This window comes from Photobacterium proteolyticum (assembly GCF_001939735.1).
GTDB lineage: Bacteria > Pseudomonadota > Gammaproteobacteria > Enterobacterales > Vibrionaceae > Photobacterium > Photobacterium proteolyticum.
The window spans coordinates 57,672-106,037 of the sequence record NZ_MJIL01000045.1 but is presented as its reverse complement, the minus strand read 5'-3'; the positions used below and the strand labels follow the sequence as shown (position 1 = coordinate 106,037).

General features: G+C 51.5%; 46 protein-coding genes, 1 rRNA gene and 1 riboswitch (1 of these 48 cut by a window edge). Of the genes, 15 read left to right on the top strand and 32 right to left on the bottom strand.

The window, feature by feature from the left end; translation table 11 throughout:
- A 16S ribosomal RNA gene (locus tag BIT28_RS03260) occupies positions 1–68 on the bottom strand; the annotation flags it as partial.
- Between the two features lie 464 nt (positions 69–532).
- Here BIT28_RS03260 and BIT28_RS03255 point away from each other — a divergent pair.
- Entirely contained in the window at positions 533–988 is a 456-nt protein-coding gene (locus BIT28_RS03255) for an RNA recognition motif domain-containing protein (RefSeq protein WP_075762205.1), read from the top strand.
- Here BIT28_RS03255 and murI read toward each other — a convergent pair.
- From murI to BIT28_RS03240, 3 genes are all read right to left on the bottom strand, one after another.
- A complete protein-coding gene (gene murI / locus BIT28_RS03250) occupies positions 957–1,748 on the bottom strand; it encodes a glutamate racemase (protein WP_075762204.1) in 792 nt (263 codons plus the stop codon). The genes BIT28_RS03255 and murI overlap by 32 nt on opposite strands.
- Positions 1,749–1,835: 87 nt before the next feature.
- Positions 1,836–2,501, bottom strand: coding sequence for a Dph6-related ATP pyrophosphatase (locus BIT28_RS03245; protein ID WP_075762213.1), 666 nt, complete (start codon positions 2,499–2,501; stop codon positions 1,836–1,838).
- A gap of 41 nt (positions 2,502–2,542) precedes the next feature.
- Entirely contained in the window at positions 2,543–4,342 is a 1,800-nt protein-coding gene (locus BIT28_RS03240) for a TonB-dependent receptor domain-containing protein (RefSeq protein ID WP_075762203.1), read from the bottom strand.
- A gap of 40 nt (positions 4,343–4,382) precedes the next feature.
- A riboswitch (cobalamin riboswitch) is annotated at positions 4,383–4,607 on the bottom strand.
- A 148-nt stretch (positions 4,608–4,755) separates the two neighbouring features.
- Between BIT28_RS03240 and trmA the strand changes: the two genes are divergently transcribed.
- A complete protein-coding gene (trmA, locus tag BIT28_RS03235; RefSeq protein ID WP_075762202.1) occupies positions 4,756–5,862 on the top strand; it encodes a tRNA (uridine(54)-C5)-methyltransferase TrmA in 1,107 nt (368 codons plus the stop codon).
- An 88-nt stretch (positions 5,863–5,950) separates the two neighbouring features.
- On the opposite strand, the gene BIT28_RS03230 is transcribed toward trmA, so the two are convergent.
- Positions 5,951–6,319: a YijD family membrane protein gene (locus tag BIT28_RS03230; protein ID WP_075762201.1), complete on the bottom strand. Its 369-nt coding sequence runs from the start codon at positions 6,317–6,319 to the stop codon at positions 5,951–5,953.
- A gap of 23 nt (positions 6,320–6,342) precedes the next feature.
- Positions 6,343–6,975 carry an HTH-type transcriptional repressor FabR gene (gene fabR, locus BIT28_RS03225; RefSeq protein ID WP_075762200.1) on the bottom strand — a complete coding sequence of 211 codons (633 nt, stop codon included), beginning with the start codon at positions 6,973–6,975 and terminating at the stop codon, positions 6,343–6,345.
- A 324-nt stretch (positions 6,976–7,299) separates the two neighbouring features.
- On the opposite strand from fabR, the gene sthA reads away from it, so the two are divergent.
- Positions 7,300–8,715 carry a Si-specific NAD(P)(+) transhydrogenase gene (gene sthA, locus BIT28_RS03220; RefSeq protein ID WP_075762199.1) on the top strand — a complete coding sequence of 472 codons (1,416 nt, stop codon included), beginning with the start codon at positions 7,300–7,302 and terminating at the stop codon, positions 8,713–8,715.
- A 53-nt stretch (positions 8,716–8,768) separates the two neighbouring features.
- Here sthA and cysQ read toward each other — a convergent pair whose 3' ends face one another.
- The 14 genes from cysQ to gspC form a co-directional block, all read right to left on the bottom strand.
- Positions 8,769–9,602 (bottom strand): 3'(2'),5'-bisphosphate nucleotidase CysQ, encoded by an 834-nt coding sequence (cysQ, locus tag BIT28_RS03215; RefSeq protein WP_075762198.1) that lies wholly within the window; start codon positions 9,600–9,602, stop codon positions 8,769–8,771.
- 9 nt (positions 9,603–9,611) lie between these two features.
- Entirely contained in the window at positions 9,612–10,163 is a 552-nt protein-coding gene (gene nudE / locus BIT28_RS03210; RefSeq protein ID WP_075762212.1) for an ADP compounds hydrolase NudE, read from the bottom strand.
- A 156-nt stretch (positions 10,164–10,319) separates the two neighbouring features.
- Positions 10,320–11,078 carry a type II secretion system protein N gene (locus BIT28_RS03205; protein ID WP_075762197.1) on the bottom strand — a complete coding sequence of 253 codons (759 nt, stop codon included), beginning with the start codon at positions 11,076–11,078 and terminating at the stop codon, positions 10,320–10,322.
- 2 nt (positions 11,079–11,080) lie between these two features.
- On the bottom strand, positions 11,081–11,557 hold the full coding sequence (locus BIT28_RS03200; RefSeq protein WP_075762196.1) for a type II secretion system protein M: 477 nt from the start codon (positions 11,555–11,557) through the stop codon (positions 11,081–11,083).
- On the bottom strand, positions 11,554–12,837 hold the full coding sequence (gene gspL / locus BIT28_RS03195; protein WP_245823638.1) for a type II secretion system protein GspL: 1,284 nt from the start codon (positions 12,835–12,837) through the stop codon (positions 11,554–11,556). The genes BIT28_RS03200 and gspL overlap by 4 nt, the downstream gene beginning before the upstream one ends.
- A complete protein-coding gene (gene gspK, locus BIT28_RS03190) occupies positions 12,806–13,813 on the bottom strand; it encodes a type II secretion system minor pseudopilin GspK (RefSeq protein ID WP_075762194.1) in 1,008 nt (335 codons plus the stop codon). The genes gspL and gspK overlap by 32 nt, the downstream gene beginning before the upstream one ends.
- Complete coding sequence (gspJ, locus tag BIT28_RS03185) at positions 13,813–14,484, bottom strand: type II secretion system minor pseudopilin GspJ (RefSeq protein ID WP_075762193.1); 672 nt, start codon at positions 14,482–14,484, stop codon at positions 13,813–13,815. The genes gspK and gspJ overlap by 1 nt, the downstream gene beginning before the upstream one ends.
- Complete coding sequence (gene gspI, locus BIT28_RS03180; protein ID WP_075762192.1) at positions 14,471–14,833, bottom strand: type II secretion system minor pseudopilin GspI; 363 nt, start codon at positions 14,831–14,833, stop codon at positions 14,471–14,473. The genes gspJ and gspI overlap by 14 nt, the downstream gene beginning before the upstream one ends.
- Entirely contained in the window at positions 14,830–15,420 is a 591-nt protein-coding gene (gene gspH / locus BIT28_RS03175) for a type II secretion system minor pseudopilin GspH (protein ID WP_075762191.1), read from the bottom strand. Before gspH ends, gspI begins: the two co-directional genes overlap by 4 nt.
- Positions 15,421–15,447: 27 nt before the next feature.
- Entirely contained in the window at positions 15,448–15,882 is a 435-nt protein-coding gene (gene gspG / locus BIT28_RS03170) for a type II secretion system major pseudopilin GspG (RefSeq protein WP_075762190.1), read from the bottom strand.
- A gap of 24 nt (positions 15,883–15,906) precedes the next feature.
- Positions 15,907–17,127: a type II secretion system inner membrane protein GspF gene (gene gspF / locus BIT28_RS03165; protein WP_075762189.1), complete on the bottom strand. Its 1,221-nt coding sequence runs from the start codon at positions 17,125–17,127 to the stop codon at positions 15,907–15,909.
- Between the two features lie 3 nt (positions 17,128–17,130).
- Positions 17,131–18,633: a type II secretion system ATPase GspE gene (gspE, locus tag BIT28_RS03160; RefSeq protein WP_075762188.1), complete on the bottom strand. Its 1,503-nt coding sequence runs from the start codon at positions 18,631–18,633 to the stop codon at positions 17,131–17,133.
- Positions 18,633–20,642, bottom strand: coding sequence for a type II secretion system secretin GspD (gene gspD, locus BIT28_RS03155; RefSeq protein WP_075762187.1), 2,010 nt, complete (start codon positions 20,640–20,642; stop codon positions 18,633–18,635). Before gspD ends, gspE begins: the two co-directional genes overlap by 1 nt.
- A gap of 41 nt (positions 20,643–20,683) precedes the next feature.
- Positions 20,684–21,568: a type II secretion system protein GspC gene (gene gspC / locus BIT28_RS03150; RefSeq protein ID WP_075762211.1), complete on the bottom strand. Its 885-nt coding sequence runs from the start codon at positions 21,566–21,568 to the stop codon at positions 20,684–20,686.
- A 285-nt stretch (positions 21,569–21,853) separates the two neighbouring features.
- Here gspC and hslR point away from each other — a divergent pair, with 285 nt between their 5' ends.
- The 4 genes from hslR (at position 21,854) to BIT28_RS03130 (ending at position 27,249) form a co-directional block, all read left to right on the top strand.
- Positions 21,854–22,261 carry a ribosome-associated heat shock protein Hsp15 gene (hslR, locus tag BIT28_RS03145; protein ID WP_075762186.1) on the top strand — a complete coding sequence of 136 codons (408 nt, stop codon included), beginning with the start codon at positions 21,854–21,856 and terminating at the stop codon, positions 22,259–22,261.
- A gap of 26 nt (positions 22,262–22,287) precedes the next feature.
- Entirely contained in the window at positions 22,288–23,166 is an 879-nt protein-coding gene (gene hslO / locus BIT28_RS03140) for an Hsp33 family molecular chaperone HslO (RefSeq protein WP_075762185.1), read from the top strand.
- 318 nt (positions 23,167–23,484) lie between these two features.
- Complete coding sequence (gene pckA / locus BIT28_RS03135; protein WP_075762184.1) at positions 23,485–25,116, top strand: phosphoenolpyruvate carboxykinase (ATP); 1,632 nt, start codon at positions 23,485–23,487, stop codon at positions 25,114–25,116.
- Between the two features lie 162 nt (positions 25,117–25,278).
- Positions 25,279–27,249, top strand: coding sequence for an AsmA family protein (locus BIT28_RS03130; protein ID WP_075762183.1), 1,971 nt, complete (start codon positions 25,279–25,281; stop codon positions 27,247–27,249).
- Here the strand turns inward: BIT28_RS03130 and BIT28_RS03125 are convergent.
- Genes BIT28_RS03125 through BIT28_RS03115 form a run of 3 tightly spaced genes read right to left on the bottom strand, consistent with a single transcriptional unit; the run spans position 27,204 to position 29,547 of the window.
- On the bottom strand, positions 27,204–28,124 hold the full coding sequence (locus BIT28_RS03125) for a bifunctional GNAT family N-acetyltransferase/hotdog fold thioesterase (protein ID WP_075762182.1): 921 nt from the start codon (positions 28,122–28,124) through the stop codon (positions 27,204–27,206). The genes BIT28_RS03130 and BIT28_RS03125 overlap by 46 nt on opposite strands.
- Before the next feature lie 47 nt (positions 28,125–28,171).
- Complete coding sequence (dtd, locus tag BIT28_RS03120; protein ID WP_075762181.1) at positions 28,172–28,609, bottom strand: D-aminoacyl-tRNA deacylase; 438 nt, start codon at positions 28,607–28,609, stop codon at positions 28,172–28,174.
- Positions 28,606–29,547 (bottom strand): virulence factor BrkB family protein, encoded by a 942-nt coding sequence (locus BIT28_RS03115; RefSeq protein WP_075762180.1) that lies wholly within the window; start codon positions 29,545–29,547, stop codon positions 28,606–28,608. The genes dtd and BIT28_RS03115 overlap by 4 nt, the downstream gene beginning before the upstream one ends.
- A gap of 101 nt (positions 29,548–29,648) precedes the next feature.
- On the opposite strand from BIT28_RS03115, the gene BIT28_RS03110 reads away from it, so the two are divergent.
- Entirely contained in the window at positions 29,649–30,290 is a 642-nt protein-coding gene (locus BIT28_RS03110; RefSeq protein ID WP_075762179.1) for a DUF2959 domain-containing protein, read from the top strand.
- On the opposite strand, the gene BIT28_RS03105 is transcribed toward BIT28_RS03110, so the two are convergent.
- Together BIT28_RS03105 and typA are read right to left on the bottom strand one after the other, a co-directional pair.
- The gene (locus BIT28_RS03105) at positions 30,287–30,817 is read right to left on the bottom strand and encodes an AAA family ATPase (RefSeq protein WP_075762178.1); all 531 of its coding nucleotides are present in this window, start codon (positions 30,815–30,817) and stop codon (positions 30,287–30,289) included. The two genes, BIT28_RS03110 and BIT28_RS03105, sit on opposite strands and share 4 nt — an antisense overlap.
- 106 nt (positions 30,818–30,923) lie before the next feature.
- Positions 30,924–32,753, bottom strand: a complete 1,830-nt coding sequence (gene typA / locus BIT28_RS03100) for a translational GTPase TypA (protein ID WP_075762177.1) — start codon at positions 32,751–32,753, stop codon at positions 30,924–30,926.
- A 540-nt stretch (positions 32,754–33,293) separates the two neighbouring features.
- Between typA and glnA the strand changes: the two genes are divergently transcribed.
- The 6 genes from glnA (at position 33,294) to BIT28_RS30160 (ending at position 41,228) form a co-directional block, all read left to right on the top strand.
- The gene (glnA, locus tag BIT28_RS03095) at positions 33,294–34,703 is read left to right on the top strand and encodes a glutamate--ammonia ligase (RefSeq protein WP_075762176.1); all 1,410 of its coding nucleotides are present in this window, start codon (positions 33,294–33,296) and stop codon (positions 34,701–34,703) included.
- A 134-nt stretch (positions 34,704–34,837) separates the two neighbouring features.
- Positions 34,838–35,395: a DUF4124 domain-containing protein gene (locus BIT28_RS03090; RefSeq protein WP_075762175.1), complete on the top strand. Its 558-nt coding sequence runs from the start codon at positions 34,838–34,840 to the stop codon at positions 35,393–35,395.
- Between the two features lie 113 nt (positions 35,396–35,508).
- The gene (gene glnL, locus BIT28_RS03085; RefSeq protein WP_089153653.1) at positions 35,509–36,567 is read left to right on the top strand and encodes a nitrogen regulation protein NR(II); all 1,059 of its coding nucleotides are present in this window, start codon (positions 35,509–35,511) and stop codon (positions 36,565–36,567) included.
- 48 nt (positions 36,568–36,615) lie between these two features.
- On the top strand, positions 36,616–38,031 hold the full coding sequence (gene glnG / locus BIT28_RS03080) for a nitrogen regulation protein NR(I) (RefSeq protein WP_075762173.1): 1,416 nt from the start codon (positions 36,616–36,618) through the stop codon (positions 38,029–38,031).
- 182 nt (positions 38,032–38,213) lie between these two features.
- Positions 38,214–40,772: a bifunctional diguanylate cyclase/phosphodiesterase gene (locus BIT28_RS03075; protein ID WP_075762172.1), complete on the top strand. Its 2,559-nt coding sequence runs from the start codon at positions 38,214–38,216 to the stop codon at positions 40,770–40,772.
- A 327-nt stretch (positions 40,773–41,099) separates the two neighbouring features.
- On the top strand, positions 41,100–41,228 hold the full coding sequence (locus tag BIT28_RS30160; protein WP_281251545.1) for a hypothetical protein: 129 nt from the start codon (positions 41,100–41,102) through the stop codon (positions 41,226–41,228).
- 104 nt (positions 41,229–41,332) lie between these two features.
- Here the strand turns inward: BIT28_RS30160 and hemN are convergent, their stop codons facing one another.
- The 5 genes from hemN to BIT28_RS03050 form a co-directional block, all read right to left on the bottom strand.
- The gene (gene hemN, locus BIT28_RS03070) at positions 41,333–42,706 is read right to left on the bottom strand and encodes an oxygen-independent coproporphyrinogen III oxidase (protein ID WP_075762171.1); all 1,374 of its coding nucleotides are present in this window, start codon (positions 42,704–42,706) and stop codon (positions 41,333–41,335) included.
- A gap of 204 nt (positions 42,707–42,910) precedes the next feature.
- Entirely contained in the window at positions 42,911–43,381 is a 471-nt protein-coding gene (locus tag BIT28_RS03065; protein ID WP_075762210.1) for a DUF2489 domain-containing protein, read from the bottom strand.
- 52 nt (positions 43,382–43,433) lie between these two features.
- Complete coding sequence (gene yihI / locus BIT28_RS03060) at positions 43,434–44,000, bottom strand: Der GTPase-activating protein YihI (RefSeq protein WP_075762170.1); 567 nt, start codon at positions 43,998–44,000, stop codon at positions 43,434–43,436.
- On the bottom strand, positions 44,000–44,641 hold the full coding sequence (locus tag BIT28_RS03055; protein WP_075762169.1) for a class I SAM-dependent methyltransferase: 642 nt from the start codon (positions 44,639–44,641) through the stop codon (positions 44,000–44,002). The genes yihI and BIT28_RS03055 overlap by 1 nt, the downstream gene beginning before the upstream one ends.
- A gap of 911 nt (positions 44,642–45,552) precedes the next feature.
- Entirely contained in the window at positions 45,553–46,170 is a 618-nt protein-coding gene (locus tag BIT28_RS03050) for a c-type cytochrome (protein WP_075762168.1), read from the bottom strand.
- A gap of 158 nt (positions 46,171–46,328) precedes the next feature.
- Between BIT28_RS03050 and yihA the strand changes: the two genes are divergently transcribed.
- Complete coding sequence (gene yihA, locus BIT28_RS03045; protein WP_075762167.1) at positions 46,329–46,994, top strand: ribosome biogenesis GTP-binding protein YihA/YsxC; 666 nt, start codon at positions 46,329–46,331, stop codon at positions 46,992–46,994.
- A 705-nt stretch (positions 46,995–47,699) separates the two neighbouring features.
- On the opposite strand, the gene spfP is transcribed toward yihA, so the two are convergent.
- Together spfP and polA are read right to left on the bottom strand one after the other, a co-directional pair.
- Positions 47,700–47,747, bottom strand: coding sequence for a small protein SpfP (spfP, locus tag BIT28_RS30455; protein ID WP_438616993.1), 48 nt, complete (start codon positions 47,745–47,747; stop codon positions 47,700–47,702).
- Positions 47,748–47,942: 195 nt separating this feature from the next.
- Positions 47,943–48,366: the 3' end of a DNA polymerase I gene (polA, locus tag BIT28_RS03040; RefSeq protein ID WP_075762166.1), read on the bottom strand. Its footprint extends 2,348 nt past the window's final position; 424 of the gene's 2,772 nt are visible here — the last part of the coding sequence; its start codon lies off the right edge, out of view; the stop codon is at positions 47,943–47,945.

The window sequence follows — 48,366 nt, the reverse complement described above, 5'->3', positions numbered from 1 at the left end:
CGCTCGACTTGCATGTGTTAGGCCTGCCGCCAGCGTTCAATCTGAGCCATGATCAAACTCTTCAATTAAAGTTTTGTTGGTTCTAAGAACCGGCTCAATGAATACTGATAATTACTTATTTCTAAGTAAGAATTGACTGTGCCAAAATAACGTAAGCTATTTTGTATTGGTCACTCAGTTTCATTGATAAATCTTTTGACTAATCATTTCACGAGTGCCCACACAGATTGCATGGTCAAATTGTTAAAGAACAAATCCGATTCGGTGCTGGCTTAAGTTGCCGTGCTCCGTGTCGGTGAGGCGGCATTATAGAGACTTCGATCGCTCTGACAAGTGTTTTTTGCAAAAAAATCACCGCCTGACGAATATTTCAACTAATGTGATGTAAAAGCCTCTAATTTCAACATTAGAGGATCGTCACATTCACTAACTAGCAATTCCAAGTCAATGAAAGTAATATCGATGTGACTCTGTTGTTAAAATAACCAATAACGCCTTCTCTTATAATATTTATGACGATGTAGCTTTGAATATGAAATTTTCCAAACAAACCATGATAGCAATAGGCGCTATCGCCATTATCGGGGCTTTAGTTTTTAGCTTTCTTCCTTTTTCTCCCGGTATCTCCTTTGCTTTAGGTGTCATTACGGCTGTTGTAGCCATTAATCATCTAGAAAACACTCAACCATCAATCAATAACTCAGATGCTTCTCAAAGCAGCAAAACCCTCTATGTCGGCAACCTGCCCTATCGTGCCAATGAGAATGAAGTGAAAAAACTGTTTGCCGAACATGGTGAAGTATTTGCTGTACGCCTTATGAAAGATAAGCGTACAGGTAAACGTCGCGGGTTTGGTTTTGTGGTGATGAACAGTAATGATGCCGATACCGCCATTGATCAACTCAACAACAAAGAGTATGGACAGCGCACTCTGAAAGTACGAGAAGCCAACGAACCTAAATCTTCGGATAGCACAGAGACTGAATAGCCTCCAACTGCATTTCTTGCAAACTACGATTCAGTGCCGCGACATGATTGTTCGCGGCACTGTTGTATGTAAGATTCAAAATTGAAGCAGAAGAGGCTGTTGCCTGTTCACCTAGCAATGCTTTCACTCGATTTGCAATCGCAAGGCCGGAATCAATGATATGCACTGGCGAACCAAAAGCGACTGCGATTTCTTGTTTGATTAGCGGAAAATGAGTGCAACCAAGCACGATGCTATCTACTTTATCCTGCCAAGGATGGAGGATCTCTGCCAATTCCGTGATTGATACAGCCTTACCACGCAGTTTCTCTTCAGCCATTTCGACAAGCCTGGTTGACCCAATACGAAAAACCTCACAATCACTGGCAAACTGTTCCACCAACTTATTAGTATAGTCGCGCTTTACGGTAGCTGGTGTTGCCAGCAGACCAATTGCTTTTTGCTTACTGATAAGCGCTGCGGGTTTAATAGCAGGAACAACCCCGACAACCGGAATCGTTAAGTTCTTGCGGAGTGACGGCAGTACAACTGTACTGGCGGTATTGCAGGCAATGACAACTAAATCAATCGAATGACGCTCAACCAAAAGGGACACTATATGCAGAGTGCGCTCGATTAATACACTCTCAAGTAGCTCACCATATGGAAACGCGGCGTCATCGAAAGCATAAATATACTGAAAGCCGGGTAGCTGGGCATAGATCTCCTGGTAAACCGACAATCCACCCACACCAGAATCAAATATAAGCACCCGTTTCACTGTTTACTACTCACCGAAAATTGACATCAGGGCACTCATCATACTTCGAACTGCTGCAGATAAAAAATACCCGTTGAAAGAGAATGATTAGTTCAAAAGAAAGTATCGTTGATAGTGGAATCTTTCCTGTCTTTCACAGTCCGTTTTGCTAATCGCTAACTCCCCCGAAAAACAAGGGGCTCTCACAACTAACGTATGAAACTCTCCGTCTTCACCACAGGGGTCAATATTATCTGGCAAACTGGCAATAAACTCAGCCGTATACCAGTTACCACAATAGCTACCATCTAGTTGGGAAGTATCGACTGTTGTTATCAAGGTATTGATACCACTATCTAGTATTTCCTGAGCCAGCTCTTTACTATCACGGCCTAGTAATGGAAAGACACATTGCCAGCCTGCCGGTTCAATATAGCTTCTACGGTACTCGGCAATACCGTTGCAGAACATATCACCAAAAGCAACGGCTTCTATCTCTAGTCCACTTGTCCGTAATCCCTCAACAACCAAAGATTGGTATATGTTGTTGGCGGGAAAGACTTCAGGCAACTCGATAGCAACTAACGGCAAACCAGCAAGCTGTGCCTGCCGCCTGACAACGTCGATCGGTGTCGCCTGAAAGGGCACTTCATTCTCAAGGTAGGTGGTATATAAACCAACAACCTCAAACTTGGGGTTATTGAGTAGCTTAATCAGGGTGAGGGTTGAATCCTTGCCGGAGGACCAGCTAACAATAGTTTTTAGAGGTTTCATTAAATAGAGAGGCTGCATCTGCGCAACCTCTCTCCATATGATTAGAATTGATAAGTAGTCTGCAAATACCAGATACGATCCTGAGCCTTATAATCTTTACCTGTCGAATAATCTTTATCAAACAAGTTATCGATACGGCCTGAAACCTTCCATTGCTCTGTCACTGAGTAATTAGCAGCTAACTCCCAAACAACATAACCTGGTAAGTGCTCCAAATTACTAGGATCAGAATAACGCTCACCTTGATATCGCAAGCCTAATGTAGAGTCCCAATCATCACCAAAGTAACTGCCTTTCCAACTTGCCGTCTCTTTAGCCCGGCGAGCCAGTTGCAGGCCTTTCGAATCTTTAGGATCTGCATAGCCGAGGCTCAATTCGTGGGAAATGATGCCTGTTTCAAACTGAGCATCAAATTCCACACCCTTAATATCAGCATCTACATTCTCAGGAATCCATGTCGGTGGATAATAAATAATCATGTTATCCACTTCAGAGTCATAGAAACTCACTCGCCAAGATACTAGTTCATGATTCCCCTGAACTCCAACCTCACTTGATTTGGATTCTTGAGGCTTCAAGTTAGGGTTACCGCTGCCTGGGTAGTACAGGTCATTAAATGTTGGTGCCTTAAACGCGGTACCATGGCTACCAAAAATGCGCATATCGTCTGTAAGCTGCCACCCTAACGCAAGTGACCAAGTATTATTATTGCCATAACTTTCGTTATCATCATGACGAACACTTGCATCAAGAATAAAAGCTTTCACTTGTGCTGTAGTTGTGACAAAAGCGGCCTTATTTATTCTTGAATCATCCGTATAGTTCGTTGTGCCATCAACAGATTCATTTTCATAGTCAAGGCCTGCACTTAAAACCCATCCAGAAACAGGTTCAAACGTATTCAACCAGTTAAAGCTTTCTCGTTTGGTTACAAACTGACTTATCGATGCTGGCGATGATTCAGGAAAGCTCGTGGCATCATTCTTATATTTGCTAAAGCGCAAGCTACTATGCAAAAGCTCTGAAGAATAAACACCTTCAGCAGTCAGTTGATATACATCCTGTTCTGTACGATTTAAAGACCCAAAAGAGTCATACTGAGAATAACCGTCATTATAAAGCGCACTAAAGTTAGCACCCAACACATCACTAAACTGATGGCTCAACCTAGCAACCAAATCCTTCGTTTTATAACCATACTCATCTCCGCTATCAACTGAGCTGCCTGCTTTGATGTTATAACCATCTGTATACTCAGTATTTATGGTTACTTGACCAACAGTTTTATCGTTGATTTCCCCAACAGAGCGCCATGCCCCCTGATAATAACCATCTCCACCTACACCAGCTAATAGCTCATGTTGGGTATCATAGTGTTCTGGCTCCGTTATGATATTGATTACACCACCAATTGCATCGGCACCATAAATTGCCGCTCGAGGGCCGCGAATCAATTCAACTCGTTCAATCACTGCAGCCGGAATACCCGAAAAATCATAACCGCCAGCTGTTGCAGAATTAATACGTACTCCGTCCAAAAGCACTAGCGTGTGCGAACTTTCCGTACCACGGATAAATACCGAGGTCTTCTGTCCACGACCACCACTCATGTCAACTTGCACCCCAGGCAAATAACGAATGACCTCAACGAGGGACTTGGCTTGAACTTGCTGGATCTGTTCTCTGGTAACAACATCAATTGAAGCCAACACATTTCCTGCTGGCTGCTCAAAACGGTTGGCCGTCACAACCATGACTTCATCTGATGAACTTTCTTCTGCAAAAGCCTGACTTTGAAGACACAGCGGGGCCAACGCCACTGCTAAAAGCGTTTTTTTCATTTTTATGGATACCTTAAGTCGCGTTTATTACGAAGCAGATAGTCTGCTTGGTACACTGGTTGGTCTTCGGACTTAAGAGCTTGGTTGGACAACCACCTAGGGCAACAACTTCCCACTTCCAATAGCTGTATTGCACAGCATGCAGAAGCAGTGTTCGGAACTTACGTCCATGTGCTTTCGTTCTCTATCACCGCTGCGCGTCAGTCACGGATTCCCACCGTGTTCCCGGCCTGTTTTCAGGCTAACCAGCGCAAAACGAATGCTAGTTATCATTTTGAAGAATGTCTAGTTTTGTTTGTTATGGCATATGACGAATCGTTTCCCACGACACTTTTATCAGCAACAACACTGGACATCGGTCAGCAATGCAATAAAATCTGCGCTCTTAATTTGAGCAGTTTGAGGCACACAAGATGGCATCCACCGCAATCAATCCAGCTGAGTATCAACCCCAGCTAGATGAAAAAGCAGAGCGTATTCAAAATATCTTTGCAGATTTTGAAACCCCTGAGCTTGAGGTGTTCGCCTCTCCTGCAGAACATTACCGCATGCGTGCCGAGTTCCGTGTTTGGCACGAAGGCGAAGACCTGTTCTACATCATGTTCAACCAGGAAACTCGCGAAAAATACCGCGTCGATCAGTTTCCTGCTGCCAGCCGCCTGATCAATGATTTAATGCCATTGCTGGTTGATGCCCTTAAGCCTGTCAAGGCGTTGCGCCATAAACTATTCCAAGTTGACTTCCTCTCAACCCTTAGCGGCGAAATTCTGGTTTCTATGCTATATCACCGTCAGCTAGACGATCAGTGGGAGACCGAAGCCAAAGCATTGAAGCAGCGCCTGAATGACGAAGGCTTCAACCTCAACTTCATTGGCCGGGCCCGCAAGCAAAAAGTCGTACTGGATCAGGACTTCGTGATTGAAAAGCTGAAGGTTAACGAGCGTACCCTGACCTACAAGCAAGTCGAAAACAGCTTTACCCAGCCTAACGGTGAAGTGGCGCAAAAGATGCTGGAATGGGCCGTTGACTGTACCCAGGACAGTGAGGGTGATCTGCTGGAGCTGTATTGCGGCAACGGTAACTTCTCGCTGGCACTGGCACAAAACTTCGAGCGCGTGTTGGCCACGGAGCTCGCCAAGCCATCAGTAGACTCTGCCCAATACAATATTGCGGTTAACAACATCGATAACGTACAGATCATCCGTATGTCTGCCGAAGACTTTACCGATGCAATGGAAGGCAAGCGAGAGTTTCGCCGCCTGAAAGATCAGGACATCGATTTGCAGAGCTATAACTGCAACACTATCTTTGTTGATCCACCGCGTTCGGGAATGGATGAAGGTACCTGCCGCATGGTACAAGGCTATGACCGCATCATGTACATTTCGTGCAACCCGGATACGCTGAAAGACAACTTAAACATCCTGTCAGAAACGCACCGAATTACCCGATTTGCCCTGTTCGACCAATTCCCATATACCCACCATATGGAAGCGGGTGTCTTGCTTGAACGCAAATAACCACTCTTTCTTCTCGCCCTATTGAGCCGGGAAGCAGGCATTAAAAAAGGCGCCTCGGCGCCTTTTTTCGTAAGCAAAACCCTTAAGATTATGCCTCTTTCGGTCTTGGTGACATCACACCCAGCTTGTAAACCACCCAGAACAACAGGCCCAGAGTGATAATCAGCGGTAGGTAGCTAGAACCCATATCTGGTACGAATGAACGTAGGAAACCAGAATAACCAAATGCACCCGCCAGGAAGCAGGCAAAGGCAACCGACGGTGTACCTTCAGACATCGGCTTGCTCAGGTATTCCTGATACAGGCAGTACACTGCCAGACCGAATGCAATAACAGGGAAAACTGAAAACGACACCGCGCCAGACGTGAGTACTGCTAACGTAGCATTACCACACAGGCCTGCTAACAAAGATAGAAGCAATGTTTTACGTTCAGCTTTTACTTGTTCCTTGTTCATATACTTTCACCAACAAAATAAAGTTAGAGTTTCTGCCTGAGCTCACGACGCTCACGCTCTTTACGATACCAATAGGCACCCTTTGCAATCATTCGTAACTGCATGATCAGTCTTTCAGCATGCTCGGCACGAGCATGGCTATCCAAATCCAGCGCTTCCGCACCGGAGCTGAATACCAGCGTTACAGATGCCTCAGCCTGAGTGAAGGCTTCGTCATGAGTAACGCCGGTTTTGGCCTCGAGATACTCGGTCAACTCAGCCACAAAGTGCTGTATCTCCCGAGCAACAGCCGCACGAAACGCGGGGGAAGTTCCTGAACGTTCGCGTAAAAGTAACCTAAACACGTTCGGGCTACTTTCAATAAATTCCATAAAAGTTTCGACAGAGGTTCGGATCACACTGCCTTCTTCGGCAATGCGCTGACGAGCCTGACGCATCAACTGACGAAGGATCAAACCTCCCTCGTCAACCATTGTCAAACCAAGCTCATCCATATCTTTAAAATGGCGATAAAAAGAAGTGGGGGCAATACCTGCCTCTCGCGCCACTTCGCGCAAGCTAAGATTCGAAAAGCTTCGTTCTGCACTTAGCTGATTAAATGCAGCATCAATAAGTGAACGCCGGGTTTTTTCTTTTTGCTGAGCTCTGATACCCATGAACCTGTTGTTTCTCTTTAAGCTTTTTGTGCAACTATACGCTTTTTTGATAGCTACTTCAGCGAGAATCGCTTTTTCGCAGCAATCAGAACATAGTAATTCCTGATAAGAGCTGAATCAAAGCAGTAATTGTTACTTTTCACTACTGGCTCACAAAGTCGCAGGCTTACTTCACGGGCAGGCTACGTCTCGTTTTCACCGCGTTTATGCCCCGACAACGTGATCATTACCTATCTATCACCACCCGTTTATTCTACCTACTTCCGGAAAAAGTTAAACTATAGCGACAGCAATGTTGCACGGATGATAAGAAAGGCCTGAACAATGACCCAATCAAAAAAAAAGAATGCCCAGCACTTTGACGCCATTATCATTGGCAGTGGCCCCGGCGGTGAAGGGGCAGCAATGGGGCTCACCAAGGCAGGCTTCAATGTGGCTATCATTGAACGGGAAGATAGCGTTGGCGGCGGCTGTACGCACTGGGGTACCATACCTTCAAAAGCCTTACGTCATGCCGTCAGCCGGATCATCGAATATAATCAGAACCCGCTCTACTGCAAAAACAACTCCACCCTGCACAGCACCTTCAGCCAGATCCTCGGCCACGCCCAAGATGTCGTCAACAAGCAGACCCGAATGCGCCAGGGGTTTTATGACCGTAACCAATGCTCCATTATTTTTGGCGAGGCGAGCTTTACAGATACCCACACAGTAAAAGTCAAAACGGCGGACGGCAGCCATGAATTTTACAGTGCCGACAAATTCGTGATTGCAACAGGCTCTCGCCCCTATCAACCCGCAGATGTCGACTTCAGCCATTCCCGGGTCTACGACAGCGACTCCATTTTGCAGCTCAAGCACGACCCCCGCCATATCATCATCTATGGTGCCGGTGTCATCGGTAGTGAGTATGCCTCAATCTTCAGGGGACTCGGCGTCAAAGTCGATTTGATCAATACCCGTGACCGGTTGCTGGAGTTTCTCGACAATGAAATCTCCGACTCGCTGTCCTATCACTTATGGAACAGCGGGGCGATGATCCGCAACGGCGAAACCTACGAGCGCATCGAAGGGACCGAAGACGGGGTGATCCTTCATCTGCAATCCGGCAAGAAAATGCGGGCTGATTGCCTATTGTATGCCAACGGCCGGACCGGCAATACCGACCGCCTCGCCTTGAGCAAAGTCGGACTCACGCCGGATTCTCGCGGCCAACTCAAGGTAAACCAGAACTACCGAACCGACGTTGAGCACGTCTATGCCGTCGGTGATGTGATTGGCTACCCGAGTCTGGCCAGTGCGGCCTATGATCAGGGACGCTTCGTCGCACAGGCAATTTCCAACGGAGAAGCGCAAGGTCAGCTGATCGACCATATTCCTACGGGAATTTACACCATCCCTGAAATCAGTTCTGTCGGTAAAACCGAACAAGAGCTAACAGCTGAAAAGGTACCTTATGAAGTCGGGCGCTCGCAGTTCAAGCATCTGGCCCGAGCGCAAATAGCCGGTACCGAGGTCGGCAGCCTGAAGATTCTGTTTCACCGCGAAACCAAAGAGATCCTGGGGATCCACTGCTTCGGTGAGCGTGCGGCAGAGATCATTCATATCGGACAAGCCATCATGGAACAAAAAGGTGAAGGCAACACCATCGACTATTTCGTCAACACGACCTTCAACTATCCGACCATGGCAGAAGCCTACCGTGTGGCGGCTCTCAACGGACTAAACCGGTTATTTTAATCCCTAAACACAAAAACGGAGCCGAGGCTCCGTTTTTTCATCTCAACAAAATACTACTGACTGTCCATCAGCCGATTGTCTGGCGTCAGGATAGTCGACCACGGCAATGTCTCATCACCCAAAGTGATAAAATTCGGGTTCTCCAGCGTATCTCGCTCGTTGTAGGACAACGGGGTCAAATGGGTATTCAAAATACGCCCACCCGCTTCTTCGACAATACATTGCGTTGCGGCGGTATCCCACTCCCCGGTCGGACCCAGGCGTAAGTAACAATCGACCGCGCCTTCAGCCACCAGGCATGACTTAAGCGCCGCTGAGCCCAATGGGACCAAGTCATAGTTCAGGGAAGGATCGAGACGATTGGTGATGGCACTGATATCCTGGCGACGGCTGATTGCCACGGCGATAGACTGAGCAGGCAGCTCATGTTTATGGGTAGAGATACGGACTGTTTCACCTTCAGCCGTCACCTTCCATGCTCCCTTGCCATGATAGGCATAATAGGCCACACCAGATACCGGCGCATAGACAACCCCCATCACCGGGGTGTTATTTTCGACCAGGGCAATGATAGTTGCAAAATCACCACTGCCCGCAATGAATTCCTGGGTACCGTCCAGCGGATCCACCAGCCAATAACGCTGCCATTGGCTTCGCTCGACCAGCGGGATTTCCGCATCTTCCTCAGAAAGGACAGGAATATCCGGCGTCAGCTCCGCCAGCTTTTCGACCACCAGCTTATGCGCCGCCAGATCCGCACTGGTTACCGGGGTATTGTCCGTTTTGATCTGCTTTTCAAACTGACCACGCTGATAAATATCGAGGATCACCTGCCCGGAAGCTCGGGCAATCTCGACCACTGAAGGTAATAGGTTCGATAAATCCATAACTCGTTCCTACTGGGATAAATGGTTTAATGCGAGAAAAAGCGCAGTAATACTGCGGGCTTCAGCAAAATCGAGATGATGCAGCAGCTCTTCAGCCTGACTCACAGGCCAGCGAACAATTTCCAGCGGCTCCGGCTCGTCACCTTCTAACTGCTCAGGGTAAAGGTCCTGAGCCAGAAACAGCGTCATCCGGCTGGAAAAATAGGACGGAGCCAATACCACCTCTTTCAGCGGAACCAACTGGCGGGCCCCGAAGCCGATTTCTTCTTTCAGCTCGCGGTTCGCTGCCTCTGCCGCCTCTTCACCCGGGTCAATGAGCCCTTTGGGGAAGCCTAGCTCATATTGCTCTGTCCCTGCTGAATACTCCCTGATCAACAGTAAATCACCTTTGGCGGTCACAGGAACGACCAGGACGGCATGCCGCCCGCTGGGTTTCATTCGCTCATAGGTACGCTCGACGCCATTAGAAAAACGCAAATCAAGCGACTCAACTTTGAAGAGTCGGGATTGGGCAACCACTTTCGTTGCCAGTATTTCAGGTTTGTTCTTGTCCGCAGCCATGCCGTTGTCCTGTATCATCATCTTAGCCCCCCCGACTGATACCAAGCTTGTACAAGCGGATCATCTGCCACAGGGTATTAGCTATTTAAGGGCAATAGCCAGGCGAAATAAAGTAAATTTTGGGGAAAGCGTTAAGTTGAGTGAATTACTCAACTATTAAAGGCGCCCATTATAGCTAATTTTGTAGCGGCCCTTAGGATCCGGATTACCCAACCATTTAAGCTGCTGACTAAGCTGAGCAGGAAATTCAGCCCCGGGCTTAAACCAGCCGTTCAAGGTATAACGGTGATCGGTTGCCAGCACGGCCTGCCACTCACTCGATACATCAGCTGATGACTGCGCTAAATCAGCTGCAACCTTGCCTTGCTCACAGTTGAGATCAGCTATCACCGGACCAGGGTTCAGGCCTCCCATCGGTGAGCTGACATTACCCGCCGTCCACGCCAGTGAGCCTTTCAAAACAGAACAGTAAGGTGCCTGATACTGATAATCCCGCAATGTCAGCTCCAGATTGCCTGCAACGGTAACAGGAAGCGATACCCGAGCAAACTTCATGACCTGCTGGGCGGGCATTGAGACCAGCAAGTTCTCAGCAAATGGTCCGTTGGCACTGTAACCGACAATGCCACGGCCATTAATATTCATGTCACTTCCCTGACCAAAGCGAACATTAAATACGGCTTTGCCAGAGAGCAGGGACAGCGGGGCCATATCCCACTGCAAGCGGCCATAATTTTTTCCCTGCCACTGAACCTGTGTTGCCATTCCCTGCCATGGTGTTCCGCTAAGACCTGAAATATTCAGGCCTCTGACTGGCGGAACCTGCTGCCAGACCCAACTGGCAGGCACATGAGCAACCAGGCTCGTCATTAACACGGCGCCAAAGGTGACACCTAACCCTAACTTATACTTCACTACTATCCTCGGCCCAGCTGTAAACGACCCACTTCTACCATACCGGCGCTATCTGCTTTTGAAACGTCCAGGAACTGGGCATCAATCCCATGTTCTTCCTTGAGAAAAGCCAGCCAGTTAACCAATGTATTAAACGGCAACGGCTTAACCCACACCTGAACGGCTTCGCTTCGGGGCTGCATGCGAATAAGTTCGACTCGAAATCGACGTGTAGTTTCATTAACCACCTGGTTAAGCCCTTTATTGCTGATCGCCCCCGTAGAGCCCGACTGGCCACGAAGCGTTGTGATCTCATCGGCTTTCGTCGACACCCAGCTCAGTAGCTGACGTTCGGTCTGCAACCGTCGCTCGGCCATCTCGGCACGGTTGGCCAATGGCTGCCACAGGCCCCAGTAGAGCACTGCAATAATTAAGGCCCCGCCACCACCGAGCACCAAGCGCTGTTCTCGGGCACTTAAGGCCTTCCACCATGCATTCATGATTTTCTCCTTAGTACCACCGAACCGGTCACCTGATTGCCTTCCTTGTTAAGCTGGCCTTGTTGCACCTCGAATTTTTCAGCCAGTAACGTACGTAGCTGCTCAAAATGCTGGAATTCAGCAGAGCTTGCCTGAAAGCGCAATTCGGCACGGTTCTGATCATATTTCAAATTTTGCACACTCAGCTGAGGGATTTTGCTGAGTGCCGGTTTGAGCTGAGCCAACCAACGCAGCAGTCCTTCTTCGCTGCCGGCTCCTCCCAGACGAGCCAGTTCACTGTTCATCTGCCGCTTGAGGTAACTCTGAGACGGTATACGTTTGTATTGCGGCAATACCTGGCGGAAGATACGCTCACTCTCGGCCTTGTAGACCGCGGCCTGGGCTTCCATCCGCTGGACCGAAACGATATGTTCACCAACAAGAGCCACCAATACCAAGCCAGCAGCAATCGCAACTTTACGCCATGGCTTGAGATACTTTCGCCACGCTGGTTGCTGTTTGTATGCGCCTGAAAGCAAATTAACCTTGCTCGCTTCTGCGCCCAGTGCCAACAGCTGCATCACCAGCTCTGGCGTTTCAGCCTGCCACTTGCCCGACACCTTTGCCGGTGCCGGTGTATAGTGACGAATAAGCAAAGGCTGCACAGTGTCTGCTTCCTGACCGGCAACAGCGTCTTCCGCGGTTCGAGAGTCACTATCCTCACCAAGCGGATCAGTCGCTGCAATCGGCATTTTCTGGGCAAGCAGCCAAGCATCGAGCCACGGTGCCTCGGCACATACTCCCAAGTTTTCCGACTGGCGGATCAACCACTGGCCTTCCAGCTCGGCTGCACTGTAGCTGTCACTAAACAAAGGCAAGCACAGGCAATCCGGCAGTAATTTTTTTACTTCTATGCCAGCACCATTCAAGGCGCTTAGCCATGCCTGAACCTTACGGTGCTCAACCACCGCAACATGGGCGGTATCACCTTCGCGTTTCAGCAGGTGAACATGCAATGCGTCGACATCCTGGGCCAACTCTTCTTCCAGCAGGTATGGCAGTACAGAGGCTAGCTGCCGCCCACTTCCGGTAGGGATTGCCACTTCGGTCAACAGCACATCACCAGCCGGGATCAGTGCAAATACCTGGCGCTGGGCTGCATATTCTGTCAGTTCGTTTAACTGCCCGAGATCAGTCAGCTGACCGGATGCAATCACTTCTTTCTGCTGTGGCGACCAGACCAGCCATTGCACCGGCTGTTCCGGCCGGCTACTTAGCCTTATCGTCAGAAATTCGCTCACTGATTCCTCCATAACGGCGACGTATCACAGTCACCTTTTCTTGACCATCACGTTTAAGTAAGGCCACTAATCTAACCCTGGATCTATTGACCAGAATTTCTGTATCCAGTTGAAAATAATCACTGCTCACGACCAAATATTCTTTGGCTTGTTTCTTCACCTCGCCTCCCAGGCGGGCAATCGTGGCCTCGGCCATAAAAGCATTGGTGTCCTGCCAGCCATCATAAGGACGATCGGCGATCAGTTTTTGGGCATCCGATAAAGACAGCTCCGGCGCAAACAGGCCAACCAGCAAGGCAGCCTGGTGCTCATAGAGCGTATTGACATTAATCTTCATGTCGGTTGTCGGAATGGCACACAACAGCGGTTTCACTTTGCGATATATCTGAGCACTCACGCCGTTAACGGCCCGAAACTCGCTAACGTCGGCCATAAAATCGCTAGGCGGCAAATACGGAGGCTGAAAGCCTTCATAAGTACTGTCACCAGCCCCAAAGGCTGAATTAATCGCCTCCGCCGGATCGACAAATTCCCAACTCGAATCTGCAATCACTTCGGCGTCATAGTTTTCGACACCCGCCTCTTCCAAGACAGACTGCAGGGCACGAACCAAAAATGGCTTCTTGGTGCGATCCGCCTCCAGCGGTAATCCGGACAAGGCATTGAGATTGAAGCAAGCCTGCCTGTCGACGATATCACCGATAGCCTCACCGCCATCAAGCGGGTAGCGCTGGCCCTGCGTGGCCCAGGCCTGACTGAGGTTCACCGTATCGCTGTCATCAATACCCTGCTGAATCGCCACCTTGCCAAGCTCTTCCATACCCAGCGCATACCAATAGGCCTGCTGGTTCTGTACCTGGTTTTCTACCCGGTAGAAGTTAAGCTGCAAACGCTCGCTCATCTGAGCTGCCAGCAAGGTCATCAGGGCCAGCAGCATCAGAACAACAATCAGAGCAACCCCTTTTTGCTGTTTCATCAACTGCTCTCCTTATCGTCGGCACTCAGTGCAGAGATCGGCAGCATATAGACCCGTTCAATCTCACCAAAGTCTTCCAGCGTCATCTGCACCATAATGCCTTCAGGCAGGGTACCTCCCTCACTCCATGCCTCCTGCCACTTTTTATTGCTGTAGAAGCGAAAAGACAGCTTGGTCACGCCCGCCAGTACCTGACGAGTCAGCGGCTCGCTACCGACCACAGTATCCGGATAACGAAACCAGACCCGCTCAAGGGTATCTTCGATAATGCGGTACCCAACCCGGACATTCTCTCCCCGGGGAAACATCTGCTGAGGGTTTTGCCAGCCAGTGCGGGTGAACATGATGCCGTGACTCGACGAGTCAAGCAGGTACTCGCCAGTAAGCAGCAGCTTGTCGCTGGCCTTTTCCCCCTGGTTTCGCGTTTTTCTGGCAACAACCTGACGAAAATCATTATCCATCATGACCATGGCACGCTGAATTTCCTGCAACCGGGCATTGTGCTCCCGGGATTGCTGATCACTGGTCTGAACCCCGCTCATGACCTGATAGGCCGATAAGCTCAGCATCGCGAAAACGGCAATGGCGACCAGTACCTCCAGCAACGTGAAGCCTTGCTGCCGCACCTTTTTCGGTACCCCAGAGGTTTTTTGTCGGTTAATTTTCAACATAAGTTCTCAGTGTCACGACCGACTGTTTTCTTGCCTTATCGGTGGCAACCGTTACATCCAATGCCCGCAGAAAGCCATCGGCCGTCTTGGTACTTTTAATTGACCAGTACCACTCGCGACCGGCCAGCTCTGATTTGCCCTTTTTCTCTGTATTTGGGATCTGGCCGGACAGACGCATTTTCGTCAGCTCGTTATCGGCAACCATGGCGGCGAAAGTTTTCTCTTCCAGGTAGCCCAATGTGTTGAGGTGCTGACTGACGGCTTTCATCACGCTTAGTGCCGCTGTGGCAAACACAGCCAGTGCGACCAGCACTTCCAGCAGGGTCATGCCGCGATTTCCCTTGTTCATCGCGTCGTCCTTTCTGTCTGGCTTTCTGCTGTTTCCCCGGGAGCCAGCAAAAACAGCTGCCCCAGCTCGTCAGCCTGAACCCGCCAGAACTGATTTTCCCCGTCAACCTCGAACTCAAGGCTAAAAGGGGTGTATTCGCCGCTGGCCATCACAACCACTTGCGGCGGCTTAATTTTCTTCTTGTCAGTTTGCTCAGCAAACAAGTCTTCGTCGAACAGCGAACCCGGTTTGAACAAGCGATCCTTGTCCTGCCAGGAATAGCCGCCAATGTCGACTATCAGCTTAATGTCCTCGTCCATTTCAACCTCGGTGAAAAAGCGGGACTCCTGTATCGGTTGCCAGTCCTGACTGGTTAGCTGAAGAAACTGATAACGATTTCGTTCGATCCGGACACCATAGTCGATGCCATTAAGCAGGGCGTCCTCACCCAATAGCTGGACCAAATGATGAAAACGTGCAGCCTCTTCTTTTACCTTGTCTTCCTGACTCTCCGGCAATGTAACAATCACCGCCACCGCACTGGTTGCAAGCAATACCAGCACCAGTAGAATTTCAATTAAGGTAAAACCTGCTGCACGTTTCTTCATTTAATTCGTCTCTGACTCACTCAGCGGTTAGAAGTCCAGCATGTTCCAGTTACCGATATCGGTATTCACGCCTTCGCCACCGTCCTGACCGTCAGCACCCAGGCTGAAGATATCCACAGCGCCATTTTCGCCCGGCATCACGTAGTTGTACTCGTTGCCCCACGGATCTTTCGGCAGACGTTTGATATAACCACCATCACGGTAGTTACGAGGTTCCGGGCTTGACGACGGCTTGGTCACCAGCGCATCCAGACCCTGATCGGTATTCGGGTACACACTGTTATCCAGTTTGTACATATCCAGCGCCTGCTCCAGCGCACTGATGTCAGTAACCACTTTCTGCTGATCGGCTTTCTCTTTGTTACCTAACAGATTCGGAACAACCAAGCTGGCCAGCACCCCCAAGATAACAATAACTACCATCACTTCCAGCAGCGTAAAGCCGCGTTGTTTGCGTTGCATTGAAAAGACCTCCAAAGGAAAAAACTACATACCAACCATGTTGTTCAAAGCAATAATCGGCATCAGGGTAGCAATCACGATAAACATCACGATGCCGGCCATGGCGACGATTAGTAAGGGTTCAAAAATCCCCAGCGCCATATTCACCAGAGACTCAAAGTCACGATCCTGGTTATCGGCAGCCCGGGTTAACATCTGCTCTAGCTCACCACTGCGCTCGCCACTGGCAATCATGTGCAGCATCATTGGCGGAAAGAGCTTGGTTTGTTCGAGGGAAACACGCAGGCTTGCACCTTCGCGGACCTTGTCGGCCGCTTCAAGCACCTGCTTGTTGACCCAGGTATTGGTCATCACATCCGAAGCGACTTTCATGCCGTCAAGCAGCGGGATCGCACTGGATGTACAAATAGACAGGGTACGGGCAAAACGCGAGGTATTCAGGCCGCGGGCAACCTTGCCAATCACGGGCAACCCCATTACCCAGCGGTCCCAGCGCAGGCGAAAATCCGGTTTCCTCAGTGCCGCCTTGAGCAGCATAATCATGCTGACAATCGCGATCAGGACAACCAGCCCCCAGTTCTGGACGAAATTACTGGCCGCCAGCAACACCTCGGTGATCGTCGGCAACTGCTGACCCATCTGGACAAACTGATCTACGATCTTGGGTACCACGGTTGCCAGCAAAAAGGCAACAACGGATACGGCAACCAAGGTGAGCATGGTCGGATAAATCATTGCCTGCTGCAGCTTGCTCCGCATCTGCTGGCGGTTTTCGGTATAGTCCGCCAAGCGGTTCAATACCGTATCAAGGTGGCCGGATTTTTCACCGGCAGCCACCATGGCGCGAAACAGCTGATCAAAGATATGCGGATATTCAGCCATGCTGTCTGACAGGGTATAACCCTCGACAACCCGTGAGCGAACCGCCAGCAGCATGTTCTTCAAGCGCGGCTTTTCACTCTGTTCGGCAACCGCCTTGAGACATTCTTCCAGCGGCATCGAGGCCTGCACCAAGGTCGCCAGCTGACGAGTGATCAGTGACAACTCGGTAGTACTGATCCCACGGCGTAGCTGGAAGCCACCACTGGCTTTCTTCTTTTCCCGCTCATGGGTCTGGGCGACATCAATCGGGATCAGCCCCTGCTCTCGCAGTTGCTGGCGCACCTGTCGAGCTGTATCACCCTCCAGTACGCCTTTTTTCTGCCGTCCCTTACTATCAAGCGCCTTATATTCAAACGCAGCCATCTGTTACCCCTCCCTGGTGACTCGCATCACTTCTTCAAGGGTGGTGACACCTGCCTTCACTTTTGCCAGACCGTCATCACGAATACTTGGCGTATGTGCCCGAATGGCTTTTTCAATCGCCAGCTCACCGACTTCGGCGTGGATCAGTTCCTGCACGTTGTCATCAATCAACAACAGCTCATGAATACCGGTTCGTCCCCGATAGCCTTTGTTGTTACAGGCTTCACAGCCAGCCGCACGGTATAGCGTCAGAGGCTCAAACTCGGACAGACCAAACAGCTTCTTCTGCTCGGCATCCGCTTCATAAGGCTCTCTACAGCTTTTACACAGTGTCCGTACCAGACGCTGAGCCAGAACACCCAGCAAAGAGGATGACACCAGAAATGGCTCAATCCCCATATCCCGCAAACGGGTAATGGCACCGACAGCGGTATTGGTGTGCAGGGTAGACAGTACCATGTGACCGGTCAGCGAGGCCTGCACGGCAATCGAGGCCGTCTCCAGATCTCGGATTTCCCCGACCATAACGACATCCGGGTCCTGACGCAAAATCGCCCTCAGGCCACGGGCAAAAGTCATATCCACCTTGGCGTTAACCTGAGTCTGGCCGATACCGTCAATATCAAATTCAATCGGATCTTCAACGGTGAGGATATTACGCTCCTGGCCGTTAAGCTCCTGCAAACCGGCATACAGGGTGGTCGACTTACCCGAACCTGTCGGGCCGGTAACCAAAATGATCCCGTGCGGACGCTGGATAATATGCTGGAAGTTTTTATGGTTGCCCGGGGTCATCCCCAAGCTATGCAGATCAAGTCGGGTTGCATTCTTGTCAAGCAGACGCAACACCACCCGCTCGCCGTGTGACGACGGCATTGTCGAAACACGTACATCGACGGCCCGGCCACCGATACGCAGCGAGATACGGCCATCCTGCGGGACCCGTTTCTCGGCAATATCGAGCCTAGCCATAACCTTAATCCGCGAAACTAACAACGGGGCCAACTTACGGCTCGGCTGCAGTACTTCGCGTAGCACGCCGTCAACCCGAAAGCGGATAGACAGCACTTTCTCAAAGGTCTCGATATGAATATCCGACGCCGCTTCTTTAATCGCCTCTGCCAGCATCGCATTGATCAACTTGATGATCGGGGCATCGTCTTCGGATTCAAGCAAATCTTCGGTTTCCGGCAGCTCTTCAGCCAGCGAGAAGAAGTCATCACTGTCAGAGCCCAGATCCTCCATCAACTGACGGGCTTCAGACGAGTCCCGCTGATAGGCATCCGTCAGCTTAAGCTCGAACTCTTTGTCGCTGAGCGCCTGCGGAATAAACGCCCCACCGGCAACCCGGCGGACTTCCGCCAGTACCGGTGCCGTCAGTTGGCCACTGTAGAACAGAATCCAGTCCTGCTCGTCTGACTCCAGCACCACCCGGTGGCGCTTGGCAAAGGAAAATGGCAACCGGAATAAAGGCTGAAGTGCCGTCACCGGATTATCAGCATCCATTACTTCGTCTCCAACTGGGCAACGAAGGCACGCACTTCCGGCGGCAGTGAAATATCTTCACCGTACTTCGGCAGTACCGGCGTCTGGGTATCAGGCATCAGGCGCAGACCTTTATCGGCACGATAGAGCTGTTCGGCACGAATGTAGTTGTATTTCCGCTGGGTAATACCATCCGCGGTAACACCATCGCGAATAATAGTCGGCTTGATAAATACCATCAGGTTGGTTTTGGCCTTGGTGGTATTAGTCGACTTAAACAGGTGGCCGAGAATAGGGATGTCGCCCAATAGTGGAATTTTCTGTTCGCTTTCGTCCACCTGCTCCTGGATCAGGCCGCCCAGCGCAATCATCTGGCCATCCTGTACCAATACAGAAGTGGTTAGCTGGCGCTTGGAGAAACGCACGTCAACCGCGCCTTCGGCACCAAGGACGTTGGACACTTCCTGCTCGATTTTCAGCTGGACAGAGTCACCTTCGTTGATCTGCGGTACCACATTCAGCTTGATCCCGACTTCCTTACGCTCGACGGTCTGGAACGGGTTATCATTGTTTGAACTGGAGGTCGAGCCGGTTACAACCGGTACCTCCTCACCGACGATAAAGGATGCCTCGCCGTTATCCATGACCGTAATGCTCGGCGAAGACAAAATGTTTGAATTGCGATCGGAGGCCACGGCATTCACCAGCGCGGTCCAGTCGCCCATCACGATACCCAATGCAGCACCGTTTACGCCACCCAGCACTTTGCCCAGGGTACTATAGTCACCCTGAGTTGCTTCGTTTACTGTTGTATTACCATTCGAATCAATGACGGTTGAACCTGGAACATCCTTGGCTTCTTCCAAACCAATCGCAAACTGTGAAATCGGGATACCCGAGTTACCAAACTGAACCACACCGCCATCCAATGAGCCCCACTGGACACCGAAGTTAACCCCGTCACCTTCAGCCAGCTCAACAATCATCGCCTCAATCAGCACCTGTGCCCGACGGATATCCAACTGCGCAATGATATTCTCCAGTGCACGCATGATATCTGGCGGCGCAGTCAGGATCAGGGAGTTAGTATCGACGTGGGCCGAGATCATCACTTCGGCATTGCTACCAGAGGTTTTCTTGCTGCCGCCTTGCTTCTCGGCCTGCAGGTTGTCCGACACCCCTTTCAGCACATCTACCATTTCTTCGGCATTGGCATACTTGAGGTACACAACCCGGTTATTGCCCGAGGTAGCCATCTCCTTGTCGAGCTGGCGGATCAGGCGTTTGAGGCGATTACGCACCTTAGGATCGCCCGATAGCAATACCGCATTGGTTCGCTCGTCGGCGACCAATTTCGGCTGCAAAAACTGCGGTGTTGACTTGGAATCAGCAGACTTATTGAGTGCATCAACAATACGCACCATTTCCGCGGCCGAGGCGTTATTTAACTCAACCACGTCAATCTCTTTGTCACCGGCACGGTCAACACGCTCGATGATTTCGGCCAGACGATTTACCACTGCCGCACGGCCGGTGATCATAATGATATTGGCCGGGTCATAGTGCACCACGTTACCCGCACCGGCATTGTCATTAAGCTGGCGAAGCAGCGGAGACAACTCACGGACCGAGACATTACGAACGGCAATGACGCGAGTGACCACCTGATCACCCTTGATCTGATCTTTGCTGCCGACCACAGGGATGGCTGAAATCTTCGCATCCTTGTCACGAATGACCTTCAGCACCCCGTTATCCATTTCGACAACGGCGAAACCATAGACTTCAAGTACATTGAGGAAAAACTGATAATACTGCTCGTCATTCAGCAAATCATAACTGCGAACATTTACCTGACCACGAACAGCAGGGTCAACAATGATCGTTTTCTGCAGATTGCGCCCAACAATATTAATGAATTCCTGAATATCGGTTCCTTTGAAGCTGGCACTAAAGTCATTTGCCAGTGCGGAGCTGCACAACAAACTCCCGGCCAGCAACAGGGCGCGTTTACCCATCCATTTTTTCACAAAAAACTCCTGCTTTATGTCGCGTTGTTGCCTGTCAGCCACTAGCGCAACTCAATATAAATATCGTGTAACTGGCCTTCACGTTCTACTGTCAAAGTAAAATCAGTTGCCTGTGATAGCTCCGTCCAAAGCTTCGCCATAACAGCGGGATCGGTCAGATCGTTACCGTTGAGGCTCACCGCCAAGTCGTTAGCCTTCAGCCCTACCGAATCGAATAGCGCCCGCTCTTTACCCGGATTGACCCGGTAGCCTGCCAGCTGCCCGTCCCGCTTGACCTGCGACAGACGAATATAGCTAAACAGGGTCTGCGGCTTTTCGAGGATCTCCTGCTTGATTCTGCCCAGCTGAGAAGAAGGGGCCGAGGATTTGGGTGCCGGTTTCAACGAAACCTGTCGCGGCTGGCTTTTGCTAAATTTGATCCCGTCAAGCATCAGGGTTTCGTCCCGACCACTGTTTCGAATGATCACCCGGTCTGCGTAAACGGCCTGCAACGTCGCCCGGGTTCCCTCGATCGCTTCGTTCAGCCCGTACGTGTTTTGTTTGCCACGGTGGGTAATAACCGCCAGGCTGGTTTGCGGGCTAGAGCTTGCCACCACCCCAACCAGAGTCAGGTTAAGACGTGTTTGTGGCGCATCCTGTTTTACCGGCTCTTTTTTGACTACCGGCGCATTTTGCTGATAACGGCCGAATAGATTCATTCCCAGTACATCAGACACCTGAAATCCCGAGCGGTTCGCTGACGAGACAGAAACAGTTTGCGCCTGCCACTGGGAGGGAGCCGTCGCTGGCTGGATAACCGACCACACCAGACGGCCCAAGATCCATGCCAGCAACACGACCAACAGCCAGGTTAATATCCGGGTGAGTGTCGTGACTGACATCGGGCGCTTAGTCTGAAGCGTTCCCAACCAATTTGCTGCAACCATGTTGAAATCCATTATCCTTGGGATTAATAATGCCGATGAATTATCGGTCGGCTATCAATAGAATACCCGTTAGTGAAGAAAACGGCAGTAATTTGCTCTCAAAAAGGTTCAATATACCAAAACAAATCACGGAAAAAATACATCTAGTTTCAATAGACTAGCTATTATGAGCGATTTATTCTCCATTTGCTGTTGAAAATACGATCTCATATCACCATTTAGTAGAGCTGACGCTGTTATTGCATTGTGGTATTTTTAGCGCCCGTTGTGGGTAAGGAGCACGTTATGGGACAGCAATCATCAGATTCCGGTACCCTCCAGGTACGCCTTGATAAATGGCTGTGGGCCGCCCGGTTTTACAAGACCCGCTCAATCGCCCGTAATATGATTGACGGCGGCAAGGTGCACTATAACGGCCAGCGCTCCAAGCCAAGCAAGCTGGTCGAGGTCGGGGCAGAAATTCGCCTGAGGCAGGGCAGCGATGAGAAGACCATCATCATAGCCAAACTATCCGACAACCGCCGGGGCGCTCCCGAAGCACAAACGCTTTACCAGGAAACCGCTGAAAGTATCAAACAGCGTGAACAGCATGCCCAAATGCGCAAGCTCAATGCCTTCGGCAGCCCGAGCCCTGACAAGCGTCCTGATAAAAAACAGCGACGCAATATAATTAAGTTTAAGAGCAGTAACTAAATTTTACCTGCTGGAGTATATAAAAGATGACAAACGATAGTCTGTACCGTTACCTGTTTGACGGTGTATCTGTACGTGGTGAACTTGTTCAGCTGAACGAGACATATCAGCAAATCATTTCCAGCAAGGAATACCCGGCTCCGGTCCAGACACTGCTGGGTGAACTGCTTGTCGCCACCAGCCTGCTAACCGCAACGCTGAAGTTCGAAGGCTCTATTACCGTCCAGCTTCAGGGTGACGGTCCGGTGAAGCTGGCTGTGATCAACGGTGATCACGATCAGAAACTACGTGGCGTGGCACGCTGGGATGGCGACGTTCCGGCAACCGGCAATATCCATGATCTTATAGGCAAGGGCCATCTGGTCATTACCATCACACCGAACAAGGGTGAACGCTACCAGGGTGTCGTTGGTCTGGAAGGTGACAGCCTGGCACACTGCCTGGAGGGCTACTTCGAAAGCTCGGAGCAGTTGAAGACTCGCATCTGGCTGCGTACCGGTGAGGTTGAAGGCCAGCCAAAAGCGGCAGGCATGCTGTTGCAGGTTCTTCCTGACGGCCAGGGCAGCGACGAAGACTTCGAGCACCTGGAGCAATTGACCGAAACCGTGAAGAACGAAGAGCTGTTCACACTTGAGGCTCAGGATGTCCTTTACCGCCTTTACCACCAGGAAACCGTCCAGTTGTTCGAGCCGCAAGAAGTGGCGTTCCATTGCGGTTGCTCTCGCGAACGCAGTGCCTCGGCGATCTGCTCGATTGAGCGTAGCGAGGTAGATCGTATTGTTGCCGAAGAAGGCAAGGTATCGCTGCACTGTGATTACTGCGGCACCAGCTATGACTTCGACAGCATCGACGTGGCGGCATTGTTCGAAAATTCACCAGAAAGCAATAGCAATCAGGTGCATTAATTATCATCCCGCATTAACTCTGAAAGTTAGTTACAAGAGCCGGATTTATTCCGGCTTTTTTTTTAACTGAAGCACACTTTTCCCGCCCAGATGAAACTCAATAACGCGCTAACTCCCGCTTTTTTCAAGAGAAATATTAATTTTGGGAGCTAGCGCAAACGTTTCACATCGCTGTAAAATACACACCTACAATTTCCTTATAACTTTTACTTAGCCGTAACTTTTCAATGGTTAATTTTTGATAAACCTCCCTGAATTACCCCTTTAGGGTTGCTAGCATGGTCAACAGTTAAACAACATCTTACCCAAGGAGCACCTATGACTGTCATGAACGTCGAAAAAAAGGTTGCAAAAAATATGGATCTATCTAAATACGGTATCAAAAATGTTACAGAAATAGTTCGTAACCCGTCTTACGAAGTTCTGTTCGAAGAGGAGACCAAACCAGAGCTGGAAGGATATGAAAGAGGTATCGTAACAGAGCTGGGCGCCGTTTCTGTTGACACAGGTATTTTCACTGGCCGCTCGCCAAAAGATAAATTCATCGTCAAAGATGACACCACCAAAGATACCCTATGGTGGGCAGACCAAGGCAAAAACGATAATAAGAGCATTGGTCTGGAAGCGTGGAACGATCTGAAAGAACTTGTCACCGGTCAGCTTTCTGGCAAACGCCTGTTTGTTATTGACGGTTACTGTGGTGCCAACCCTGATACCCGACTATGCATCCGTGTTATCACCGAAGTTGCTTGGCAGGCACACTTCGTGAAAAACATGTTTATCCGCCCAAGCGAGGAAGAGCTGGAAACTTTCGAGCCTGACTTCGTTGTCATGAACGGAGCGAAGTGCACAAACCAGAAATGGGAAGAGCACGAAATGAATTCTGAAAACTTTACTGTTTTCAACCTTACCGAGAAAATGCAGCTGATTGGCGGTACCTGGTACGGCGGCGAAATGAAGAAAGGTATGTTCGCCATGATGAACTACTTCCTGCCGCTGAAAGACATTGCTTCCATGCACTGTTCTGCCAACATGGGTGAAAATGGCGATGTGGCTGTCTTCTTCGGCCTGTCTGGCACCGGTAAAACAACCCTGTCTACCGATCCTAAGCGCGCCCTGATCGGTGATGACGAGCACGGCTGGGATGACAACGGCGTATTCAACTTCGAAGGCGGCTGCTACGCGAAAACTATCAACCTGTCTAAGGAAGCTGAGCCAGACATCTACAACGCGATCCGCCGTGATGCCCTGCTAGAGAACGTTACCGTTCGTGCCGATGGTGCGATTGACTTCGATGACAACTCGAAGACTGAGAATACGCGCGTTTCTTACCCGATCTACCACATCGAAAATATCGTCAAGCCGGTGTCTAAAGGCGGCCATGCCAACAAGGTGATCTTCCTGTCTGCGGATGCATTCGGCGTACTGCCTCCGGTATCCAAGCTGACGCCGGAGCAAACCAAGTACCACTTCCTGTCTGGCTTTACAGCCAAGCTGGCCGGTACTGAGCGTGGTATCACCGAGCCGACGCCAACCTTCTCGGCCTGTTTCGGTAATGCCTTCCTGACGCTACACCCAACCAAGTATGCCGAAGTACTGGTTAAGCGTATGGAAGCAGCTGGCGCCGAAGCTTACCTGGTCAACACAGGCTGGAACGGTACTGGCAAACGTATCTCGATTCAGGATACCCGCGGTATTATCGATGCCATCCTTGACGGTTCTATCGATACAGCCGAAACCAAGCATGTGCCAATCTTCAACCTGGAAGTACCAACTGCACTGCCAGGTGTTGATCCGGCAATCCTTGATCCTCGTGATACCTACACCGATCCACTACAGTGGGAAAGCAAGGCGAAAGATCTGGCCGAGCGCTTTATCAATAACTTCGACAAGTACACTGATAATGATGAAGGCGCAGCATTGGTTGCAGCCGGCCCGCAGCTAGACTAATTAAGGGCGAGCGCCCCTAACACCACAAGCCCCTCTTTCGAGGGGCTTGTTTTTTCTCCGGACTAAAGTTAACCACCTGAAAAATACTGATATAAACGAGTGGCTCCTGCTTGCAGTATGCGCATTTTTCCGTCAATCTGAGCGTAACCATAGGAGGGTTCAATGCGTCTAGCCGGGAAACTTATTGCTACCTTTATCGTCTTGTTGCTGCTTGCCCTGACGATATTGCTCACCCTGCTGCACACGCAGTACACAACGGCAATTATCCGCTACGGCATCAACACCCTCAGCCCCTATGCTTTCGACGCGCGCCACATTCACTACACCATTACCGAGCCCTGGCGCCTTACGATAGAGCAACCTAATTTCAGCCTGGGACAGGAGCCTTCTTTTCACGCCGAACAATTGGATCTGTGGTTCACCCCCACCGAGCTGCTATCTCCTGGCTGGGCGTTTAATTCAATTTTGATCGCAGGATTTCGCCTGTCGCCAGAAACACCGCTACCCAACTTGCCTGCAATCCGAACTAACCGCCTAGCACTCACCGACTTCGAGTTCGTTACCCCTGAACTGACCCTGAAAGAAGGCCAGCTACAACTGGATAACTGGCACAGCCAGCCCCAGTCATGGGGAAGCTTCAGCGGAGACATCCAACTGTCGGCTACACAGGCTCGCTGGCAACAAGTAGTGTTGAAGAATGTGCTGCTCGACGGAACACGCAGCTATCAGAATTGGAAAATGCACGGATTTTCCTTTGACTGGCATCAGGCCAACCTTAGCGGTCAGGCTGAATATCAGTCCAAGGCAGATACCAGCACCCTGGTACTGCACCAACTAACCGTGTCCGGTTTGCAGATCCAGGACGGCAAACAGATTGCCACCCTTAAATCACAGTTTGAGCAGTTAATCTCACCATCTACCAGCATCGATATTCGACGGCTCGATATTCTCGACAGCAGTATTGAGCTGGCAGATTACACCATCAACAGCGGCAACCTGTCGCTGCATAACTGGCATTGGCCAGCCAGCCCGTGGCAACAGCACGACGCTTATCTTTCTTTGGGTGCCAGCACTGTTCGCTGGAAAAATACCGTGCTCGACGACCCGCTGGCCGAGCTGACCTTTTCTCCGCAGCAAATCAACATTGAAGGCATGTCGGCCAGGCTCCTCGACGGTTATGTCCAGACTGACGGGACCGTCACCCCCGACACGCTGGCCCTTAACCAGCTAACCATCAACAGCATCAGGTGGTTTCTCCCCGAGCAGTGGCTTACTGAGCTAACAGCACACAGCCGCTACTTCGACAATATCAGCCTGACAAGCCTTGATATCGGCTATGCCCAGCTTACCGCTCCCCACTCTCAGCTTCCCTTCCAGCTATCAGGGATCAATGCCAGCGGTCACGATCTGGTGCTCAAGCGAAGGGGAAAGGCGGGGCTATGGCAGGGCAAGCTGCATGCCAGTGCCGGCTTTGCCAGCATCAACAGCATAACTATGGTCGAGCCCTTTATCGAAATGAACAGTCAGGCGGGCCAATGGCAGCTGACAAAACTGCTGATCCCGTTTCGTAACGGCTTGCTCGAAGCCGAGGCGACACTGGATCTTCACCGCGAGGGCCAGCCGTGGCAACTTGCACTGACTGCCGACAGCATGCCTGCCAGTATCTTGCCGAAGTGGCTCAGGCTTTCTCTTCCGGTCAGTGGAGCTATGGACATTGGCCTGACCGCCAGTGGACTGGCCCAGCATGCTACCGGATTGGCCTATAGTCTTGACGGGGAACTCAACGGGGAGCTGCGCCAGCTACAGCTCGACAAACAGACAACCGCCCAGCTCTGGCAACAATGGAGTCAACGCAACGTCTCGGCATCAAGCCAACACCCGGCAGAAGGACACAGTCCGCTGACAGCCTCCTCCCTGTCGGTCACTGCCGACCGGGGACGGATCACCGTCGAGCCTGTGGTTCTAAAAGGCGAGGACTTCGCCGCCACCTTGCAGGGTCACTGGGATCTGGCCAATCCGGACAAGCAGTTGATCCAACTCCAGGCGACACAGGGCTGCAAGGTGCTCAGCCGGGACTGGCGCGGCGATCAGCAACAGCTGTCGCTGTCACCCTGCGACGGCAACAGCATATAGGTGCCGGTAAAGGTTGAGGCTAGCTGCTCGCCACTGTATACGTTGACTTCGACGACCACCCGGCCTTTCCGGCCACTGGCCAGCCGGTCCAGATCACCACGCAGGCTCTCGACCGAGGTCACTGCACGCGGGCGCTCCTTGACCGGGGCGACATAGCGGATATGACTATCCGCCAGCACAATATCGGCAGCCAGCTTGCGCTCTTTCAGCAACATCCAGACAAAACCCCAGCCGGACAGCGTTGCCATGGTAAAGATACTGCCGGCAAACATGCTCTCGCTCGGGTTCAGGTTGGCGTTGATCAGGGCACTGACCTCGAAACGATAACCGGTATACTGGCTGATTTTGACGCCCATCTTTTCACTGATAGGGATCTGGTACTGCCACAGTTCCTGAAGCTCCTGACACCAGTCAGGGTGACGCACCACCTCGTTCAAAGGCTTGAGGTGCTTTAGCATCTGCTGGTGCCTCACCGGCCCTCGCTCTTCGCTCAGCTCGCCCTGGCTGGCAAAGTCATTGCGCAGATAAAACGGAATGGCATCCTCACGGGCATTACAGACCAACCGCTTGGCTCCTTCCTGACGCGCCAGCGACTCCAGCGCCATCAGTACCAACGCGCCCATCCCCTTGTGCCGGTATTTCGGATGCACGGCCATAAAACGGATCTGGCCATCATTGTCCGGCGTCATATACAGGCGGCCAATCGCAATCGCCTCGCCGCTGTCGCTGACGATCATCCGGTGACATCCTAGCTCGTCATAGGCATCACGTTCCGAACCAACCGGCATGTGCCACGGCTCACGCAGCATTCGCCAGCGAAAATCATAGTACTTGGCCAGTTCGTCCTCTGTTTGCGGGGTGATCAGTCGAAACATGCAATCCTTCTCCAACATTCCTTGAGCGGTTATTCGTGTGATCTACTCTATACCTGAAGCCAGAACGTCACCGGGCCATCGTTCAGCAGCGCCACCTTCATGTCAGCAGCAAAAATACCGGTTTCAGTCTTGATCTCTTTGGCCTTACAGCTTTCGACAAAATAATCGTACAGACGTTCCGCATCGGCCGGTGTCGCCCCGGCAGAAAAGCTCGGACGCATACCACTCTTGGTATCGGCCGCCAGGGTAAACTGGGAGACAACCAGCACGCTGCCGCCAGCCTGCTGTACATTCAGGTTCATCTTGCCGGCGTCATCTTCAAAAACACGGTAACCGAGCACCTTATCACGTAAACGTTGCGCTTTAGCCTCATCGTCTCCTTTCTCTACGCCCAGCAGTACCAGCAGGCCCTTGCCTATCGTACCGGTCGCCTGTCCCTCGACAGTCACACTGGCTTCACTTACACGTTGAATAAGCGCAATCATTCTTTTGGCTCCTTGAGTTCACTTTTTTCATCATTCGACGGAGAGACCGCCGGGGCTTGCGGCGGCGTATCTTTCTTCGTCGTCGGCAGCCAGTGTACACGTTCTCCCAGGCTGGCGGTAATTTCCGCCCCCAGCAACACGATACACCAGCACAGGTAGACCCAGACAAACAAAATCGGGATCACTGCCAGCGCCCCGTAAATCACCTGATAGGACGGGAAATTGGTAATATAGAGGGCAAAGCCCTTCTTGCTCAGCTCGAACAGCATACTGGCAATAAGGGCACCGATCAGCGCGTGGTTAAACCGCACCTTGGTATTCGGCACCAGCAAGTACAGCCCCAGAAACGCGCAGCTGGACATAATCACCGGCAATCCGCGCAACGCCTGCTGAAAGACCCCGCTAACGGCTTCGCTATCAAGCAAGTTGAGCGAGCCGAGATAAGAGCTCACCGCAATACTGGTACCGACCAGGATCGGCCCCAGGGTCAAGACCATCCAGTAAATAGAAAACGAAATCACCGGGCGGCGTTTTTCATGCACCCGCCAGATATAGTTGAGTGACTTGTCGATGGACGAGATCAGCATCAAGGCCACCACAAACAATGCCGCAACCCCCACCGCCGTCATCTTGCCGGCATTGGCGACGAACTCATTGAGGTATTGCTTGACCACTTCACCGGCTGCCGGCACAAAATTTTCGATCACAAAGTTTTGCAGTACCTCGCCCAGGCCGGCAAACACCGGAAAGCTCGAGAGCGCAGACAGTACCACGGTCAGCAGCGGTACCAGCGACAGCAAGGTCACATAGGCCATCGACCCTGCCGCCACCGTCAGCCGATCATGGCCAATTCGCCGATTAAGGTATTTCAGATAGGCGATACCGAGAAACACAGGCCGTCGCCAATTCCACTTGCCAGTTATCTTTTTGTCAGCCATATTCTGTTTTATTTATCTGTTTTTAATAGTCAAAATAGTTGGTTCAGTTGGCGCTGGCAACTCTGTGACCGCTGGCCTTACCAACTGATCAGGAGCCTGTTATGCCTTACTTGCTTGTTGCAATGCTCAGCCTTACTCTGCTGTCCGGGTGCCAGAGCGCCTACTATTCTGCCATGGAAACCGTCGGCGTCCATAAGCGCGAGATCATGGTCGACAGAGTCGAGGAGGCGACGGAAGCCCAACAGGATGCCCAGCAGCAGTTCACCAGTGCCCTTGATGCTCTCAAGGCCCTGAACCAGTTTGATGGCGGCGAGCTGGAGGCGGCCTACAACACCATCAACGATCAATACGAGGCCAGCTCTGATGCGGCCGAGAAAGTCAGCAGCCGTATTGCCGCCATCGAAGATGTCGCCGATGCCCTGTTTGACGAATGGCAGGATGAACTGTCGCTCTATACCAGCAGCAACCTCAAGCGCGAAAGTGAAAAAAAGCTCAGCAGCACCAAAGCATCATACCGCCAGATGCTGGGTGCCATGCACCGGGCAGAACAAAAAATGGCCCCGGTTCTCAATACCCTGCGTGATAATACCCTGTACCTGAAGCATAACCTCAATGCCGCCGCTATCGGCTCCCTGCAGGGCGAGTTCGACTCACTACAACGCGACATCCAGCGCGCGATTTCCGATATGCAGGCTGCCATCGCCGAATCTGAGCGCTTTATCGCCCAGCTGAAAAAAGCCTAGCCTTGCCTTAGCCGGGTCTGCACCCAGCAGGCCCGCTCCTCGACGCTGCCCCAGGGCACCTCCTCGACGCGATAACCCAGCGCCAAATACGTCTCAACCAGCTGCCGGTGGATCTGCTCCGCTTCGGCAAAGCTATGCGGGCGCTCTTCGTCCTGTACATAAATGTCCCGGTTCGGGGCACAGCAAAAGACAGTCGGATAATAGCCCTTCGCCGCCTCAAGGTAGCGCTCGGCCACCGGTTCACCACCAATTTCCAGATAGGCACAAATATCGCCGACAGCCCGATCAACCATCGCCGGTATCGTACCTTTGCCCGCCAGATTGCGCTGCTCGGTCATCATCTCCAGACACAGCTGCGCAAAAGCCGGCAAATCTGTCCAGGGCAGCACGCCACCTTCAAGCTGCGATTGCTGCTGGATCAATGCTCGGGAGGCTTCCGGAAATACCAGATAGCCTTTCTTTCCCATCGCATTTAGCAAAGTGGTTTTCCCGGCTCCCGGGCCACCAGTAATAATAATAGGCTGCATAGGGGTATTCTTTTGATTTTATAGGGCTCAGATACAACAATCCCCCCATGGTAGCACCGATGGGGGGATGAATTAACGGCAAGACGTTAATGCTAACGCTTGCTGATTATTTTGCAGCGCGGCTCGCACGTTTACGATCCGTTTCCGTCAGTAGCTTCTTACGGATACGGATGCTTTGTGGCGTCACTTCTACCAGCTCGTCATCATCGATGAACTCCAGCGCCTGCTCAAGGGTATACTTGATAGCCGGTGTCAGTACCTGCGCCTCATCAGTACCAGAAGCACGTACGTTGGTCAGCTGCTTGCCCTTCAGACAGTTAACAGTCAAGTCGTTAGAACGGTTGTGAATACCGATGATCTGACCTTCGTATACTTCGTCCGCGTGCTCAGTAAACAGGCGGCCACGCTCCTGAAGGTTGAACAGGGCGTAGGTCAGTGCCTTACCGGTTGCGTTCGAGATCAGCACGCCGTTGTTACGCTGGCCGATTTCGCCGCCTTTGTGCGGACCGTAGTGATCATAAGTATGGTAAAGCAGACCAGAACCTGAAGTCAGCGTCATGAACTCAGTCTGGAAACCGATAAGACCACGAGAAGGCATCATGAAGTCCATGCGAACACGGCCCTTGCCATCCGGTGCCATATCAGTCAGCTCACCTTTACGCAGACCGATGTTCTCCATGATACCGCCCTGATGCTCTTCCAGCACGTCGATAGTCACAACTTCGAACGGTTCCATTAGCTGACCATCTTCTTCTTTGATGATTACTTCAGGACGCGATACTGCCAGCTCGAAGCCTTCACGGCGCATGTTTTCAATCAGGATAGACAGGTGAAGCTCACCACGGCCAGAAACGCGGAATTTATCCGGGTCTTCCGTTTCTTCAACGCGCAGGGCAACGTTGTGTACCAGTTCTTTCTGCAGACGCTCAAGGATGTTACGTGATGTAACGAACTTACCTTCTTTACCTGCGAACGGAGAAGTGTTCACCTGGAAAGTCATGGTTACTGTTGGCTCATCAACAGACAGAGCAGGAAGTGCTTCAACAGTGTTAACGTCACAGATAGTGTCAGAGATTTTCAGCTCGCCAAGACCGGTGATCGCAATGATGTCACCCGCCGTTGCTTTTTCAACTTCATGGCGCTCAAGGCCCAGGTAGCCAAGTACAGTACCGACTTTACCGTTACGCTTCTTACCATCGGCACTAATTACAGTGACCTGCTGGTTAGGGGCCACAGAACCACGCGTTACACGCGCAACACCGATAACACCCACGTAAGAGCTGTAGTCTAGCTGAGAAACCTGCATCTGCAGTGCGCCTTCAACATCAACAGCCGGTGCCTCAACGTTATCAACGATAGCCTGGAACAGCGGTTCCATGTTGTCGCCGGTCACACCCTCTTCCTGGGTCGCCCAACCGTTTAGTGCCGATGCGTAAACAACCTGGAAATCCAGCTGCTCGTCAGTTGCACCCAGGTTGTCGAACAGATCGAACACCTGATCCATAACCCACTCAGGACGAGCGCCTGGGCGGTCAATCTTGTTAATTACAACGATTGGCTTCAGGCCGTGGGCAAACGCTTTCTGGGTAACGAAACGAGTTTGCGGCATCGGACCATCAACGGCATCAACGATAAGAAGTACAGAGTCTACCATCGACATGATACGCTCAACCTCACCACCGAAGTCGGCGTGTCCCGGGGTATCAACGATGTTGATGCGGTAATCATTCCAGTTAATCGCTGTGTTCTTGGCAAGAATGGTGATACCACGCTCTTTTTCGATATCGTTGGAATCCATTACGCGCTCTTCAGCTTCACCGCGAGACTCTAACGTACCAGACTGCTGAAGCAGCTTATCGACCAGGGTGGTTTTACCGTGGTCAACGTGCGCAATAATTGCGATATTTCTTAGTTTATCGATCTGTGGATTAGACATGGATTTCACATTCACTCAGAACATGCAGCGACCCTATGGCGGCTACTTGGTTAAAAAAACGGCTCATAATCTAACAGATTTTACGCCAAAACCCACGAAATATGTGATTTATATCACCAGCTTTTTTAATAAAGCCCGTAATAGCTGATTCCGCACAGGCATTACCTACCGATTTCCTGCCAGCACCCAACTCGCTTTTTCCTCTTTGCAGCCATATCCTTAGCCTTGACAGCTAGCATTTCACCCACTATTTCGGCGTAATTATGCAGTCTTTCGTTTGACAATATACCGTCATCGGCTAATAGTAGAGACGCACCAAGATTGTGAATCGACGCACCAACGCACCAAATTGGTGCGCAAATTCACCAAAACAGTGCAATTTAATGGAATTATTGGGCCCCAACCTGCGCTAAATGGGCGATTTTGGGGCTTTTAAAAGTTGGCACGGTTCTCGCAAAGATAATTTCAGCTGAACAACATAACTGTTCATCACTTATTTTTGCGGCCAGTTGCCCAATCTAACACCGGAGGTTACTCAAGATGTCAGTAGAAAACGTACTAGCGCTGATCCAGGAAAACGAAGTTAAGTTTGTTGACCTACGCTTTACCGACACCAAAGGTAAAGAGCAGCACATCTCTATCCCAGCTCACCAGATCGATGCTGATTTCTTTGAAGAAGGCAAAATGTTCGATGGTTCTTCGGTTGCTGGCTGGAAAGGTATCAACGAATCAGACATGGTTATGATGCCAGACGCAGCAAGCGCGGTATTGGACCCGTTTACTGAAGATGCAACCCTGAACGTTCGTTGTGACATCCTTGAGCCTGCAACTATGCAAGGCTACGACCGTGACCCACGTTCTATCGCCAAGCGCGCTGAAGAGTTCATGCGTGCCACTGGTATTGCAGACACCGTTCTGATTGGTCCTGAACCAGAGTTCTTCCTGTTTGATGACGTGAAGTTCAGCACCGACATGTCAGGTTCATTCTTCAAGATTGATGATGTGGAAGCGGCCTGGAACACAGGCTCTGATTTCGAAGGCGGTAACAAAGGTCACCGTCCGGGCGTTAAAGGCGGTTACTTCCCAGTAGCTCCGGTTGACTCGTCACAAGACATCCGTTCAGCCATGTGTCTGATTATGGAAGAAATGGGCCTAGTTGTTGAAGCGCACCACCACGAAGTGGCAACTGCAGGTCAGAACGAAATCGCGACCCGTTTCAACACCCTGACAACTAAAGCCGATGAAATCCAGGTTTACAAGTACGTGGTGCACAACGTTGCGCACGCATTTGGTAAAACAGCAACCTTTATGCCGAAGCCACTTGTAGGCGATAACGGCTCTGGTATGCACGTCCACCAGTCTCTGGCCAAAGATGGTCAGAACCTGTTTGCCGGCGACAAGTACGGCGGCCTGTCTGAAATGGCGCTTTACTACATCGGCGGTATCATCAAGCACGCACGTGCAATCAACGCCTTTGCCAACCCGGCGACTAACTCGTACAAGCGTCTGGTACCTGGCTTCGAAGCACCTGTTATGCTGGCCTACTCGGCTCGTAACCGCTCAGCTTCTATCCGTATCCCTGTGGTACCAAGCCCGAAAGCACGTCGTATCGAAGTTCGCTTCGGTGATCCGGCAGCTAACCCATACCTGGCGTTTGCAGCGATGCTGATGGCTGGTCTTGACGGTATCCAGAACAAGATCCACCCAGGCGAAGCGATGGACAAGGATCTGTATGACCTACCGGCAGAAGAAGCAGCAGAAATCCCAACAGTTGCCGAGTCACTGCAGGGCGCACTACAGAGCCTGAACGAAGACCGTGACTTCCTGACTGCGGGCGGCGTGTTCTCTGATGACTTCATCGATTCTTACATCGAGCTGAAATCTCAGGATGTAGAGAAGGTTAACATGACAACCCACCCACTTGAGTTTGACCTTTACTACTCTGTATAAGTAATTCATACATTACTTAACGATTAAGATTTAGGCCTGCTTCACAAGCAGGCCTTTTTGATCTTGCCGTCTCCCCAGCAGCTGAAACACTCATAGTCACCCGATGACTATCTGCAGCCTTCTCACACAAACTGATGAAATACATCCCCTTTCAGCAACTGGCTACCTGCCTGCTGCTCGGACTCACCACTGCACCATGGCTACAAGCCAGCCCGATTTATACCTGGGAGGATGACCGGGGCGTCGTACACTTTTCCGACCAGTCCAATCCGAACGCCAATATCGTTGATCTAGACGTCCTGCCTGCCATTGAACTCCAGCCAAACCCGGCAAGCCCGCCGGGCGCGGACAAGCAGGATATCCAGTCCAGCCAACCAATCACCGTCCGTCTGCTGTCACCTCACGACCAACAGACATTGCGCGACAATCAGGGGATCATCAAGGTGGCAGCCGCCACCAGCCAGACACTGAAGAAGCACCACCGTGCCCAGTTGCTGCTCAACGGCACCCCCTATGGCTCGCCGCAATCCCGGCTCAACTGGCACCTGAGCAATATTGACCGCGGCAGTCATACCCTACAGGTCCAAATATCAAATAACGGCAAGGTTATTGCATCATCAGAAGTAATCACTGTTTATCTACATCGGGCTTCACGTCTCCAGCCTCAACCGCCGGCGATAACACCCAAGTAACACTGAGCTGGCGCGATTTTCGGTTCACGATGTAGCGTAGACAGGCTACACTTGATTGCACCAAGTTGGTGCATCACTTGTGCGCTGCACCAAAGTGAACGGGCAATACAAGGATGATAATCGTGACAGCCTCTTTTACCCCTCTGATCCTGGACAATTTGGTTACTGCGATACTGCTGCTCGACGAAGGGTTGACGATCCGCTATGTCAATCCGGCTGCGGAGCAATTGTTGTCGTTTAGCAAGCGTCGCCTCAACAATACTTGCTTCCCGGAGTTGCTTCAGCATTCCTCGCTCGACCTTGGCCTGATCCAGGACACCCTGCAAAGTGGACAAGGGCTGGCAGACAGCGATGTCACCTTTGTCATTGACGGCAGACACTACACCCTGGAAGTCAATGCCAGTCCGCTGTCATGGCAAAAGGAGCTGTTGATCCTGCTAGAGCTCAAACCTATCGATCAACAACGCCGGATCAGCCAGGAACTGAGTCAGCATGCCCAGCAACAGGCCGCCAAGGAGCTGGTGCGCGGGCTGGCGCACGAAATCAAGAATCCGCTCGGCGGGTTGCGCGGCGCTGCCCAGTTGCTGGAAAAGACCCTGCCGGATCCTAGCTACACCGAATATACCCAGATGATCATCGAGCAAGCCGACCGGCTGCGTAACCTGGTTGACCGGCTGCTGGGTCCGCAACGACCGGGCTCACGCCAGGTAGATAATATTCATGTGGTACTGGAAAAAGTTCGCCAGCTGGTCGCCATCGACAGCGGCAGCAATATCCGGCTTCACCGTGACTACGATCCGAGCCTGCCGGACTTCACCATGGATCCGGAGCAGCTGGAACAAGCCATACTCAATATAGTCAGCAATGCCGCCCAGGCCCTGCAGCAGCACGGCGGCGGGAACATTACCCTAAAAACCCGGACCGCCCATCAGACCCTGATCCATGGCAAGCGCTATCGTATCGCCGCCAAGGTCGACATCATTGATGACGGACCGGGGATCCCCGGCGACATTCAGGACACCCTGTTCTACCCCATGGTGACAGGCCGGGAAGGGGGAACCGGACTGGGGCTTTCTATCGCCCAGAACCTGATTGATCAGCACCAGGGAAAGATTGAAGTTGTCAGCTGGCCTGGCCATACCAAGTTCACCATTTATCTACCGATAAAATGATGGGTAGCAGACACATCACCGATGAACGATAACGAGAGAGGACGTGATATGAGCAAAGGATTAATTTGGGTTGTCGATGATGACAGCTCAATTCGCTGGGTGCTGGAACGTACCCTCAATGCGGCCGGATTAAAGTGTGAAACCTTTGCCAACGCTGACAGTGTCATCGAGTCACTGGAGCGCAGTGTACCTGACGTCCTGGTCTCCGATATCCGGATGCCGGGGATGGACGGGCTGACCTTACTCAAGTCGCTGCAGCAGGATTACCCGGCTCTGCCCGTGATCATCATGACCGCGCATTCCGACCTCGACGCTGCAGTCAATGCCTACCAGGAAGGCGCTTTCGAATACCTGCCCAAACCCTTTGATATCGATGAGGCGGTCAATCTTGTCGAGCGTGCCGTCACCCACAGTCAGGAACAAAAACGTCAGCAGCAGCCAGAACAGGAAGAGAAAAATGCCCCTGAAATCATCGGCGAGGCGCCGGCAATGCAGGAAGTCTTCCGGGCCATCGGCCGCCTGTCACGCTCTTCCATCTCGGTGCTGATCAATGGTGAATCCGGGACAGGTAAAGAGCTGGTTGCCCACGCCCTGCACCGGCATAGCCCGCGGAGCCACAAGGAGTTTATTGCCCTCAATATGGCAGCGATCCCTAAAGACTTGATTGAGTCCGAATTGTTCGGCCACGAGAAAGGGGCATTCACCGGTGCCAACAGCGTCCGCCAGGGGCGTTTCGAACAAGCCAACGGCGGTACCCTGTTTCTGGATGAAATTGGGGATATGCCGCTCGATATCCAGACCCGCCTGCTAAGGGTACTGGCAGACGGCCAGTTTTATCGGGTCGGCGGCCACTCACCGGTTAACGTCGATGTGCGGATCATCGCCGCCACCCACCAGGATCTTGAACGGCTTGTGGCCAACGGCGACTTCCGGGAAGACTTGTTTCACCGCCTCAATGTCATCAGGGTCCACCTGCCGGCGCTGAAAGACCGACGCCAGGATATCCCGCAGCTGACCCGCCATTTTCTCCAGCGAGCCTCCGATGAGCTTGGCGTCGAGGTGAAGACTCTCCACCCGACCACGGAAGCCACTCTGACCGACCTTAACTGGCCAGGTAACGTTCGCCAGCTGGAAAATACCTGTCGCTGGCTGACGGTGATGGCCAGCGGCAACGAAATTCTGCCGACCGATCTGCCGCCGGAGCTACTGACCAACGATACCCACACCGAACCCCATAACGGTCAGGGACACTGGCACCATGCACTCGAGCAATGGGCTAAAGATACCCTGCAGCAGGGTAACCAGAACCTATTGGGAGAGGCCTTGCCGGTGTTTGAGAAAATCTTGCTCGAGACGGCGCTGGAACATACCCACGGCCACAAACAGGAAGCCGCCAGGCTGCTTGGTTGGGGACGGAATACCCTGACCAGAAAACTAAAAGAGCTCAATGTCGTGGCGGATTAAATGACAGTTCAGTAACACCCCATGGGGGCGCGCAAGCCCTGGCAGGCCTGCCCTCATCGACTGAACTCTCAATTTAGCGGCATGGATATAACATTCCTGAAAAGATCATTTGCAAGTTCTGCCAATTTACCTGACTATCAGAAGATAAGAATTACAGTACGACGTATCTACTATCACAGAAAATGCTTAAGTCTCGCCTGCTAACACTGCGCTTAGCGGTCATGGTGCCGTTTACCTCATTATTGTTGTTAACTGTCGGAGTGATCGCCATCGCCCAGCAGAACAGCTACGAGCGTATGCTGTCCGAAGTCAGCGGCAAGCTTCTGGGCTCCTACACCCGAAGCATCAGCAACGACTTGCGGGTATTTCTTGGCGACCCTTTCAATACCAACCTGACCATCGCCGATAGTATCCAGCGTCACCAGCTATACCAGCCACCACGGCTAACGGGGCTGGAAGCGTACCTGAAAGACGCCATCTCGACCCTGTATATCCACCAGCCCCAGATCACCACCATCGGCTTCGGCAGTGAAGACAAGTACTTCGTCGGCTTTCGCAAAAAGAACCAGCACCAGCTTTCATTAATCCTGAAGGACCGGCGTACCGACAACGAGCTCCATATCTATAACGGTTCGACACACTTCGGCACGACCACCCACAGGATCAGCAAGTACGACCCGACCCGGCGTCCCTGGTACGAGCCCTTTGCCCGCAGCCTCAGCCCAGGATGGGCCGGGGTATATACCAACCAGGACGAAACGCAATCGCTGACCATTTCCGCCGTCAGCCCGGTGATTGACGATAGCCACCATACCTTGCTCGGGGTGATGGTGACAGACATAAACCTCAACTACATCAACAAGTTCTTGCAAAGAGAAAGCAAAGACTTTTCCGGCAGCACCTACATCATCAACGAAGAGGGCACCCTCATTGCCAGCTCGGTGCTGCCACCGGCAGAGCAGCCCGCCACCCAGTTGCCGCAGCCCGACTCTCTCATCGCCGCCAGCCAGGCCTTCATGACGCAGACCCAGCTGCCCCTTGCCAGCCAGGGAACAGAATTTGAGTTCGAACACGACAACACCCGCTATTTCAGCCGGATAACCCCTTACCAGGACGAATACAGCCTCAAATGGAAAATCGTCGTTATCATGCCCGAGAAAGAGCTGCTGGGACAGCTACCACAGCATCAGAAATCGGGCCTGCTGGCGGCCGCAATGCTGGCTGGTTTCGGCCTGCTGGTCGGCCTGCTGGTGCTAAACCGATTAACCCAGCCGATCACCGACATTGCAAAAGCCTCACAGAAAATCACCGAGAACAATTGGAGTGTGGATATCCGGCAGGGATTCAGGCTGCACGAGACAGACCAGCTCGCTCAGGCCTTCCAGGCAATGTCCTCCCGCCTTCAGCATTCGTTTAACTCGCTGCGCAAGCAGGTTCTCTATGACAATCTGACCGGGCTTTTGAGCCGGGAAGGCATTAGCGAGGCGACGTCAAGCCCGCATGCCAAGCAGCAGGCCACCCTGATGATCATCGGCCTGAAAGCCTTTAGCCATATCAACGACAGTATCGGCCACCTCAATGGCGATCAGCTTCTGGTACTTATTGCCCGCCGCCTCGAGCGGGATTTGCCTCAGGGAGCCTTGCTGAGTCGAGTCGGCCGGGACGAGTTCGCGGTATTTATTCCCGGCCTCGATACCCATGAAAAGGCAGAACTAATCGCCAACCAGCTACTGAGCCCTTTCTCTTTTCCATTCATCGTCAATGGTGTCGAGGTCATGGTGTCGGCGAGCATCGGCGCTGTCCAGGGAATACTGCCGCAAGCCGGCATGGCCGAGTGGCTGCGCAATGCCAGTCTGGCACTCAACAAGGCCAAGATGCAGGAAGATACACCGGTTCACTATTTCGAGCCGAAAATGCTTGAGGCCTCGCTGGAAAAAACACGGCTGGCCGCCGAGCTCAACCGGGCTCTCGAGCACAACGAGCTTGAAGTGCATTTCCAGCCTCTGATTGATTTGGCCAGTGAAACAACCTGCGGGGCCGAGGCTCTGGTTCGCTGGCGCAGCCCGACTCGGGGCCTGGTTCCCCCGAATCAGTTTATACCGCTGGCGGAAGAGAACGGGATGATCATCGAGATGGGCCAGCAAATCCTGCGCCTGGCCTGTCAGCAAACCAGCCAGATGATAGCCCGGCAGCATTGGCCGCAATCCTTTATGCTCCACGTCAACTTGTCGGTTCGCCAGTTACTGCAGGCCGACTTTGTCGAGCAGGTCGAAGCTATCCTGGCAGAGTCGGGGTTACTGGCAGCCAACCTCACGCTGGAAATCACCGAGTCCAGACTGATAAGCCAGCCCCAGCAGGCCACCGAGGCCCTGCAACAGCTACGCCAGCTCGGCATCCATATTGCCATCGATGACTTCGGGACCGGCTATTCCTCGCTGTCCTATCTGGCCCAGCTGCCGTTTGACAGCCTGAAAATCGACCGTTCTTTCGTCAACCAGATGACCGAGAGCAACAACTACACCCCGGTTATCGCCGCGATCATTACCCTGGCAGAGAACTTTAATGCCGATATCGTTGCCGAGGGCGTTGAAACCCAGGAGCAAACCCAACAGCTGAAAGCCCTCGGCTGTCGCTATGCCCAGGGCTTTTACTACGCCAGACCCCAGCCGCTCAGTGAATGGTCAACAGCTCGGGTAAGCATCGACCCAGTTTCTGCCGACATCGACAATTATCAGCACTAACGATACTGATTAGTGTTTCCTCTCTACGTTTACTGGCCTGCCTTCATGCCAGAGTCCGAAAAAGATGCACTCAGAGCGAGATCAGCCAACTGCCGATTCAGAGGGTTAGAAAGAAAGATTGGCCATATGGATATTTCCGCTCGTTTTTTGAGCAAAAACAATTCCATTTTGGCTAATTTTGCGTAGAATACGCCCACTTCAAAGCCAAACCGCGCCAGCTTAGTCCTCTCGGACTCTCGCTCTCATGGCTTTTGAGCGGGATAAAACAGCACGCTGCTTTATACCATCCGCGATAACACCAACAATAACACTGTGGGATCAACCACCATGCTGGAAAGTATTCTCTCATTCAGTGTGGCTATACCTGCCGTCAGTGAACTTGCAGCCAATGGTTCAGGCCATTTTGCTGCGGGTATTCTGACCTTGTTAGCTACCGTCAATATGTTTAACAGCTAAGCTGTTATATCGCCCCCGTCTCGGGGCGGTATTACGCAAAAGCCCCCGTACCCAGGCCAAGAGCCAAAGTACGGGGGCTTTTGTTATAACCGTTCCGGCAAAAATTAAATCACGCGGGAGAACTGCTGCTGACGCGCCCGATCACGAAGATATTTGTCAAAACACATACAAATATTGCGGATCAGCAAGCGGCCTTTCAGCTCCACCTGGATATAGCGCTCGTCCACGGTCACCAGCTCATCGTTGATAAAGGTCTGCAGCAACTCCAGATCTTCGGCAAAGTAAGTATTAAAATCGAGGTTGAAACGCTGCTCGATATCACGCTTGTCCAGCTGGAAGTTACATATCAGCGCCTTGATCACTTCACGGCGCAGCAAGTCGTCGGCATCCAGCGAGACACCTTTCCACAACGCTTCACGCTTGTCGTTCACGCTGGCATAGTATTTTTTCAGCTCTTTCTGGTTTTGGGCATAGCAATCACCAATCATCGAGATAGCCGACACCCCAAGTCCCAGCAGATCACAGTCGCCCTGGGTGGTATAGCCCTGGAAGTTACGATGCAGGATACCGTTGCGCTGCGCCACGGCCAGCTCGTCATCCGGCAGGGCAAAGTGATCCATACCGATAAACTGGTAGCCCACGCCCGTCAGGGTCGCGATGGTATCTTGCAAAATAGCCAGCTTCTCTTTCGCGGCCGGCAAATCGGCCTCGTTAATCTTGCGCTGAGCGGCAAACAGTTTCGGCATATGGGCATAGTTGAAAATCGACAACCGGCCCGGCTTCATGGCCAGTACCTGCTCCAGTGTTTTGGCAAACAGCTCCCGGTTCTGTTTCGGCAGACCATATATCAGGTCCAGGTTGGTCGAACGGAATCCCAGCTCTTTGGCCCTTTCTACCATGGCAAAAATGAATTCTTCATCCTGCTCGCGGTTAACCAGCTTCTGCACTTCCTTGTTGAAGTCCTGGACCCCGATGCTCAATCGGTTGAACCCTTCTGCCCGCAGGTGATCCAGCATATCAAGGTCAATTTCGCGCGGATCCACCTCGATACTGATTTCGGCATCCGGCGCAAAGTTAAACAGCTCACGTAGCAAGCCCATCAGGCGGCTTACCTGAGGCTTGGTCAGAAACGTCGGGGTACCCCCGCCCCAGTGCAGCTGGCTGACATTACGCTCACCCAGCAACGCCGCCCGCTGGCGGATTTCCTGCTCCAGGGCATCCAGGTACTGGTCAGCCTTGTGCTGATGGCGGGTAATGATCTTATTACAGCCGCAGTAATAGCAAAGCTTGTGACAAAACGGGATATGGACATAAAGTGAAAGGTTGCGTTCCGGATACTGCGCACACGCCATATCAAATTCCGCCGGCGTAAAGGCCTCATGAAATTCGAGGGCGGTCGGGTATGAGGTATAACGGGGGCCTGAGTAATTATATTTTTCTATCAGTGCCTGATCCCAAATAATCTGCTCATGTGACATGACTTACTTCCACTCAAGGTCTTGGGGTGAATTGCGAATGCCAAGTGTGCCATAACTTGGTAAAGATGTAGACGTTTTACTTTTTTCAGCTAACTGAAATGATGACTAGCTCAGATTCTTCCCTGGCACCGAGCAAAAAACCTCATCCATCTGTTAGCTTCAGTATAGATGAGGTCTTTCAATCCTATGAAAGGCAGGCGTAATCTAGGTCTTCAGGGTCAAAATAACATCCAGCTCGCGCTTGATGTCATCACCCAGCCGAGCTTCGGCCTTCATTCGCAGAAGGTCCTGCTTCATACGTTCTTTCTTCTGCAACGCCTTGCGGGCATCACCTCGGTGCATATCTTTAACCACCAGATAAAGCTCGTTCATCGCCGGATACTGGCTGGCAAAATCAACCTGCTGCTCGCCTTGCAGCACTTCCATCAGCTTATACAGGCGAATGGAGATTTCCGACATATCGCACTGATCCTGCTTGCCAGCCTCAGCGATAATGAACACGCTACCCATAATGTTGGTATTGCGCTCTTTGATCTTTTCAGCCTGGTGAAGCTCAGCCCGCGCCATAAAAGCCTTGTGGCGTGTCGTTTGCCGATAAAGTTTATACAGCAAATACCCAGCATATGCCGCCAGTACGGCGATCACACTGCCGGCCAGTCCTAGCCAAAGCGTCATATCCTGCAAGGGTTACTCCTTATCGAACGGGTTTCTAGAAAGAGTGTCTGTCTTACTTCTCGTCCGAGTTCTCAGCCGAGTCCTCGAACAGACCGAAGTCTGCGTTTTCAAACTGCTCAAGCAGATCATCGTCAGAAGAGACTTTGGCAGCCGGTGCAAAATCATCAGCCGTTTGCGGTTCGTCATCTTCCAGCAAACCTAGCTGGTTCATTAGCTGCTCAATACGATCCAGTTTCTGGTCAACTTGCTTCTGCAGGCCCGCACCCAGGCTTTCACCCGCTTCAATGCGATCCAGCAACACCATTAGCTGAGCATCATTTTCCAGCATCGCCAGCTCTTGCTCGGCACTCAGGCGGCGCTCTTTCTTGGTCGCAGGCTTCTTGGCTTCTACAATCAACGGAACCGGCTTCTTGCTGCCATGACGTGGGTCTTTACGTTTCGCCAGCGTTCTGGCATCCGTCGTCTGCGCTTCCGAGTGGCGGCTACCAGACTTCAGTCCCTTGCGCTTTTTGTCTTTCTGGCGTTTACGGGCTTCTAAATCAATCTGAGTTGTTGATTTTTTTGTAAATTCAGCAGGACCTTCTGATCCTGGCTTACGGCTTCTTTTCTTACGGGTCATTACTGGGTTTTCCTCAGCAAAATTACATCATTTCCAACAAACTCGACTTCCAGGCCATCGCGCTTTGCCAGGTAACGGAAAGTCTCGCGGCTAAAAAAGCTCACGTGGGTTGGGTCGTTCTTGTAATGCCAATGCGCAAAGGCATCGGCATCTGTTGCTAACTTGGTCATAAACCCCAGCCATCCGCCGGGTTTTACCATCGCCGTCAGCAGCCCCCATTCCTTTGCAGGCGTATAAAAGTGTTCGATTGCCTCTGTGCAGGTAACAAAGTCATATTGCCGGTCCAGCACGGCCGGATCATGGGCAAAATACGGATCATATATAGCCATATTATACCCCATCTCTGCGAGCATCACGGATAGGGTCGGCCCCGGACCACTGCCAAAGTCCAGCCCGGAACAGGATGACGTCCCCAGCCGTTCGACCAGCGGATCGGCAAGCCGGCCCAGAAAGCGACGGTAACCTGGATCATCAGGGTTGTTTTCATGCTTGTCGTAGACCGCCTTCTCATCGTCCGGTGCCAGCAAGGCCTCCGGATCAGCGAATACCAGCGCACACTCCTGACAGCGAAAGTACACCCGGCGCTTGTCCTGGTGGAAAGTATCGGCCGAATGGCTTTGGCATAACGGGCAGGGCTGCATGAAAAACTGTCTCCTATTAGCCAAAATGCAACACACTACATATGGCAAGCGGGCTTAAAATGAAGCCGGGTATAATAGCAGATTCGATCGAGAAATGTGCACTTTCGCAGCAAACTGGCCGGGGAGACCAAGGTGAGGCTGGCTGAAAAGAAAAAAGCGACAGGTGATCACCTGTCGCTCTATGGGCCGCCATTGCTGGCTTTATCCTGTCTAGTCTGTCCTTAACCAGTATGTAAACATCCCGGTCTGACAATAGTCCTTTTGTTATTGGTGCTTTCCCTGCCAACGTTGCTTGTTCTTCATCGTCCTGATGAATTCTTACCTTCCGTGTTACTGTTCCCTGTCACGTCGATCATTCCATGACCGGCTTATCCGTAAAGCTTGTTGCCGTCCTGACAACACAATTCACCATCCCTGTGGGCGTGCCTTCCGTCGCACACCTGATTCTTCTATACGAAGCCTTTTCCGTAAGTGTCTACCATGACGTTCCCTACGCATCATGCGAACTTTCCGGCCTCCTGGCCAGACGTCCTGTGAATCCTTCTGGCTACCTGCCTATGCCGTCTATGGCGCTTCCCATTCCTTGCCGCACTCCCTGTCGACACCGCATACTTTACGCTGATTCAGCCCCGATACAAGATTGCCTCTGACGGTTATTTTTTTGGAACATTATTTCAACAATAGTAAGGCATTGATGAATAAGAACTTAGTTGCTATTCCTCTAAAAACTTTCATCATCATCGTCAACAAGGAATGGCAGATCTCTTACAAGCTACTCAGCCATCCGCGTTTTTCAGTGTTAGCTGTCATTTAGCTGGCCCCCCCCCCGACAGCCTTAGCCGCTTCTAAAAAGTAAAAAAGGCAGCCGAGGCTGCCTTTGGATTACTCAATACTGGAATACTGCGGTTTGTTTAGTGTAAGCCACCTACGTACTGTGACAGGGCGGTAATTTCGTCATCAGACAGTTTTGCTGCTACTGAACGCATCATCGCATTCAAATCATTGCTACGCTGGCCTGCACGGAATTTCTCCAGCTGCAGTTTGACGTATTCACCATTCTGGCCAGAAATCTTAGGGAAGCCAGATAAGCTGGTACCGTTACCACGAGGACCGTGACAGGCAGTACACGCGGCAATACCTCGCTCGGCATCACCAAAGCGATACAACTGCTGGCCAACTTCGATCGAGGATTCCGGTGTTGTATTGTCAGAGATAGGCAGGGTTGCGTAGTATGCTGCCAGATCCGCCATATCCTGTTCGGTCAGCGGCATCGCCATACCGCCCATTACCGGATCGTTACGGCCTTGCTTGCCGCCCGTCGTCATCGCTAGCTTGAAATCCTTGAGCTGTTTTTCAAGATAACCAGGGTGCTGACCGGCAATTTTCGGGTATTGCGCCATTATGCTGTTACCGTCTGCACCATGGCAGGCAGCACAGGTCGCGGCTTTCGCTTTTCCAGCTTCTGCATCTCCTTGGGCCCAGGCTGAGCAACTGGCAAGAAGAGTCAATATCAGTGCTAATTTCTTCATGACATTCCGTTTATAATTATAGAGCTTCCAGTACCACAGGTAATGCTCAGTTACATGGTATACAATGCGACCACAAACCAAGCACGGTTTTCGTACATTTTACACAATTTCACATAAAAGTAATCAGTCGACTACATGAAGACTTGACGGAGTTAACAGTGAATCAACCTCTCAACTATAGAAATACAGGCTTCATCACAAGTGCACCGGATATTCGTCACTTGCCAAACGACACAGGCGTTGAGATCGCATTTGCTGGCCGCTCCAATGCAGGTAAGTCAAGTGCCCTTAACCGTATTACCGATCAGAAAAGTCTAGCACGCACCTCCAAAACACCGGGGCGTACCCAGCTCATTAACATGTTCGAGGTCGTGGACGGCTGCAACCTGATCGATCTGCCAGGCTACGGTTTTGCCCAGGTTCCGCTGGAAATGAAGCTGAAATGGCAGAAATCCCTGGGTGAGTACCTGCAAAAGCGCGAGTGCCTGCAGGGTCTGGTGGTACTGATGGATATTCGTCATCCGATGAAAGACCTCGATCAGCAAATGATCAGCTGGGCTGTCGAAAGCCGGTTGCCGGTCCTGGTATTGCTGACCAAAGCAGACAAGCTGAAAAGCGGTGCCCGCAAGAAGCAACTCATGACAGTACGTAACACTGCACTCAGCTTCGGCGGTGATGTGCAGGTGGAGGTATTCTCTTCACTGAAGGGTATTGGTGTTGATCAGGTGCGCCGCAAGCTAGATAGCTGGTTTGCCCCTGAACTGGCGCGTCAGCAAGCGTTATTGGAACAACAAGAGGAAGCTTCCGGCAACGATGCCGAGTAACTAACGTAAGCGAGTGTGTATGGCTCTATGGACAGGGCCATAAAAATTCCCCACCTTCCAGGTGGGGCAACGGGAGAGAAATAGGAGGTTTTTATTTTTGTCCTAAAAGGATCAATGAATTCCCTCACCAACGCAAGTTTTTTATCCCGATTTTGTCTGCTTTTTAATCACATCTATCAGCTTCCCGCCCGCGTTGCCTCACCCTAAACTCCAGTTTTTAGCCGTTTGGCCGCAAAAACAGCACCAGTTGTTTTTTGTCGCAAATTAATGACGATCAAAACACAGGCGCATACTGCTGCATATGGAAGTAAATTACATTTCTATGAATAAGAAGGCGAAAAAAAAGCCACCCCAAATCGGGGGTGGCATTTTCATGGATGTGTTGGCTAGCCGGTTCATCGACCCGCTACCAAAAACAAATATGAACAAGAAGCGTGCATGATTATACCGCTCTATTGACAAAAATTAAAGTAATTACTCTAAAATCAAAAACACTTAAAGCTTACCTTTATTTCCGACAGGCAATAGACCACTCTGCCAAAGTTGGTTGATATTAAACACACAAGCAACAATACGCATATTTATTGAGCAATATAACGATATGAGTAGGCAAAGCAGGAAATCAAAGCAAGAAAAAACAACAGGCGGGATTTTTTTGGACGCCAAAATAAAAAACGCCCTGGTCAAAAGACCAGGGCGGCTGAATCAGCCAAATCCAATAACGTGAAACAAAAGGTCTGAAAGATAGAACATCTTACCTCTGTACCCTACGCCGATAACTGTATATCAATTGCACAGATTTGAAAAGTCATTTTTGTAATTTTTTTTCAGAAATTCGTAACTAACTTTACCTAATAGTAATTTTACCATTCTTTAATTTTCATAAAAAAATAGCTGGCATACCGCCAGCTATCCTTTTCTAAACCACAAAGCCGAGCAGGCTAATGTTTAGTGTGCCTGGTCCCAGTTATCGCCAGTACCGGCATCAGCAATCAATGGGACATCCAGTTCAGCCGCTGATTCCATCAGGCGGCGGATTTCCGCACTCACGCTTTCCAGTTCCGACTCCTGTACTTCAAAGACAAGTTCGTCATGAACTTGCATCAGAAGTCGAACCCGACCAGTCTCTTGTTCTGCAACCCACTGATCGACCAGCACCATCGCGCGCTTGATAATATCGGCAGCCGTTCCCTGCATCGGGGCATTGATCGCAGCGCGTTCAGCCGCCTTGCGACGCATACCGTTGCGGGACTTGATGTCCGGCAGATACAAACGACGACCGAACAGGGTTTCTACATATCCCTGCTCGCTTGCTGTCGTGCGAGTGCTTTCCATATATTCCAACACGCCCGGGTAGCGCTCGAAATACAGG

Coding starts and splice junctions, on each gene's coding strand:
- BIT28_RS03255 (WP_075762205.1), top strand. CDS start 533: ATGAAATTTTCCAAACAAACCATGATAGCAATAGGCGCTATCGCCATT.
- BIT28_RS03245 (WP_075762213.1), bottom strand. CDS start 2,501: ATGAAACCTCTAAAAACTATTGTTAGCTGGTCCTCCGGCAAGGATTCA.
- BIT28_RS03240 (WP_075762203.1), bottom strand. CDS start 4,342: ATGAAAAAAACGCTTTTAGCAGTGGCGTTGGCCCCGCTGTGTCTTCAA.
- trmA (WP_075762202.1), top strand. CDS start 4,756: ATGGCATCCACCGCAATCAATCCAGCTGAGTATCAACCCCAGCTAGAT.
- BIT28_RS03230 (WP_075762201.1), bottom strand. CDS start 6,319: ATGAACAAGGAACAAGTAAAAGCTGAACGTAAAACATTGCTTCTATCT.
- fabR (WP_075762200.1), bottom strand. CDS start 6,975: ATGGGTATCAGAGCTCAGCAAAAAGAAAAAACCCGGCGTTCACTTATT.
- sthA (WP_075762199.1), top strand. CDS start 7,300: ATGACCCAATCAAAAAAAAAGAATGCCCAGCACTTTGACGCCATTATC.
- cysQ (WP_075762198.1), bottom strand. CDS start 9,602: ATGGATTTATCGAACCTATTACCTTCAGTGGTCGAGATTGCCCGAGCT.
- nudE (WP_075762212.1), bottom strand. CDS start 10,163: ATGGCTGCGGACAAGAACAAACCTGAAATACTGGCAACGAAAGTGGTT.
- BIT28_RS03200 (WP_075762196.1), bottom strand. CDS start 11,557: ATGAATGCATGGTGGAAGGCCTTAAGTGCCCGAGAACAGCGCTTGGTG.
- gspK (WP_075762194.1), bottom strand. CDS start 13,813: ATGAAACAGCAAAAAGGGGTTGCTCTGATTGTTGTTCTGATGCTGCTG.
- gspJ (WP_075762193.1), bottom strand. CDS start 14,484: ATGTTGAAAATTAACCGACAAAAAACCTCTGGGGTACCGAAAAAGGTG.
- gspI (WP_075762192.1), bottom strand. CDS start 14,833: ATGAACAAGGGAAATCGCGGCATGACCCTGCTGGAAGTGCTGGTCGCA.
- gspH (WP_075762191.1), bottom strand. CDS start 15,420: ATGAAGAAACGTGCAGCAGGTTTTACCTTAATTGAAATTCTACTGGTG.
- gspG (WP_075762190.1), bottom strand. CDS start 15,882: ATGCAACGCAAACAACGCGGCTTTACGCTGCTGGAAGTGATGGTAGTT.
- gspF (WP_075762189.1), bottom strand. CDS start 17,127: ATGGCTGCGTTTGAATATAAGGCGCTTGATAGTAAGGGACGGCAGAAA.
- gspE (WP_075762188.1), bottom strand. CDS start 18,633: ATGGATGCTGATAATCCGGTGACGGCACTTCAGCCTTTATTCCGGTTG.
- gspC (WP_075762211.1), bottom strand. CDS start 21,568: ATGGTTGCAGCAAATTGGTTGGGAACGCTTCAGACTAAGCGCCCGATG.
- hslR (WP_075762186.1), top strand. CDS start 21,854: ATGGGACAGCAATCATCAGATTCCGGTACCCTCCAGGTACGCCTTGAT.
- hslO (WP_075762185.1), top strand. CDS start 22,288: ATGACAAACGATAGTCTGTACCGTTACCTGTTTGACGGTGTATCTGTA.
- pckA (WP_075762184.1), top strand. CDS start 23,485: ATGACTGTCATGAACGTCGAAAAAAAGGTTGCAAAAAATATGGATCTA.
- BIT28_RS03130 (WP_075762183.1), top strand. CDS start 25,279: ATGCGTCTAGCCGGGAAACTTATTGCTACCTTTATCGTCTTGTTGCTG.
- BIT28_RS03125 (WP_075762182.1), bottom strand. CDS start 28,124: ATGTTTCGACTGATCACCCCGCAAACAGAGGACGAACTGGCCAAGTAC.
- dtd (WP_075762181.1), bottom strand. CDS start 28,609: ATGATTGCGCTTATTCAACGTGTAAGTGAAGCCAGTGTGACTGTCGAG.
- BIT28_RS03115 (WP_075762180.1), bottom strand. CDS start 29,547: ATGGCTGACAAAAAGATAACTGGCAAGTGGAATTGGCGACGGCCTGTG.
- BIT28_RS03110 (WP_075762179.1), top strand. CDS start 29,649: ATGCCTTACTTGCTTGTTGCAATGCTCAGCCTTACTCTGCTGTCCGGG.
- BIT28_RS03105 (WP_075762178.1), bottom strand. CDS start 30,817: ATGCAGCCTATTATTATTACTGGTGGCCCGGGAGCCGGGAAAACCACT.
- typA (WP_075762177.1), bottom strand. CDS start 32,753: ATGTCTAATCCACAGATCGATAAACTAAGAAATATCGCAATTATTGCG.
- glnA (WP_075762176.1), top strand. CDS start 33,294: ATGTCAGTAGAAAACGTACTAGCGCTGATCCAGGAAAACGAAGTTAAG.
- BIT28_RS03090 (WP_075762175.1), top strand. CDS start 34,838: ATGAAATACATCCCCTTTCAGCAACTGGCTACCTGCCTGCTGCTCGGA.
- glnL (WP_089153653.1), top strand. CDS start 35,509: ATGATAATCGTGACAGCCTCTTTTACCCCTCTGATCCTGGACAATTTG.
- glnG (WP_075762173.1), top strand. CDS start 36,616: ATGAGCAAAGGATTAATTTGGGTTGTCGATGATGACAGCTCAATTCGC.
- BIT28_RS03075 (WP_075762172.1), top strand. CDS start 38,214: ATGCTTAAGTCTCGCCTGCTAACACTGCGCTTAGCGGTCATGGTGCCG.
- BIT28_RS30160 (WP_281251545.1), top strand. CDS start 41,100: ATGCTGGAAAGTATTCTCTCATTCAGTGTGGCTATACCTGCCGTCAGT.
- hemN (WP_075762171.1), bottom strand. CDS start 42,706: ATGTCACATGAGCAGATTATTTGGGATCAGGCACTGATAGAAAAATAT.
- BIT28_RS03065 (WP_075762210.1), bottom strand. CDS start 43,381: ATGACGCTTTGGCTAGGACTGGCCGGCAGTGTGATCGCCGTACTGGCG.
- yihI (WP_075762170.1), bottom strand. CDS start 44,000: ATGACCCGTAAGAAAAGAAGCCGTAAGCCAGGATCAGAAGGTCCTGCT.
- BIT28_RS03055 (WP_075762169.1), bottom strand. CDS start 44,641: ATGCAGCCCTGCCCGTTATGCCAAAGCCATTCGGCCGATACTTTCCAC.
- BIT28_RS03050 (WP_075762168.1), bottom strand. CDS start 46,170: ATGAAGAAATTAGCACTGATATTGACTCTTCTTGCCAGTTGCTCAGCC.